At 68.9% G+C, this 56,489-nt stretch carries 51 protein-coding genes and 3 rRNA genes (2 of these 54 cut by a window edge); 28 read left to right on the top strand and 26 right to left on the bottom strand.

Translation table 11 applies throughout. The features are described from left to right. Positions 1 to 441, bottom strand: partial view of a response regulator transcription factor gene (locus L3078_RS21630; RefSeq protein ID WP_239755651.1) — the 5' portion only. It extends 207 nt beyond the left edge of the window; the window shows 441 of its 648 coding nt (coding positions 1–441); it begins with the start codon at positions 439 to 441; the stop codon falls past the left edge of the window. 296 nt (positions 442 to 737) lie between these two features. Between L3078_RS21630 and L3078_RS21625 the strand changes: the two genes are divergently transcribed. Genes L3078_RS21625 through L3078_RS21615 form a run of 3 tightly spaced genes read left to right on the top strand, consistent with a single transcriptional unit; the run spans position 738 to position 4,600 of the window. After that, on the top strand, positions 738 to 1,106 hold the full coding sequence (locus L3078_RS21625) for a peptidase inhibitor family I36 protein (RefSeq protein ID WP_239755650.1): 369 nt from the start codon (positions 738 to 740) through the stop codon (positions 1,104 to 1,106). Between the two features lies 1 nt (position 1,107). Next, positions 1,108 to 1,800, top strand: coding sequence for an ABC transporter ATP-binding protein (locus tag L3078_RS21620; protein ID WP_239755649.1), 693 nt, complete (start codon positions 1,108 to 1,110; stop codon positions 1,798 to 1,800). 34 nt (positions 1,801 to 1,834) lie between these two features. Further along, positions 1,835 to 4,600 (top strand): hypothetical protein, encoded by a 2,766-nt coding sequence (locus L3078_RS21615; protein ID WP_239760761.1) that lies wholly within the window; start codon positions 1,835 to 1,837, stop codon positions 4,598 to 4,600. Positions 4,601 to 4,652: 52 nt separating this feature from the next. Here L3078_RS21615 and L3078_RS21610 read toward each other — a convergent pair whose 3' ends face one another. After that, a complete protein-coding gene (locus L3078_RS21610) occupies positions 4,653 to 5,933 on the bottom strand; it encodes an MFS transporter (protein ID WP_239760406.1) in 1,281 nt (426 codons plus the stop codon). Between the two features lie 153 nt (positions 5,934 to 6,086). On the opposite strand from L3078_RS21610, the gene L3078_RS21605 reads away from it, so the two are divergent. The 6 genes from L3078_RS21605 to L3078_RS21580 all read left to right on the top strand — a co-directional run bounded on the left by L3078_RS21605 (position 6,087) and on the right by L3078_RS21580 (position 13,661). Continuing rightward, complete coding sequence (locus tag L3078_RS21605) at positions 6,087 to 6,644, top strand: MarR family winged helix-turn-helix transcriptional regulator (RefSeq protein WP_239755648.1); 558 nt, start codon at positions 6,087 to 6,089, stop codon at positions 6,642 to 6,644. A gap of 697 nt (positions 6,645 to 7,341) precedes the next feature. Next, a 16S ribosomal RNA gene (locus L3078_RS21600) occupies positions 7,342 to 8,869 on the top strand. Positions 8,870 to 9,170: 301 nt separating this feature from the next. Then, positions 9,171 to 12,291, top strand: a 23S ribosomal RNA gene (locus tag L3078_RS21595). An 88-nt stretch (positions 12,292 to 12,379) separates the two neighbouring features. Next, positions 12,380 to 12,496 (top strand): 5S ribosomal RNA (gene rrf / locus L3078_RS21590). Together the 16S, 23S and 5S rRNA genes form the textbook arrangement of a ribosomal RNA operon. Positions 12,497 to 12,614: 118 nt before the next feature. Further along, a complete protein-coding gene (locus tag L3078_RS21585; RefSeq protein WP_239755647.1) occupies positions 12,615 to 13,190 on the top strand; it encodes a GNAT family N-acetyltransferase in 576 nt (191 codons plus the stop codon). Between the two features lie 39 nt (positions 13,191 to 13,229). After that, positions 13,230 to 13,661: a cupin domain-containing protein gene (locus L3078_RS21580; protein WP_239755646.1), complete on the top strand. Its 432-nt coding sequence runs from the start codon at positions 13,230 to 13,232 to the stop codon at positions 13,659 to 13,661. A gap of 15 nt (positions 13,662 to 13,676) precedes the next feature. On the opposite strand, the gene L3078_RS21575 is transcribed toward L3078_RS21580, so the two are convergent. The 7 genes from L3078_RS21575 to L3078_RS21545 all read right to left on the bottom strand — a co-directional run bounded on the left by L3078_RS21575 (position 13,677) and on the right by L3078_RS21545 (position 21,278). Beyond that, complete coding sequence (locus L3078_RS21575; RefSeq protein ID WP_239755645.1) at positions 13,677 to 15,386, bottom strand: type IV secretory system conjugative DNA transfer family protein; 1,710 nt, start codon at positions 15,384 to 15,386, stop codon at positions 13,677 to 13,679. After that, entirely contained in the window at positions 15,383 to 15,544 is a 162-nt protein-coding gene (locus L3078_RS21570) for a hypothetical protein (RefSeq protein WP_239755644.1), read from the bottom strand. Before L3078_RS21570 ends, L3078_RS21575 begins: the two co-directional genes overlap by 4 nt. Beyond that, entirely contained in the window at positions 15,541 to 16,974 is a 1,434-nt protein-coding gene (locus L3078_RS21565; protein WP_239755643.1) for an ATP-binding protein, read from the bottom strand. Before L3078_RS21565 ends, L3078_RS21570 begins: the two co-directional genes overlap by 4 nt. Before the next feature lie 54 nt (positions 16,975 to 17,028). Next, a complete protein-coding gene (locus tag L3078_RS21560) occupies positions 17,029 to 18,588 on the bottom strand; it encodes an SCO6880 family protein (RefSeq protein WP_239755642.1) in 1,560 nt (519 codons plus the stop codon). Then, positions 18,585 to 19,910 (bottom strand): energy-coupling factor transporter transmembrane protein EcfT, encoded by a 1,326-nt coding sequence (locus tag L3078_RS21555; protein WP_239755641.1) that lies wholly within the window; start codon positions 19,908 to 19,910, stop codon positions 18,585 to 18,587. The genes L3078_RS21560 and L3078_RS21555 overlap by 4 nt, the downstream gene beginning before the upstream one ends. Beyond that, complete coding sequence (locus L3078_RS21550; protein WP_239755640.1) at positions 19,900 to 20,766, bottom strand: DUF8175 domain-containg protein; 867 nt, start codon at positions 20,764 to 20,766, stop codon at positions 19,900 to 19,902. Before L3078_RS21550 ends, L3078_RS21555 begins: the two co-directional genes overlap by 11 nt. 203 nt (positions 20,767 to 20,969) lie before the next feature. Continuing rightward, on the bottom strand, positions 20,970 to 21,278 hold the full coding sequence (locus L3078_RS21545) for a hypothetical protein (RefSeq protein WP_033525053.1): 309 nt from the start codon (positions 21,276 to 21,278) through the stop codon (positions 20,970 to 20,972). Positions 21,279 to 21,894: 616 nt separating this feature from the next. Between L3078_RS21545 and L3078_RS21540 the strand changes: the two genes are divergently transcribed. The 5 genes from L3078_RS21540 (at position 21,895) to L3078_RS21520 (ending at position 27,283) form a co-directional block, all read left to right on the top strand. Continuing rightward, on the top strand, positions 21,895 to 24,492 hold the full coding sequence (locus tag L3078_RS21540; RefSeq protein ID WP_239755639.1) for a hypothetical protein: 2,598 nt from the start codon (positions 21,895 to 21,897) through the stop codon (positions 24,490 to 24,492). 47 nt (positions 24,493 to 24,539) lie between these two features. Continuing rightward, positions 24,540 to 25,370 carry an immunity 49 family protein gene (locus tag L3078_RS21535; RefSeq protein WP_239755638.1) on the top strand — a complete coding sequence of 277 codons (831 nt, stop codon included), beginning with the start codon at positions 24,540 to 24,542 and terminating at the stop codon, positions 25,368 to 25,370. Positions 25,371 to 25,459: 89 nt separating this feature from the next. Then, entirely contained in the window at positions 25,460 to 26,107 is a 648-nt protein-coding gene (locus tag L3078_RS21530; protein ID WP_239755637.1) for a hypothetical protein, read from the top strand. Positions 26,108 to 26,167: 60 nt separating this feature from the next. Beyond that, entirely contained in the window at positions 26,168 to 26,779 is a 612-nt protein-coding gene (locus tag L3078_RS21525; RefSeq protein ID WP_239755636.1) for a DUF7691 family protein, read from the top strand. 306 nt (positions 26,780 to 27,085) lie between these two features. Then, on the top strand, positions 27,086 to 27,283 hold the full coding sequence (locus tag L3078_RS21520; protein WP_239755635.1) for a hypothetical protein: 198 nt from the start codon (positions 27,086 to 27,088) through the stop codon (positions 27,281 to 27,283). Between the two features lie 47 nt (positions 27,284 to 27,330). Here the strand turns inward: L3078_RS21520 and L3078_RS21515 are convergent, their stop codons facing one another. After that, positions 27,331 to 27,609, bottom strand: a complete 279-nt coding sequence (locus tag L3078_RS21515) for a DUF397 domain-containing protein (protein WP_239755634.1) — start codon at positions 27,607 to 27,609, stop codon at positions 27,331 to 27,333. Positions 27,610 to 27,854: 245 nt separating this feature from the next. Between L3078_RS21515 and L3078_RS21510 the strand changes: the two genes are divergently transcribed. Both L3078_RS21510 and L3078_RS21505 read left to right on the top strand, forming a co-directional pair. Then, complete coding sequence (locus tag L3078_RS21510; protein WP_033525062.1) at positions 27,855 to 28,862, top strand: C40 family peptidase; 1,008 nt, start codon at positions 27,855 to 27,857, stop codon at positions 28,860 to 28,862. A gap of 234 nt (positions 28,863 to 29,096) precedes the next feature. Continuing rightward, positions 29,097 to 29,825, top strand: coding sequence for a phosphatase PAP2 family protein (locus tag L3078_RS21505; protein WP_239755633.1), 729 nt, complete (start codon positions 29,097 to 29,099; stop codon positions 29,823 to 29,825). A gap of 169 nt (positions 29,826 to 29,994) precedes the next feature. Here L3078_RS21505 and L3078_RS21500 read toward each other — a convergent pair whose 3' ends face one another. Next, positions 29,995 to 31,548 (bottom strand): FAD-binding oxidoreductase, encoded by a 1,554-nt coding sequence (locus tag L3078_RS21500; RefSeq protein WP_239755632.1) that lies wholly within the window; start codon positions 31,546 to 31,548, stop codon positions 29,995 to 29,997. A 793-nt stretch (positions 31,549 to 32,341) separates the two neighbouring features. On the opposite strand from L3078_RS21500, the gene pstS reads away from it, so the two are divergent. From pstS to L3078_RS21470, 6 genes are all read left to right on the top strand, one after another. Then, on the top strand, positions 32,342 to 33,472 hold the full coding sequence (pstS, locus tag L3078_RS21495; RefSeq protein WP_239755631.1) for a phosphate ABC transporter substrate-binding protein PstS: 1,131 nt from the start codon (positions 32,342 to 32,344) through the stop codon (positions 33,470 to 33,472). A gap of 137 nt (positions 33,473 to 33,609) precedes the next feature. Beyond that, the gene (gene pstC / locus L3078_RS21490) at positions 33,610 to 34,617 is read left to right on the top strand and encodes a phosphate ABC transporter permease subunit PstC (protein ID WP_239755630.1); all 1,008 of its coding nucleotides are present in this window, start codon (positions 33,610 to 33,612) and stop codon (positions 34,615 to 34,617) included. Further along, positions 34,614 to 35,669 (top strand): phosphate ABC transporter permease PstA, encoded by a 1,056-nt coding sequence (pstA, locus tag L3078_RS21485; protein ID WP_239755629.1) that lies wholly within the window; start codon positions 34,614 to 34,616, stop codon positions 35,667 to 35,669. The genes pstC and pstA overlap by 4 nt, the downstream gene beginning before the upstream one ends. 105 nt (positions 35,670 to 35,774) lie before the next feature. After that, on the top strand, positions 35,775 to 36,551 hold the full coding sequence (gene pstB, locus L3078_RS21480; RefSeq protein WP_239755628.1) for a phosphate ABC transporter ATP-binding protein PstB: 777 nt from the start codon (positions 35,775 to 35,777) through the stop codon (positions 36,549 to 36,551). A gap of 248 nt (positions 36,552 to 36,799) precedes the next feature. After that, the gene (locus L3078_RS21475; RefSeq protein ID WP_239755627.1) at positions 36,800 to 37,417 is read left to right on the top strand and encodes an ATP-binding cassette domain-containing protein; all 618 of its coding nucleotides are present in this window, start codon (positions 36,800 to 36,802) and stop codon (positions 37,415 to 37,417) included. Beyond that, positions 37,414 to 38,244 (top strand): hypothetical protein, encoded by an 831-nt coding sequence (locus tag L3078_RS21470; protein ID WP_239755626.1) that lies wholly within the window; start codon positions 37,414 to 37,416, stop codon positions 38,242 to 38,244. The genes L3078_RS21475 and L3078_RS21470 overlap by 4 nt, the downstream gene beginning before the upstream one ends. A 27-nt stretch (positions 38,245 to 38,271) precedes the next feature. On the opposite strand, the gene L3078_RS21465 is transcribed toward L3078_RS21470, so the two are convergent. Both L3078_RS21465 and L3078_RS21460 read right to left on the bottom strand, forming a co-directional pair. Continuing rightward, positions 38,272 to 39,270 (bottom strand): inorganic phosphate transporter, encoded by a 999-nt coding sequence (locus L3078_RS21465; RefSeq protein WP_239755625.1) that lies wholly within the window; start codon positions 39,268 to 39,270, stop codon positions 38,272 to 38,274. Between the two features lie 7 nt (positions 39,271 to 39,277). Then, positions 39,278 to 39,898: a DUF47 domain-containing protein gene (locus tag L3078_RS21460; RefSeq protein ID WP_045555910.1), complete on the bottom strand. Its 621-nt coding sequence runs from the start codon at positions 39,896 to 39,898 to the stop codon at positions 39,278 to 39,280. Positions 39,899 to 40,086: 188 nt separating this feature from the next. Between L3078_RS21460 and L3078_RS21455 the strand changes: the two genes are divergently transcribed. After that, the gene (locus L3078_RS21455; RefSeq protein WP_239755624.1) at positions 40,087 to 40,464 is read left to right on the top strand and encodes a metal-sensitive transcriptional regulator; all 378 of its coding nucleotides are present in this window, start codon (positions 40,087 to 40,089) and stop codon (positions 40,462 to 40,464) included. Positions 40,465 to 40,555: 91 nt separating this feature from the next. Here L3078_RS21455 and L3078_RS21450 read toward each other — a convergent pair whose 3' ends face one another. Both L3078_RS21450 and L3078_RS21445 read right to left on the bottom strand, forming a co-directional pair. Further along, positions 40,556 to 40,753, bottom strand: a complete 198-nt coding sequence (locus L3078_RS21450) for a hypothetical protein (RefSeq protein ID WP_239755623.1) — start codon at positions 40,751 to 40,753, stop codon at positions 40,556 to 40,558. 106 nt (positions 40,754 to 40,859) lie between these two features. Beyond that, entirely contained in the window at positions 40,860 to 41,693 is an 834-nt protein-coding gene (locus L3078_RS21445) for an SCO4651 family lipoprotein (protein WP_239755622.1), read from the bottom strand. 277 nt (positions 41,694 to 41,970) lie between these two features. Between L3078_RS21445 and L3078_RS21440 the strand changes: the two genes are divergently transcribed. Then, entirely contained in the window at positions 41,971 to 42,141 is a 171-nt protein-coding gene (locus L3078_RS21440) for a hypothetical protein (protein ID WP_239760760.1), read from the top strand. A gap of 42 nt (positions 42,142 to 42,183) precedes the next feature. Here L3078_RS21440 and L3078_RS21435 read toward each other — a convergent pair whose 3' ends face one another. The 8 genes from L3078_RS21435 to mshD form a co-directional block, all read right to left on the bottom strand. After that, positions 42,184 to 42,606, bottom strand: a complete 423-nt coding sequence (locus L3078_RS21435; RefSeq protein WP_239755620.1) for an NUDIX hydrolase — start codon at positions 42,604 to 42,606, stop codon at positions 42,184 to 42,186. After that, complete coding sequence (locus L3078_RS21430; protein WP_239755617.1) at positions 42,603 to 43,742, bottom strand: CHAD domain-containing protein; 1,140 nt, start codon at positions 43,740 to 43,742, stop codon at positions 42,603 to 42,605. Before L3078_RS21430 ends, L3078_RS21435 begins: the two co-directional genes overlap by 4 nt. Further along, entirely contained in the window at positions 43,723 to 45,957 is a 2,235-nt protein-coding gene (locus tag L3078_RS21425) for an RNA degradosome polyphosphate kinase (protein WP_239760405.1), read from the bottom strand. The genes L3078_RS21430 and L3078_RS21425 overlap by 20 nt, the downstream gene beginning before the upstream one ends. A 454-nt stretch (positions 45,958 to 46,411) precedes the next feature. Beyond that, positions 46,412 to 47,392 (bottom strand): ABC transporter permease, encoded by a 981-nt coding sequence (locus L3078_RS21420; protein WP_239755616.1) that lies wholly within the window; start codon positions 47,390 to 47,392, stop codon positions 46,412 to 46,414. Next, on the bottom strand, positions 47,389 to 48,432 hold the full coding sequence (locus tag L3078_RS21415; RefSeq protein WP_239755615.1) for an ABC transporter permease: 1,044 nt from the start codon (positions 48,430 to 48,432) through the stop codon (positions 47,389 to 47,391). The genes L3078_RS21420 and L3078_RS21415 overlap by 4 nt, the downstream gene beginning before the upstream one ends. Next, positions 48,429 to 49,391 carry an ABC transporter ATP-binding protein gene (locus tag L3078_RS21410; RefSeq protein ID WP_239755614.1) on the bottom strand — a complete coding sequence of 321 codons (963 nt, stop codon included), beginning with the start codon at positions 49,389 to 49,391 and terminating at the stop codon, positions 48,429 to 48,431. Before L3078_RS21410 ends, L3078_RS21415 begins: the two co-directional genes overlap by 4 nt. Then, positions 49,388 to 49,792, bottom strand: a complete 405-nt coding sequence (locus tag L3078_RS21405; RefSeq protein WP_239760404.1) for a GntR family transcriptional regulator — start codon at positions 49,790 to 49,792, stop codon at positions 49,388 to 49,390. The genes L3078_RS21410 and L3078_RS21405 overlap by 4 nt, the downstream gene beginning before the upstream one ends. Positions 49,793 to 49,904: 112 nt before the next feature. Then, positions 49,905 to 50,846, bottom strand: coding sequence for a mycothiol synthase (gene mshD, locus L3078_RS21400; RefSeq protein ID WP_239755612.1), 942 nt, complete (start codon positions 50,844 to 50,846; stop codon positions 49,905 to 49,907). A gap of 295 nt (positions 50,847 to 51,141) precedes the next feature. Here mshD and L3078_RS21395 point away from each other — a divergent pair, with 295 nt between their 5' ends. Then, positions 51,142 to 52,953 carry a bifunctional metallophosphatase/5'-nucleotidase gene (locus L3078_RS21395; protein ID WP_239755611.1) on the top strand — a complete coding sequence of 604 codons (1,812 nt, stop codon included), beginning with the start codon at positions 51,142 to 51,144 and terminating at the stop codon, positions 52,951 to 52,953. Positions 52,954 to 53,033: 80 nt separating this feature from the next. Here the strand turns inward: L3078_RS21395 and L3078_RS21390 are convergent, their stop codons facing one another. Further along, positions 53,034 to 53,771, bottom strand: coding sequence for a TioE family transcriptional regulator (locus tag L3078_RS21390; RefSeq protein WP_239755610.1), 738 nt, complete (start codon positions 53,769 to 53,771; stop codon positions 53,034 to 53,036). Between the two features lie 123 nt (positions 53,772 to 53,894). Here L3078_RS21390 and L3078_RS21385 point away from each other — a divergent pair, with 123 nt between their 5' ends. After that, positions 53,895 to 54,854: an erythromycin esterase family protein gene (locus tag L3078_RS21385; protein WP_275593160.1), complete on the top strand. Its 960-nt coding sequence runs from the start codon at positions 53,895 to 53,897 to the stop codon at positions 54,852 to 54,854. On the opposite strand, the gene L3078_RS21380 is transcribed toward L3078_RS21385, so the two are convergent. Continuing rightward, positions 54,851 to 55,132 (bottom strand): hypothetical protein, encoded by a 282-nt coding sequence (locus L3078_RS21380; RefSeq protein WP_239755609.1) that lies wholly within the window; start codon positions 55,130 to 55,132, stop codon positions 54,851 to 54,853. The two genes, L3078_RS21385 and L3078_RS21380, sit on opposite strands and share 4 nt — an antisense overlap. Then, on the bottom strand, positions 55,129 to 55,359 hold the full coding sequence (locus tag L3078_RS21375; protein ID WP_239755608.1) for a hypothetical protein: 231 nt from the start codon (positions 55,357 to 55,359) through the stop codon (positions 55,129 to 55,131). Before L3078_RS21375 ends, L3078_RS21380 begins: the two co-directional genes overlap by 4 nt. Before the next feature lie 149 nt (positions 55,360 to 55,508). Here L3078_RS21375 and L3078_RS21370 point away from each other — a divergent pair, with 149 nt between their 5' ends. Continuing rightward, complete coding sequence (locus L3078_RS21370) at positions 55,509 to 56,348, top strand: helix-turn-helix domain-containing protein (protein WP_239755606.1); 840 nt, start codon at positions 55,509 to 55,511, stop codon at positions 56,346 to 56,348. Next, a protein-coding gene (locus tag L3078_RS21365) for a DUF397 domain-containing protein (RefSeq protein ID WP_239755605.1) crosses the window boundary here: on the top strand, positions 56,332 to 56,489 show its 5' portion. 43 nt of this gene lie beyond the right edge of the window; 158 of the gene's 201 nt are visible here — the first part of the coding sequence; the start codon lies at positions 56,332 to 56,334; its stop codon lies beyond the right edge, outside the window. The genes L3078_RS21370 and L3078_RS21365 overlap by 17 nt, the downstream gene beginning before the upstream one ends.

The raw sequence follows: 56,489 nt of genomic DNA, 5'->3' as shown, positions 1-56,489 counted from the left end.
CCGTTCGCGCGGCGTGAGGGCGGACACCAACGCTTCGGCCGAGGCGTCCTCCCGGCCGGGCGGGACGGGTCCGGCGTAGGCGCTTCTCAGGGGCTCCGTCAGGCAGGGGTCCAGCGCGAGACCGCCGTGGGCGACGGCGGTCACCGCCCAGGGCAGGTGCAGGGCCGCGGTGGTACGGCGCAGGATGCCCGTCGCGCCGTGCCGGAGCAGTTGGCGCGTGCCGTGGCCGGTGAGCCGCTCGCAGAGGACGACACCGGCGGGTTCGCCGAGCCGGAGGAGCGTGTGCAGGGCCTCGCTCTCCGCCGCGTGGCTGATCACCACGACGTCGGGCCGGGACCAGCGAACGATGTCGGCCAGAGTGCCCGGAGCACCCTCGGCGACGAGAGTGAACTGCTGTACTTCCTCCAATACCGTACGAACCGCGATGCGTGCGGAGAGCATGGGAGCAACCAACGCGACACGAACCATCTGTTCCCCCGTCAGGTCAGCTGGTTGGACACAAGAGACGCGCTGTGGTCAAGAGCGCGTTCTTAAGACCTCAACAACCGCGTGCAGCTTCACACTTGGGGTGGGGCCGGTCAAGCGCTCGAGCGCCATACGGGGTCGTGACACCGGTGTCAACTCCCCAGCCGGGTGGGAGGCGATCAGGACTCCCCCACCAGTGGGGTACAGCGGTGACAGGTGGTGCCCCAGGGTGGTGAATCGAACAGACCGCACACGATGGGGGAACGAAAACGATGAGGATCAAGACAGCCATAGCGGCGACGATGATCGTGGGGGCGAGCCTGCTCACCACGGGGGGTGTGGCCAACGCGGCGCTGAGCGACTGCAACTCCAACAACATGTGCATGTGGGGCAACAACGACTTCCGGTGGATGATCGGCGAGCGTGGCCACGGCTCCACCACGTGGACCAACCTGAGCGGGGACCGCAACGACGAGATGGACTCGTGGGCCAACCGCTCGGCCACCTACACCGGCTGTATGGCCGAGCACTCCAACGGCTCGGGCGACAAGCAGGGCATGCACAGGAACGACGACGACGGCAACGTCGCCCCCTGGAACAGCGACGAGATCACGTCATGGCGTACACGGAGCGGGTGCTGAGTTGACGACAGCCGCCGGCGCACCGCTCGTCCGGACGAGCGGAGTGTGCAAGGCCTACCACTCCACGGCCGAGACAGTCTGGGCCGCGAGAGACGTGGACTTCACCGCCCGGGCGGGGGAGTTCGTGTGCATCTACGGCGCCAGTGGCTCCGGCAAGTCGACGCTGCTCAATCTGCTCGCCGGCCTGGATCTCGCCGACTCCGGCGAGATCCAGGTCGGCGGAGTGGACGTGAGCACGGCCGACGAGGCCCGGCGCGCGGAGCTCCGGCTGCGCACCGTCGGAGTGGTCTTCCAGGAGCACAACCTGATCGAGGAGTTCAGCGCGGTGGAGAACGTCGCGCTGCCCCTGGAGGCGTGCGGCCTCCCGGTCTCCGAAGCCCGCGAACAGGCGCTGGTCCAGCTGGCCCGCGTCGGTCTGGCGGGTCTGGAGGACCGCCTGCCGTGGCAGATGTCCGGCGGACAGCGCCAGCGGGTCGGCGTCGCGCGGGCCCTCACCGGGCAGCGTTCCGTGCTGCTCGCGGACGAGCCGACCGGTGCCCTGGACTCGACGACCACACGCGAACTGTTCGAGCTCTTCCGGACACTGTGCGACGACGGCGTCCTCGCCGTGATCTGCTCGCACGACCCACGCTGCCGCGACTTCGCCGACACGGTCTACGAGGTCGTCGACGGCCGCCTGGAAACGCGCTCGTGACCAGCACGGAGACGACACGGGGGCCCGGCGCCGCATGACCCACGACAGCACGGCCGACGACAGCACGACCGCCGACGACACTGCCGTCGCCGACACGACCGTCGACGGCCAGGCCCACGACAGCCTGGGCGGCGCCGGCGCGACCGGCGGCCGGTCGGCTCAGGACCGTACGACGCCCGCCCGTACGACGTCCGCCCGTACCGCGCCGCCCGGCACCACTGCGTACGGGCGCATGGCGTTCGCGGACCGGGCCCGGCTGACCGCACGGCTCGCCCGGCGGCTGGCCCGCTCCCGTGCGCTGGCCCGGTCCGTGGCGATCGTGTTCGTCGCCGGACTGCTGGTGATGGGCATGTTCGTCACCCTGCGGACCCTGTCCCTGTCCGGCGAACAGGTCGCGCAGAACGAACTGGGCCGCTTCGGCGCCAAGGTCGGTTACGGCAGCGGGGTCTCCCTCCGGCCGGGCGACGACACCTTCCTCGCCGACCTCCGCTCCCGCATGCGCGACGCCGACGCCTCGGACGCCGAGATCGTGCTGAGCGCGACCGACGTCCAGCTGAACACCACACCGGCCCGCAACGTGACGGCACTGGAGAGCGACTGGGCCGCACGGCCCTACCCCGAGCGGTACGAGCTGCTCTCCGGCACGTGGCCGAGCCGCCCCGGCGAGGTGGCCGTCACCGAGCCGGACGACGTACGCACCCCCGTGGGCACGACGCTCACCGTGCTCGGCGATGTGCGGCTCAAGGTCGTCGCCACCGTCGACGACCGGGCCGCCGACACCACCAACCTGCTGCTGGGACCGGGCACCTGGGCCGGACTGGACCCCGCCCTCAGCGAGGGTTTCCCTGTCCTGACCGCCCAGATGGACGTGATGTGGGCGGGGGACAGGCAGCAGGAGGTCGTCGACGCCTTCACGGCCGCGGCCCGCACCTGGGCCGAGGACGGCGACAGCCCCGAGGCCGCCGCGCTCCGCGAGGACGGGCAGAACGCCGTCGCCGCCACCCTGGTCACCCGGGACCAACTGGAGGCCCGCCCGCAGAAGACGTGGATCGAGAAGACCCCCGCCGGCTACACCGTCCCGTCGATCCTGGTGCCCGCGGCCGCCGTCCTGCTGGTGTTCGGCCTCAACGGCCGCCGCTTCCGCCGCACCACCGCCTCCCTGACCTCCGTCGGCGTCTCCCGTACGACGGCGGCGCTGGCCCCCGCGCTGGCCGCACTGGCCTGGGCACTCGCCGCGGCCGCCTGCGGAGCCGTGGCCGGTGTGGCCGTGGGCCTCGGCGCCCGGCTGCTCATCTCCCGGCTGCGCGACAGCCCGGCGGGCCCGCTGGACGACCTCGCCTCACCCGCGCTGCGCCTCCTCGCCGTGGTCCTCGTGACCGGCCTGATCGCCGGCGCCGTACTCGCCCGCACCCGGCGCACCGAACCCGCCCGCCCGCACACCGACGCCGACGCCGACCGGGCCGCCGACCGCCCGGGCGCCCGGCGCGCCCGTGACGCCCGGCACCTGCTGGCCGTCGCCGCCTGGTGCGCCACGGTCGTCTACGTCACCTGGGTCGACTCGCCCCCGCAGGCCATGATCCTGACCGGCATCCTGATCGCCGCCGTGCTCCTCGTCATCCCCGAGGTGTTCTCCGGGGTGCTCAGACTCCTGCCGGAAGGCGGGCCCCGACGCCGGCTGGTCCGACGGCAGCTCGCCGCCGACCGGTCCAGGGCCTGCGCCGCCCTGGCCGTCCTCACCGTGCTGTTCGGCGCGTCCCTGGGCTACGTCACCCTCCTGGACACCCTGATCCGCACCGCCGAGAAACAGTCCTACCCCGCCGTGCTGCCCGGCCAGGTCCTGCTGGCCGGGCACGAGAGCGACACCTTCCCGCCCGGCGAGGCCCTGCTCCGCACCGTCGACGCCTCCGGCACCCTCGACGGGCTGCGCCGAACGGAGCCGCGCTATCTGATGGACGACAACCCCGACGATCCCCGCATGGCGAGCCGAGAGGGCGACGACGGCACCCTGCTCGCCGCCGACACCCCCGCCGACGTCGAACGCCTGATCGGCCGCCGACTCGACTCGGCCCAGACCACCGTCCTGCGGAACGGCGGCCTGCTCGTCTGGGCACACACCGCCGACGCCCCCACGGGCCCAAGCGCACACACCTCTCTCGTCGTCCGCCAGGGCGACAAGGTCCTCGGCAGCACCGCCGAGCTGCCCGAGGTCTCCGTCGAAGTCAGCCCGGCCGAGTGGCGCACCGGCTCCGACGGCATCATGCTCCGCTCCACCGCGAACGCCCTCGACCTGCCGATCCAGGCCCATGGACCGATCATGGTCACCGGCGTCCCCGACACCGACGCCCGGGCCCTGCAACAGGCCGTCGTCGACGCGGGCATGGACGCCGGAGCCGTCCTGATCCACGTGGAACCGGACGACCCGGTGCCCCCGGCCGCGCTCCTGGCCACCGCCGCGGGCCTGGTGCTCCTGGCCCTCGCCGCCGTACTGGCCGCGACCCGCAGCCAGACCCGCATCCTGCGCCGCTATCTCGCCCGACTGATCGCCGTAGGCATCCCCCCGCGCTGGGCCCGCCAGGTGCTGCTCTGCCAGCACGGCATCCTCATCGCGGTGAGCACCCTGCTCGGCCTGCTCATCGCCGTGATCCCCACCGTGGTCCTCGCCTCCCAGATCTCCGGATTCGTCCTCAGCGTCCCCTGGTGGCAACTGGGCGTACTCGCCGCGGCGACCTACGGCGCCGCACTGCTCGCCGCCGTCCTCTCCGCCCACAAACTCCGCGTGACCGAAGCCAAGGCCACCTGAGGGGACCGCCCTCCGCCCTTCAGGGCTGGGCGCTCCCTCGGGGGCAGGAGCGTCAGGCCCGGGCCGCCACCGGATCCGCGACGGTGGCCCCGCTCCCGGCGACCACTCGACTGCTCGCCAGCGCGGGCTGATCCTGCACGGCCGTGAGCTGCCGCCCGAGCCGCAGCGCCAGCACGCTGATGCCCAACGAGCACAGCAGGAACGCCACGATGTACGGCGCGTGCAGCGAGGCGCCCATGGGTCCACCCACCGCCGGCCCGACCGCGAGGGCGAGCTGCTTCACCAGCGCGAAGGCCGAGTTGTACTGCCCCGCCAGCCCGGCCGGAGCGAGATCCGCGACCAACGGGGCGACGGTCGGCGACAACATCGCCTCCCCCAGCCCGAACAGCGCGTACGTCGAGACGAACGCGGCCACGGCCATCTCCCGGCTCCCGTTCCCGAGCCCCGCGAAGCCCGCGACACCCCAGGCCACGGCCCAGATCAGACCCACGGCCGCGATCACACGCGACCGCCTGCGCCGCGTCACGAACCGCAGCACGGCGAACTGCGCGACCACGATCACCGCGGTGTTGGCCGCCAGCGCCGTCCCCAGCGCGGAGGTCGATATCCCGGCCGCCTCCACCCCGTACGCACTGAGCCCCGACTCGAACTGCCCGTAGCAGGCGAAGAACAACACGAAGCCCAGCACGCACAGCTGCACCATGGCCCGGTTGCCGAGCAGCTGCTTCCAGCTCCCCTTGGCCGACGCCCCGGAGGGCACGCCCTCGACCTTCGGAGCACGCGGCATCCGTACGGTCGCCATCACACCCACGAGCAGCAGGAACATCGCCGCCTGTATGGAGAACAGCAGGACGAAGGAGCCCGCACGCGTGGCATCGACGAGATGGCCACCTATCAGCCCGCCGACCCCGAGGCCGAGGTTCTGCAGGAAGAACTGGGTCGCGAAGGCCCGCGACCTGTTCTCCGCACCGGAACAGTCGACGATCATCGTCGCGAGCGCCGGCTGCATCACGGCCTGGCCCGCCCCGAGCACCGCCGCCGACACCAGCACGGCCGTCGCACTGGCGGCCAGCCCGAGGCTCAGCGACCCGACGGCGGCGGTGACCAGGGCGGTGAGCAGCACCGGAAGCGACCCGCGCCGGACTATGGCCCGCCCCGCGAACGGCAGCACCACGAGCGCGGCCACGGCGAAGACCGCCAGCACGAGCCCCGCCGTCATCGCACCGAGATCCCGCACCTGCGCCACATAGACGTACAGATACGGGACGGTGAAGCCGAGTCCGAACGCGCCGAGCGCGTTGCCCACGTGAATCCGGCGCATCGCTGCGCCCATCCCCCTGGTCACGTTCACCTGCCTAGGTAGGGAAGCCCTCTGCCGGCCCCGACAAGGCGTTAGCAGTGAAGACTTCGAAGCTAAAACTTAGAACCTAAACAGTACACCCCGAAGGACTTCGATGCCAAGCGACGGCGTGCCATACTGCGGCCCATGGGCGACACCCCGGGCACCAACGGCACAGCCGAGCCGACACTCGAAGAACAGATCGCCGCCTACCAGCGCGAGTTCCAGGACCTCGACCCCCAGGTCGAGAAGATCGTCTCCGCCCTCTCCCGCCTCCACCGCCGTATGAACGTCGCCTACGGCCGCCAGACCTCGGAGCTCGGCATCAGCAACGCCGAGTGGGAGGTCCTGAAGGCTCTCGTCCTCTCCGGCGCCCCGTACCGGATGGGCCCGAGCGAGCTGGCCAAGCGGCTCGGTCTGACGCCGGCCGCCATGACCCACCGCATCGACCGCATGGTCGCTGAGGGCCTGGTGACGAGGGAGCGCGACGAGAACAACCGGGTACGGGTCATCGTCGAGCTCACCCCCGACGGTCGCGAGAAGTGGCTGGCGGCCATGCGCCTCGCCTCGGTGTTCGAGGAGGACCTCCTCCAGGACCTCTCTCCGCTGGAGCGCACCGTCCTGGGCGAGGTGCTGACCCGGCTCCTGCGCCGCGTCGAGCACGCCCAGCCCGACGCCGGCGGCCGTCTCACCGACCTCGACTGAGGCCGTACGCTTGGGGGGCGGCCGAGGTTTGGCCGCGGGTCACCCGGGGGAGGCTTGACAGTCCACCCCGCGATCCGTAGAGTTCTTCGGGTTGCCGCGGAGCCGTAACGGTTCTGCGACAGCACCTCCGCCGCTCAAGCGGCACTCAAACCAACCAGCACGATCTCCCAACGGGGCGAATTCGGTGTGCCCGAATTCAATTCGATTTGGGTTCGGTATGAGTTCGACAGGCCCGATTGGGAACTGCCGGACAGATCCGCTAAGGTTTGAGACGTCGGAACGGCCCAACAGCCGCGAAGACAACTCCCGCTGACTGGGAATCAGGCCCGAAAGGATCTGATAGAGTCGGAACCGCCGGAAAGGGAAACGCGGAAGCGGAAACCTGGAAAGCACCGAGGAAATCAGAACCGGAAACGGTCTGATAGAGTCGGAAACGCAAGACAGCAAGACCGAAGGGAAACTGCCCGGAGGAAAGCCCAGGAAATAACTTGGGTGAGTACAAAGGAAGCGTCCGTTCCTTGAGAACTCAACAGCGTGCCAAAAATCAACGCCAGATTAGTTGATACCCCGTTCCCGGCCGGTCATCGGTTGGGGCGAGGTTCCTTTGAAATAAACACAGCGAGGACGCTGTGAACCATCGGCTTATTCCGCCGGTGGTTCCGCTCTCGTGATGTGTGCACCCGATTACGGGTAAACATTCACGGAGAGTTTGATCCTGGCTCAGGACGAACGCTGGCGGCGTGCTTAACACATGCAAGTCGAACGATGAACCACTTCGGTGGGGATTAGTGGCGAACGGGTGAGTAACACGTGGGCAATCTGCCCTTCACTCTGGGACAAGCCCTGGAAACGGGGTCTAATACCGGATACGACACTCTCGGGCATCCGATGAGTGTGGAAAGCTCCGGCGGTGAAGGATGAGCCCGCGGCCTATCAGCTTGTTGGTGAGGTAACGGCTCACCAAGGCGACGACGGGTAGCCGGCCTGAGAGGGCGACCGGCCACACTGGGACTGAGACACGGCCCAGACTCCTACGGGAGGCAGCAGTGGGGAATATTGCACAATGGGCGAAAGCCTGATGCAGCGACGCCGCGTGAGGGATGACGGCCTTCGGGTTGTAAACCTCTTTCAGCAGGGAAGAAGCGAAAGTGACGGTACCTGCAGAAGAAGCGCTAAGCTAACTACGTGCCAGCAGCCGCGGTAATACGTAGGGCGCGAGCGTTGTCCGGAATTATTGGGCGTAAAGAGCTCGTAGGCGGTCTGTCGCGTCGGATGTGAAAGCCCGGGGCTTAACCCCGGGTCTGCATTCGATACGGGCAGACTAGAGTGTGGTAGGGGAGATCGGAATTCCTGGTGTAGCGGTGAAATGCGCAGATATCAGGAGGAACACCGGTGGCGAAGGCGGATCTCTGGGCCATTACTGACGCTGAGGAGCGAAAGCGTGGGGAGCGAACAGGATTAGATACCCTGGTAGTCCACGCCGTAAACGGTGGGAACTAGGTGTTGGCGACATTCCACGTCGTCGGTGCCGCAGCTAACGCATTAAGTTCCCCGCCTGGGGAGTACGGCCGCAAGGCTAAAACTCAAAGGAATTGACGGGGGCCCGCACAAGCAGCGGAGCATGTGGCTTAATTCGACGCAACGCGAAGAACCTTACCAAGGCTTGACATACACCGGAAACGGCCAGAGATGGTCGCCCCCTTGTGGTCGGTGTACAGGTGGTGCATGGCTGTCGTCAGCTCGTGTCGTGAGATGTTGGGTTAAGTCCCGCAACGAGCGCAACCCTTGTTCTGTGTTGCCAGCATGCCCTTCGGGGTGATGGGGACTCACAGGAGACTGCCGGGGTCAACTCGGAGGAAGGTGGGGACGACGTCAAGTCATCATGCCCCTTATGTCTTGGGCTGCACACGTGCTACAATGGCAGGTACAATGAGCTGCGAAGCCGTGAGGCGGAGCGAATCTCAAAAAGCCTGTCTCAGTTCGGATTGGGGTCTGCAACTCGACCCCATGAAGTCGGAGTTGCTAGTAATCGCAGATCAGCATTGCTGCGGTGAATACGTTCCCGGGCCTTGTACACACCGCCCGTCACGTCACGAAAGTCGGTAACACCCGAAGCCGGTGGCCCAACCCCTTGTGGGAGGGAGCTGTCGAAGGTGGGACTGGCGATTGGGACGAAGTCGTAACAAGGTAGCCGTACCGGAAGGTGCGGCTGGATCACCTCCTTTCTAAGGAGCACTTCTAGGCTGCTACGGCAGTCCAGAGGCCAGATCATCAGCGAACGTCTGATGCTGGTTGCTCATGGGTGGAACGTTGATTATTCGGCACCGTCGGCCGTCTCGGGCTGCAAGTACTGCTCTTCGGAGCGTGGAACGCTGATCACGAGCGGTGAGGGTGTCGGGCACGCTGTTGGGTGTCTGAGGGAATGAACGTCCCCTCAGTGCCGGCCCCAGTGAACTCCGGTGGAAACCGGGGGTGATGGGTGGTTGGTCGTTGTTTGAGAACTGCACAGTGGACGCGAGCATCTGTGGCCAAGTTTTTAAGGGCGCACGGTGGATGCCTTGGCACCAGGAACCGATGAAGGACGTGGGAGGCCACGATAGGCCCCGGGGAGTCGTCAACCAGGCTTTGATCCGGGGGTGTCCGAATGGGGAAACCCGGCAGTCGTCATGGGCTGTCACCCTTGCCTGAACACATAGGGTAAGTGGAGGGAACGCGGGGAAGTGAAACATCTCAGTACCCGCAGGAAGAGAAAACAACCGTGATTCCGGGAGTAGTGGCGAGCGAAACTGGATGAGGCCAAACCGTATGCGTGTGAGACCCGGCAGGGGTTGCGTATACGGGGTTGTGGGATCTCTCTTCTACAGTCTGCTAAGCTGTGAGACGAGTCAGAAACCGTATGGGTAGGCGAAGGACATGCGAAAGGTCCGGCGTAGAGGGTAAGACCCCCGTAGCTGAAATCTGTACGGCTCGTTTGAGAGACACCCAAGTAGCACGGGGCCCGAGAAATCCCGTGTGAATCTGGCGGGACCACCCGCTAAGCCTAAATATTCCCTGGTGACCGATAGCGGATAGTACCGTGAGGGAATGGTGAAAAGTACCGCGGGAGCGGAGTGAAATAGTACCTGAAACCGTGTGCCTACAAGCCGTGGGAGCGTCGGATGGAAGCTTGCTTCCATCTCGTGACTGCGTGCCTTTTGAAGAATGAGCCTGCGAGTTTGCGGTGTGTTGCGAGGTTAACCCGGGTGGGGTAGCCGTAGCGAAAGCGAGTCCGAATAGGGCGTTTCAGTAGCACGCTCAAGACCCGAAGCGGAGTGATCTAGCCATGGGCAGGTTGAAGCGGAGGTAAGACTTCGTGGAGGACCGAACCCACCAGGGTTGAAAACCTGGGGGATGACCTGTGGTTAGGGGTGAAAGGCCAATCAAACTCCGTGATAGCTGGTTCTCCCCGAAATGCATTTAGGTGCAGCGTCGTGTGTTTCTTGCCGGAGGTAGAGCACTGGATAGGCGATGGGCCCTACCGGGTTACTGACCTTAGCCAAACTCCGAATGCCGGTAAGTGAGAGCGCGGCAGTGAGACTGTGGGGGATAAGCTCCATGGTCGAGAGGGAAACAGCCCAGAGCATCGACTAAGGCCCCTAAGCGTACGCTAAGTGGGAAAGGATGTGGAGTCGCAGAGACAACCAGGAGGTTGGCTTAGAAGCAGCCACCCTTGAAAGAGTGCGTAATAGCTCACTGGTCTAGTGATTCCGCGCCGACAATGTAGCGGGGCTCAAGCGTACCGCCGAAGTCGTGTCATTGCGATATATACCCCCAACGGGGATCGTGATGGGTAGGGGAGCGTCGTGTGCCGGGTGAAGCAGCCGTGTAAGCGAGTTGTGGACGGTTCACGAGTGAGAATGCAGGCATGAGTAGCGATACAAACGTGAGAAACGTTTGCGCCGATTGACCAAGGGTTCCTGGGTCAAGCTGATCTGCCCAGGGTAAGTCGGGACCTAAGGCGAGGCCGACAGGCGTAGTCGATGGATAACCGGTTGATATTCCGGTACCCGCTGTGAAGCGTCAAACATCGAACCAGGCGATGCTAAGTCCGTGAAGCCGCCCCGGATCCTTCGGGTGAAGGGGAGTGGTGGAGCCGACGAACCAGACTTGCAGTAGGTGAGTGATGGGGTGACGCAGGAAGGTAGTCCATCCCGGGCGGTGGTTGTCCCGGGGTAAGGGTGTAGGACGTCAGGTAGGTAAATCCGCCTGGCAATAGTCTGAGACCTGATGCCGAGCCGATTGTGGTGAAGTGGATGATCCTATGCTGTCGAGAAAAGCCTCTAGCGAGTTTCATGGCGGCCCGTACCCTAAACCGACTCAGGTGGTCTGGTAGAGAATACCGAGGCGTTCGGGTGAACTATGGTTAAGGAACTCGGCAAAATGCCCCCGTAACTTCGGGAGAAGGGGGCCATCACTGGTGATCCGATTTACTCGGTGAGCTGGGGGTGGCCGCAGAGACCAGCGAGAAGCGACTGTTTACTAAAAACACAGGTCCGTGCGAAGCCGTAAGGCGATGTATACGGACTGACGCCTGCCCGGTGCTGGAACGTTAAGGGGACCGGTTAGTCACTCTTCGGGGTGGCGAAGCTGAGAACTTAAGCGCCAGTAAACGGCGGTGGTAACTATAACCATCCTAAGGTAGCGAAATTCCTTGTCGGGTAAGTTCCGACCTGCACGAATGGCGTAACGACTTCTCGACTGTCTCAACCATAGGCCCGGTGAAATTGCACTACGAGTAAAGATGCTCGTTTCGCGCAGCAGGACGGAAAGACCCCGGGACCTTTACTACAGTTTGATATTGGTGTTCGGTTCGGCTTGTGTAGGATAGCTGGGAGACTGTGAAGCTCGGACGCCAGTTCGGGTGGAGTCGTCGTTGAAATACCAGTCTGGTCGTGCTGGATGTCTAACCCGGGTCCGTGATCCGGATCGGGGACAGTGTCTGATGGGTAGTTTAACTGGGGCGGTTGCCTCCCAAAGGGTAACGGAGGCGCCCAAAGGTTCCCTCAGCCTGGTTGGCAATCAGGTGGTGAGTGTAAGTGCACAAGGGAGCTTGACTGTGAGACCGACGGGTCGAGCAGGGACGAAAGTCGGGACTAGTGATCCGGCGGTGGCTTGTGGAAGCGCCGTCGCTCAACGGATAAAAGGTACCCCGGGGATAACAGGCTGATCTTCCCCAAGAGTCCATATCGACGGGATGGTTTGGCACCTCGATGTCGGCTCGTCGCATCCTGGGGCTGGAGTCGGTCCCAAGGGTTGGGCTGTTCGCCCATTAAAGCGGTACGCGAGCTGGGTTTAGAACGTCGTGAGACAGTTCGGTCCCTATCCGCTGCGCGCGTAGGAATATTGAGAAGGGCTGTCCCTAGTACGAGAGGACCGGGACGGACGAACCTCTGGTGTGCCAGTTGTTCTGCCAAGGGCATGGCTGGTTGGCTACGTTCGGGAGGGATAACCGCTGAAAGCATCTAAGCGGGAAGCCTGCTTCGAGATGAGTATTCCCACCCACTTGATGGGGTAAGGCTCCCAGTAGACGACTGGGTTGATAGGCCAGATATGGAAGCCCAGTAATGGGTGGAGTTGACTGGTACTAATAGGCCGAGGGCTTGTCCTCAGTTGCTCGCGTCCACTGTGTTGGTTCTGAAACCACGAACAACCCCACGTCTCCACAGAGCGTGGTGCGGTTGAGTGTTTCATAGTGTTTCGGTGGTCATAGCGTGAGGGAAACGCCCGGTTACATTCCGAACCCGGAAGCTAAGCCTTACAGCGCCGATGGTACTGCAGGGGGGACCCTGTGGGAGAGTAGGACGCCGCCGAACAAATATTGAGAAAACCCCTGCCGGGTGACCGGCAGGGGTTTTCTGCGTTTAAGGGTCCACACCGGGCTGTCATTAAATTCGGTGAAGGGCGTAGTGCTCCGGTACTACCGTGGCCCGTATGAAGCTGCCTGCGCGTGGTGAGAGCCCTGTTCTGCCCGAGGGGTACCGGATCCGGTCCGTCCGTGCCGAGGAATGGCGTCAGGTGCGGGAGTTGCGGCTGGTCGCGCTGCGGGACCCGGTGGCTCGTCTCGCGTTTCTGGAGACGTACGAGGAGGCTGCGGCCAGGCCTGACGGGTTCTGGCAGGAGCGGACGGAGAACGCTGCCGAGGGGGTGTGGGAGCGGCGGCAGTTCGTGGTGGAGAGCGGTGCCGGGGAGTGGGTCGGGACCGTGACCGTGCTCGTGGAGGAGGCCGGGACGCGGGACTTCTTCGGTGGGAACGTCGAGCGGCGGCAGGCGCATCTGGTGGGTGTGTTCCTGCGGGACGGGCATCGGGGGAAGGGCGTGGGCGAGGCGATGTTCGCGGTCGCGGTGGGGTGGGCGCGGCAGGCCGGGGTCGAGCGGGTGCGGTTGTTCGTGAACGAGGGGAACGGGCGGGCAGAGGCGTTCTACCGTCGGGTCGGTTTCGAGGCCAGTGGCGTGTCCGTCGAGGGGGACGAGGGGCGGGAGTTGGAGTACGTGCTGCGGCCGGCGTAGGCGTGGGGCGCGGCGGCGTGGGTGTTAGCGTTCGGCGGCATGGACGACAGCGTGTATGTGGGCAATGCGGGCAAGGACGCGGCCCTGGACCGGGGTTGGCTGCTCGGGCACTTCAAGGCGGAGGGGGATCCGCGGCGGAGTGAGGCGGTGGAGATCAAGTGGGGCGTGCATCCACGGGGTGACACGCGCGCCCAGTGGGTCCGGGGTGAGGAACGGACCGCTCTGCAGGTGCTGATCAGCGGCCGGTTCCGGGTCGACTTCCCCGGTCGTAGCGTGGTGTTGGAGCGCCAGGGCGACTATGTCGTCTGGGGGCGCGGGGTGGATCACTCCTGGGTCGCCGAGGAGGAGTCGGTGGTGTTGACCGTGCGGTGGCCCTCCGTGGCCGGGTACGCGGTGCCGGACTCGGACTCGGACTCTGGATCCGGCTCTGGATCCGGCTCTGGATCCGGCTCGGGCGGGGATGCTCCCTAGTCCCGTCCGGTCGGGTCAGGGCAGCGGGAGTTCCGCGTTCGGCCAGCGGGATCTGGCCTGTTCGCGGGAGCGCAGGAGGGCCAGGGTGGGGAGGCCCTGGTCGGTGCCGCCGGTCAGGAGGGCGGGGAGCTGGGGGAGGGGGGCCACGGCCGCCACGTCGTCAAGGACCAGGGTGAGTGGTGGGTCGAGGCGGCCGGAGGATGACCGTTCGGCCATGCGCCGGCCGCGCTCGACCACGCTTGAGGCGAGGGCCGTCAGGAGAGGCATCGCGGAGGGGTTCGCCTTGGGGTCCTCGATGGGGTCGCCGACCACATAGAGCGTTCCCCCCTCGTGCACGAAGGAATCCAGCGCCAGGGCGTCGGCTCGGTTCTGGGCGCAGGCCTCTCGGACATTGACCGTGGAGAGGGCGGAGAGGGCGCGGGCCGTCAACTGCTGGGCCATGTCGCGGCGTTCGGGGTGCGAGGTGAGTGCCGACTCCAGTTCGCCCGCCGCGCCGGGGGCCGCCTTGGGGTTCGTCCGCAGGGCGCGGACCGCTTCCTGGACGTTGCTGCCCTGGGCCCAGCGGTGCAGGTGGCGGATGGTGCGGTTGTCTATGGCGGCGGCGTGGAGGTAGCTGCGCAGGAGGGTCTCCGCGGTGTCCGCCACCGCTTGGTCGATCCTGGCGGTGGGGCGGATGGGGGCGAGGAGGGCGGTGGCCCTGGCCAGTGCCGTCGGCTTGTCCTCGCAGCCGGAGATGGGTGACCAGTGCAGGCGCGCCGGCGTGTCGCAGCGGTGCGAGGGGTCGTAGAGGAGCACCGGGCCCAGTTTCGCGCGGGCGTCCTTCGTGTCCGCCCAGAGCGCGGGGTCGGAGGTGACGACGAGGGCCGGCCCCTCGGCGTCCCGTACGGCCTGCGCGGCGACCGGGCGACGGGTGTCGGCGGGGCCCAGGACGACCGTGGGGGCGGAGTCCGCCCAGCCGGTGCCGGTGGCCGATTGGTCTCCGGTGGGTGCCGTACCGCCGGTCGCGGCTCGTGGCGGGGTGGCGTACGCGCCGGCCGGGGGCGCGAGGGACGTGGCCGCCGATCCGGCGGGCGTGGGGGGCGCGCCGGCCTCAGCCGCCGGGGTTGCCGGGGCGGCGGGTGTGCGGGGCGTGCTGTGACGTGGCTCGGGGACCGATGCGGAGGAGGTCGCCGGGTCCGGGGTCTCGAACCCGGGCGGCGGGGCCTCGTGCCGGACGGGGGCGCCGGTGTACGGCTGGGCCGGGGGTGCCTGCTCCACGGGGGCGTGGGCCGCGCCCCGGGGGTGAGCGGTGTCGTGGTCGGGGTGCGGGGGCGGGGCGTCCGTCGCAGGTCCGCCCTGCCTCTGGGCTCGTGCCGCTCTCTCCCTCGCCCGTACGGCCCGCCAGCGGGCCAGGGTGCCCATCGTGAAGACGGTCAGGACGAGCAGGACCATGAGCTGGCTGATGAGGAGGCCCCAGAAGAGGCCGTAGCCGGAGAGCTGGGCGGCGGGGGTGTCCGGCCAGGCGGCGGGGAGGTCCTGCGGGGCGGAGACCAGGCTGCGTACGGCCAGGGGCGTACGGGTGAAGGTGACGCCGTCGGGCCAGGCGCCGTGGGCGAAGAGGCCGGCCAGGCCGGTGGCCGACCAGACCAGCAGGGTCAGGCTCACCAGGAAGCCGAGGAGGGCGATCAGCAGCCCGTCGGGGATGCCGCCACCGCCCTGCTGGGGGCGCCGGTCGTCCGGTCTCACCGCTCGCCGCCGTACACGCCGATTCCTCTGCCGCCGTACACGCCGTACACGCCTTTCAGGCCGCTTCCTCCGCCGTACACGCCGTTTCCTTCGCCGCCGTTCACGCCGTTCTCCCGCCCTGCCCCTGCTCGTTCCGGCTCATCGATGGTCCCGTTCAAGCCACCGTCGACTCGGAGGAGCCGTAGCCGTCGACCTCGCTCAGTTGGTGTTCGACGAACGCGGCTGCCCGTTCCTCCGCCTCCAGCTCGGCGGCGCGCAGGGCGTCGTCGTCCAGCAGGTGGTCGACGGAGGACTCGGTCATCGCGCGGTCGGTGAAGACGAGGGGGCGTTCGGTCTCGGTGATGAGGTGCTTGACCACCTGCACATTGCCGTTGACGTCCCAGACGGCGATGCCCGGGGTGAGGGTGGGGATGATCTCCACCGCCCAGCGGGGCAGGCCGAGGACCCGGCCCGTCGCTCTGGCCTCGTCCGCCTTCTGGGCGTAGATCGTCCTGGTGGACGCCATCTTCAGGATGGCCGCGGCCTCCTTGGCCGCGGCGCCGTCGATGACGTCCGACAGGTGGTGGACGACGGCGACGAAGGACAGACCGAGCCGGCGGCCGAACTTCAGCAGGCGCTGGAAGAGCTGGGCGACGAAGGGGCTGTTGATGATGTGCCAGGCCTCCTCGACCAGGAAGATGCGCTTCTTCCGGTCGGGGCGGATCCAGGTGTGCTCCAGCCAGACGCCGACGATCGCCATGAGGATGGGCATGGCGATGGAGTTGCGGTCGATGTGGGACAGGTCGAAGACGATGAGCGGCGCGTCGAGGTCGATGCCCACGGTCGTCGGGCCGTCGAACATGCCGCGCAGGTCACCGTCGACCAGGCGGTCCAGGACCAGCGCCACGTCCAGGCCCCAGGCCCGTACGTCGTCTATGGCGACGTTCATCGCCTCCGCGGACTCCGGCTCGGGGTGGCGGAGTTGCTCGACGATGTCGGTGAGGACCGGCTGGCGTTCGACGATCGTCTCGTTGACGTAGGCGTGCGCGACCTTGAGGGCGAAGCCAGAGCGTTCGTCCAGGCCGTGGCCCATCGCGACCTCGATGATCGTGCGGAGCAGCGCGAGCTGGCCCGTCGTGGTGATCGAGGGGTCGAGGGGGTTGAGGCGGATGCCCATGTCGAGGGCGGCCGTCGGGTCGAGGCGGATGGGAGTTATTCCCAGCTCCTCCGCGATGAGGTTCCACTCGCCGACGCCGTCCTCGCCCTGGGCGTCGAGGACGACGACCTGGCGGTCGCGGAAGCGCAGCTGGCGCAGGACGTACGTCTTCTCCAGGGCCGACTTGCCGTTGCCGGACTCGCCGAGGACGAGCCAGTGCGGGGCGGGGAGCTGCTGGCCGTAGAGCTGGAAGGGGTCGTAGATGTAGCCCTTCCCGGAGTAGACCTCGCGGCCGATGATCACACCGGAGTCGCCGAGGCCGGGGGCGGCGGTCGGGAGGTAGACCGCCTGGGCCTGTCCGGTGGAGGTGCGGACGGGGAGGCGGGTCGTCTCGACCTTGCCGAAGAGGAAGGACGTGAAGGCGTCGGTGAGGGCGGAGATCGGGTCCCTCATCAGCGCTTCACCTCCAGGTGCGGTTGGATCGGATGGTCCCGCATCGCGATGGCCCTACCTTCGGATTCCGGTGGCGAACGGGAGCGTGTTGACGAAGGCCCGGTGGTGCTCGCGGTCGCACCACTCCAGCTTGAGGTACGACTTGCCGGCCGAGGCCCTTATCGTCCGCTTGTCGCGCGCCAGGGCCTCCGGGGAGCGGGAGGAGACGGTGATGTAGCCGACGAGGTTGACGCCGGCGGCGCCGCTCGCGAGGTCCTCGCCGCGCTGGTCGAGGCGGGAGTGGGAGGCCACGTCGCGCGGGTCGACGGTGCGGTTCATCTTGGCGGCGCGGGACGCCTCCGCCTCGTCGTTGGTCTTCTCCGTCAGCATGCGTTCGATGGCGACCTCGGTGGGTTCGAGGTCCATCGTGACGGCGACGGTGCGGATGACGTCCGGGGTGTGGACCAGCAGGGGCGCCAGGAAGTTGACGCCGACCGGGGTCATCGGCCACTCCTTCACCCAGGCCGTGGCGTGGCACCAGGGGGCGCGGGTGGAGGACTCGCGGGTCTTGGCCTGGAGGTAGTCCGGCTCCATCGCGTCCAGTTCGGCCGGCCAGGCGTTGCGCTTGGTCATGGCCTGGATGTGGTCGATGGGGTGGTCCGGGTCGTACATGGAGTGGATGAGGGAGGCGAGGCGGCCCTGGCCGAGCGGCTGCCGTACGCGGATGTCGGCCTCCTGGAGGCGCGAGCAGATATCCGTCAGCTCGCGGGCCATGACGACGGCGAGGCCGGCGTCCTTGTCCAGCTTGCGGCCGTGCGGGCGGGCGGCGCGGGCCATGGCGTGGCCCTCGGCGGCCAGTTCGCGGCTGTAGTGCATACAGGCGACGAGGTACGCGCGGTGCTGCTCGCTGCTGGTGGAGACCATGGACTGCAACTGGTCGTACGACTGCTGCAGCCAGCCGGGGGCGCGGTCGTCGCCGCGCTGGGCGACGTCCTTGGCGTGGGCGTCCGGGTCGGCCGGGAGCGTGCGGGCGAGCATCTGGAGGCGGGTGACGAAGCCGTCGCCGTTGGCCACGTGCTTGAGGAGGGTGCCGAAGCGGTCGACGAGGGCTTCCTGGTCCTCGGAGTCGCGCAGGCCGACGCCGGGGCCCTCGATCTCGATGGCGGCGGTGACGGTCCGGCGGTCGGCGTGCAGCAGGACGGCGATCTCGTCGGGGCCGAAGGGCGCGGCGAGCCAGGTGATGCGGCCGATGCCGGGCGGGGGGCCGACCTCGACCTCACGGCCGTCGAGACGGGTGCCGGCCTCCATGTTGGCGGAACGGTACGTCGTGCCCTTGCGCAGGCTGCGCTTGTAACTGCGGTTGATCTCGAACCACTTGTAGAAGGTCCGCCGCTTGTACGGGATGTACACGGCGGCCAGCGCCAGCAGCGGGAAGCCGGTCAGCAGGGCGATGCGCGGGACGAGCACCGGGACGAGGAGGCCGCACATCATGCCGAGGAACGCGCCCGCGATGATCAACGCGATCTCGCCGGACTCGCGGTTCCGGCCGATGATCGCGTTCGGCCGGGCGCGGCCGATCAGATATGTACGGCGGGGCGTGATCGGATGGGACAGATGGTGGGAATCGGTCGTCAACGCCCTTCACCTCCCGTGCGGTTGCTGTTGCGGGTGTTGCCGGCGTGGGGGGTGTTGACCGGGCTCGTGCGGGGCGGGGGTGCGGCGGAGGGGACAGTTCCGCCGCCTCCGCTCGCGCTGCGCGAGCTGTGGGCGGCCACGCCGCCGGATGCGGGGTTGGACGGGCGGGGGGTGCTGCTTCCGCCTCCGCCGCCGTTGTTGTCGGCCCGGGAGCTGTGGGTCTTGATGCCCTGGGCGACGAGGGTGGCGGGGGAGCTGATGACGGCGGCGGCCTTGCCCTCCGCGCCGCGCATGATGCGGTTGTTGCGGGAGTTGGCGATCTCGTCGCCGAAGCCCGGGACGAAGCGGTAGATCATCGCCGAGGCGAAGATGGCGAGCAGGATGATGGCGAGGCCGGAGACGACCGCGGCGAGGGAGTCGGGGCCGTCCTCGGTGGTCAGGGCGCCGGCGAGGCCGAGCACGATGACGATGACGGGCTTGACCAGGATGATCGCGATCATGATGCCCGCCCAGCGGCGGACGTGGCCCCAGAGGTCCTTGTCGACGAGGCCGGCGTAGACGACGACGCCGAGGAGGGCGCCGACGTAGAGGAGGACGGCCCTCAGGTACAGCTCCAGGTACAGCACGCCGGCGGCGACGATGGAGACCAGCGACACCAGGATCAGCATGATGGGGCCGCCGCCGATGTCGTTGCCCTTCTTCAGGGCCTCGGAGAACGTGCCGAAGAACGTGTCCGTCTGGTTGCCGGTGGTCTTGGCGATGATGTCGCTGACGCCGTCGGTGGCGGAGACGATGGTGTAGAGGATGAGCGGGGTGAAGGCGGACGCCAGCACGGTCAGCCAGAGGAAGCCCACGGCTTCGGAGATCGCCGTGGTGAACGGCACGCCGCGGACGGCTCGCTTGGTAACCGCGAGGAGCCACAGCACGAGCGTGAGGATGGCGGAGGCCGCGAACACGACCGCGTAGTGCTTCAGGAACGTCATGTTCGTGAAGTCGACGTTCGCGGTCTCGTTGACGGCTTCGGAGAGCTTGTCGACGGTCCAGGAGGCGGCGTCGGCGCAGCCTTGGGCCAGGGAGGAGAGGGGGTCGAGGGTGGTGGTTACGTCGTTGGGGAGGGTGCTGGTGTCGGCTTTCTCGCCGGCGCCTCGTTCGCAGTAGTCCTTGGCGGGGCCGACAATGAGGTCACAGCGGTCGTCCGAGGGAGAGGGCGACGGTGAAGGTGTGGGTGCTGCGGCTGCCTTGGTGGCCAGCAGAACGGCCACAGTCTGAACGGCAGTGAGGACCGCGGTGACCTTGAGTACGTGGTGCGACCTACCGGGCATAAGTGAACCCTCCGTACTCCTCGACGGCCTTCGAGATCTCGTCAGCCGTCGACACCTTGTTGTCACCGTTGACCGGCGCGGGGCCTTCCTTCTGAGCGAAGCTGTCGACCTTCCAGTCACCGTTGGCCCAGCGCAGCTGGAGGGTCATGGTGAACCAGTCGCTGGTGACGGGGCTGGTCGTCTCCTCCGACGCCATGCCGAACACGCCGGTGCACCAGACCTCGACGGTCGCCGTGTCGTCCGAGTAGCTGGTGGTCTTGGTGCCGACCGGCATGGTGCGTGAGACGTAGGTGCTACCGGAGGGGGCGTTGCCATCCGCGTCCAAGCCCACGTCGGCCAGGAAGTTCGAGTCGTAGGCCTTGTTGAGCTTGTCCTCCAGGTCGGTCACCTTCTCGGCCACGAAGACCTGCCGCACGATCTCACCGCGCCGCGCGGGCTTGAGGATGTCGGCCGAGACCAGCACCACGGAGTAGTTGGCTGCCGCCGATTCGGCGCCCTGCTGGTCGTGGGCGAAGCCGGAGGGGATGCCGTCGGTCTTCGTGGTGACCGGGCGCTCCCCCGAAGCCGCCGTAGGCGCAGTCTCCGGCTTGTCCGTGGTGGAGTCTCCCGACGTGTCGGAGCCACCGCCGCCGCGGTTCGCGAAGGCGATCGCGGCGATGAGGAGGACGACCACGCCGACGATGGTGACGAGGCTTCTGGAGGAGGAGCGGGGGCGGCGGGGGGCGCCGCCGTAGGGGTCGCCGCCGCCGTCGGGGAGGCGGGTCCGGGTCTGGCCGGTGCCGGCGTACCCCCCGTACGCCCCGTCGTCCCCGGAGCGCGAGGACTCGCGGTACCCGTGCTCGTCGCCGAGACTCATGCCGCGGTCGCCCCTTCAACTTCGACGTCGTACCGAAAGGCGTAGCAGTACGACGGTAGCCGCGCTGGTTCCCGCGCGGGCGCGGTGTGGAGACTCGACATCAGGGAAACGCAACCTCAGCCGGTGGGCACGACGGACGGGTGGGGTGGGAGGGGGACCGGGCGAGGCCGGTGGCCCGGCCGGGGCGGGTGCCGGCGGCCGCGCTACACGGCCATGCCGTACACGATGGTGAAGAGCGTGCCCAAGGAGCCGATGATGAAGACGCCGGTGAGGCCGGCGATGATGAGGCCCTTGCCCTGTTCGGCGCTGAAGGTGTCGCGGAGGGCGGTCGCGCCGATGCGCTGTTTGGCCGCACCCCAGATCGCGATGCCGAGGCAGAGGAGGATGGCGACCGCCATCACGACCTCGATCATCACGCGTGCCTCGTTGCCCAGGTCGCCGAAAGGCCCCCAGTCGGGGGCGATTCCGCCGATGATGGTGGTGATGTCGCCCTTGTCGGCCGCTACGAACATGTAAGTCACCGCCCCTAGTGGGTAGTTCTGTTGTCTGCGTGCGTCGTGCGACGTGTGCGCCTCGGCGTACGCGTCGCACGCCTCCGCGCGGGTGCGCAGAGGTCGGGCCCATTCTCGCCGACAATGAGGCTGCCGTATGTCGACTTGGCGTCATTGATTGGCGGGTTTCGTACGGATCCCTTGCCGCCGACCCGTGCGGGACCCTAACGGGGGGCGCGGAACGGTAAACGAAGGGTCGTATCGTCACTCTGTGTATCACGGCAGGTCACGCCGGGCAATGAGGATCAAGCGGAACCTGTGGTGTGGTTCCGTCGTTATTGCACTTCTGTGGCCTCAGGGGGCCGGGCTCGTCCCGCTTCTGACGGGATGTCGACCCTGGTCCGCCGTTGATTCTCGGTGGGTTCGAGTGTGCCTGATGTGGACGTAAGGGTCGTGTGTGGGGGCCGGATGTCCCGGAGGGGCGACCTTTGGCCAGAAGTGCGTGGGATCGCGATCGCAATTTTGGTACAAATGATCGACTGGGTGTCCGTGTGGGTCCTTGTGTCGGTGCGTCAGACGTGCGGGCCGGGCGCCGAGTTGAGGGAACGTATCTGCGAGGGCGTCCACGGGGGTAGGCGTGAGCGAGGACAGGCCCGTTGTCTCGGCCGAGATACCGGAGTTCACGGGGAATCTGGAGCAACTGGAGACGGACGCCGGCGACATCGCGTTCGACGGGATGGCGGTCGGTGCGGCGGGTCTGCTGATCGATGCCAACTTCAAACAGCTGGAACCTTTCTACAAGGCCCCTGAGGCCGACCAGCTCTTCGCGACGACCGCGCCGGTCGCGGCGGCCGGCAACGATCTGCAGACCGAGCTGGGCACGGTCTCCAAGGCGCTGCTCGACTACGCGGCCGAGGTCCGGCCCCTGGTCGACCGGCTCAACTCGCTGCGCGCGGAGGCGGCGGCGTTCGAACGGCGCGTCGCGGACGACGACGACTGGGTGGCGGACGGCGACCTCATCGACGAGAACACGGCCCGCCGCAACGCGGTGAACGCGGCCTGGGCCGCCTTCCAGGCCGCCGAACGGGCCTGTTACAACAAGATCGTCGCGCTGGTCGGCGGGGAGCCGCTCGTCGTGGGCGACGGGTCGAACAAAGAGAACATGTACGGCTACCGGGGCGAGGACCTGAACAACGCCGGTGGTCTGCCGTGGGGCGACCCGGTCGAGGAGTCCAACCCCTGGTACTACATCCACGAACACGCCTGGGACTTCACGGTCGGCTTCGTCGTGGACGGCGTGTGGGGCACGATCAAGGGCCTCGGCACCCTGGTCGGCTTCAACGGCTGGGACGCGGCGGGCCAGGCCTGGGTCGGTCTCGGCAAGCTCGCCACGGGCATCGTCATCACGGCCGTCCCCGTGGTCGGCGCCGCGTACTGGCTGGCCCCCGACGACAAGCTCCCGTCCTGGCTGCGTGACTCCCGTACGGCCGTCGTGGAGACCGGCAAGGCGCTCATCGCGTACGACGAGTGGGGCAAGAACCCCTCCCGGGCGGCCGGAGCGGTCACCTTCAACGTCGTGACCACCATCTTCACGGGCGGCGCGGGCGGAGCGGTCGCGGCGACCGGCAAGGCCGGTGCGATCGCGAAGGCCATCTCCTTCGCGGGCAAGGCGGGCCGGATCGTCGACCCGATGACGTACATCGCGAAGGGCATCGGCGGGACCGCCGTCAAGATCAGTGACGTCATGGCCGGGCTGCGGGGGATCACGAACGGCACGCACATCAGGCTCGGCGAGGGCACCTACCAGATCGCCGACGTGCCGAACATCGCGGACGACCTCCCGGCCGGTCTCACCCCCGAGAACTCCGTCCGCATGAGCACCCCTGAGGGCGAGGTCGTCTACCTCGACACCAAGACCCTCGTCATGCACAACGCGGACGGGACGGTACGGGAGTCCCTGGACGCCATCCGGCACGAGCGGACGGCGGAGCAGCGGGCGGGCCAGCAGGGCGGGGCACCGAGAACTGCCGGCGAGCATGAGCTGGTGGGCGCCGGTGCCGGCACCCGGGCCGGGGACACCGCGGCGGTGGGGGGCCGCGGGGGCGACAGCCTCGGCGGTTCCGGGGGCCGTATCGGCGAGAACCCACCGGTGGGCCGCGGTGATACGGGCGGCACAGGTGGCGGCCGGGGTGGCGGTGGCCTGGACGATCTCGGGCGGACCGGTGACGACGCACTTGGGGATGGGGGCCGGACCGGCGATGAAGCCGCCGGGGCCGGGCATACGGCTGACGACGGGGCCGGGGGCGCGGACGAGGGAGAGCAGCCGCCGAAACGGACCCCGGAAGAGGCGAAGAAGATCGTCGAGGAACAGATCAGGAAGGCGAACGACCCCGACAAGACCTGGTTCGACAAGTACTACCGTTCGGACGGCCACCGTTGGAGCACCAAGGCGACCGACGAGAACGGCGACCCGCTGCCCATCCTGGCCAAGGACGAGCACGGCAACTGGATCGCGAAGGACTCTCTTCCGTCCAAACCGGGTGAGCGGAGCTGGGCGGACGACGGGACGTACGACTGGGGGTCCGCCCCCGCCCATGAGATCGACCACCTTGAGGACGCGGCGAGGAACCGTCAGCTGTCCAAGGACCTCACGGCTGCCGAGAAGGCGTACGAGGCGCATCCCACGAAGGCGAATGCCAAGGCTCTTGCCGACGCGCAGGAAGCGTTTCGGCAGGCGATGCCGGACCGTCCGAACAACAGCTCCATATCTGAGGCGCTGGGCGAAGAAGCGGCCGCGCGGCACGTCATCCCGAACAAGTATCCGGACGCTCAGTGGATCGACCTGCCCAAGACCTCCAACGGCGCCAACATGTTCGACCAGCTCTACCGGCTCGACGACGGAAGTCTGCTGATAGTGGAGGCGAAAGCACCGCAGAGCGGGCTGATGTGGCGAAAGGGTGCCGGTGCCGCAAAGGGCTGGATGGTCAAACAGGGAACGCAGGACTACGTCCTGACCATCATCAGCGAGATGCAGAAGAAATCGGAACTGCCGGCGCTGGACAGCGCCGGCAATCCGGTGCGCAACAGCGCCGGGGAGACGGTGACCAACGGTGACATCGCGGGTGACATCCTGCGAGCGCTTGTGGGCCGCAAACTCAAGTACGTCATGGTGAAGGCCAACGAGAGTACCGGCTCGTACGCTGGTGCGAAGCTTGAGCACTTCGACCTTTACTGATGGGGAGAAAACCAGTGGTCACGAGCATTCCTCGCCACGACCACTCCATGGCCGACAAGGCTTCGGGTATCCGGTCGCTCGACGAGACCGCCACCTGGCTGTTGGAGGTCATCGAGGAATCCGACATCGCCCGGGCGCAGGTGATGGAGTCGACGCTGATCCTGGCTGAGACGCGGTGTGCCGCGGATGCCGAAGCGACGATGTTCGAGACCTGGGAGGCCTGGGTCACGGCCATGCAACTGGGATCCGCGTTGTTCGCCGCCGCCGTCGCTGACGAGGGCACCACGGTGGTGTGTCGGATCAAGGAGAAGGACTGGCGCCTCCCCGCCACCGGCCCCCAGTCCCATCTGAACGCAGGAACCTGGGTCAACTCGTACTACCTGGCGCTGATCTGCCGTGACAAGGAGCGTCTGACGCAGTTGGCCCGCGTGCCGGTGTCGCTACTGCGTGCTTCGGGCGCGGTCTTCGACGAGTACATCTACTCGTGGGTGGAGGCCCTGCAACGTCATTGGCTCCGCGAGGAGGGCGTCTCCACGAAGCTGGTCGAGGCCGTCGACGGAACCGGCCCGGATGCTGCCCAGTACGCCGACCAGGAAGTGATGACGCATCTCCTGTCACCGCCGATCATTCTTTTCTACCGCATGCTGCGCGGGGACCACGACCAGTTCAACGAGGCATTGGTGGACGCCTTGCGACACCACAAGCTGTACTGGAGCGCCGACGACGAACGGGCCGTCAACAGCGACAGCCTCGTCGCCCTCGGCCCCCTCGCCATCGCCTGCTTCGCCCGCGAGCGTGGCATCCCCATCGAGGTCGAGTCCGAGTATCTGCCCAAGGCGCTGCTGGAATTCGCTTGGGAGGGCGAGATCGACATGTGAGCCATCGTTGGCGACACCGCCGAGAGCGCGCGAGCCGACGTCGCACCACCCCGCCAGGGGCAATTCTCGCAACAGATACGCTGCCCGGCATGATGACCCGCATTCGTCGTCTGTCGGCGCCGGGCGCGGCCTCCGCCCTTCTCCTGCTCAGCCTCGTCGGCTGTGGTTCCGGCGACGGGGCGGGCCCCGCCGACGACAAGCCTGTGTCGAGTGCCTCCTCTTCCCCTTCCCTTCCGTCCGCGCCGTCGCCCACGTCCAGCGTGAACGAGGACGGTACGGCGAAGGCGGGGGCGAAGGCGAAGCTCGGGGAGCCGGTTCTGCTCCGCTACGGAGGAGGGACGAAGTCGGGCGTTCTCGAGGTCACCGTCACCGGGATCGAGAAGGGCAGCAAGGCTGATGTGGCCTCGTTGGGGTTGGAGGACGACGCCAAGAAGATGACGCCGTACTACGTGCGGGCGACCATCAAGAACGCGGGCAAGAACGATCTCTCCCACGCGGCTGTCGATCCGCCCGGCGGACTGCTCGACGACGGGACCGCCGCCCGGCAGCTCCTGGTCATCGGGACCTTCGCCGCCTGCGACTCCTATCCGAAGACCAAGAGCTTCCCGCCCGGCGCCTCGTACGAGACGTGCGCACCGGTTCTCGCCGACCCCGGCACCGAGGTCACGGGCGCGGTGTGGACGGGCCAGGGCTATCCCGATTTCCCGCCCTCCGCGGGAGTGACGTGGACACCGTGAGGCGGGTTCGCGCTCCGGGTTGTCTGAGGCGTTGTCAGTGGCCGCCGCTACGTTGAGGGCATGAGTTCCTCTCTGAGCGTGTATCTGCTGGATGTGGCCGCCACCCGGGCGCTCGTCGGGTCCGGTGACCAGCAGTTGTTGGATGTCGTGCGGGGCGAGTTCGGGGACGATCTGGCGCGGGACGACGAGTGGTTCGCGTCCGAGATCAAGGACGGGGCGCCGACGGCGTACGAGGCGTTGCGGGCGGTCGTGCATGGCGGGCCGTTCGGTGAGGACGAGGAGCATGCCTTTCAGTACGGGTACGCCTACAAGCGGCTGTGTTCCCTCACGGGGTCGTTCCTGGACAACAGTTGCTTCACCCCGCACCGCGGTGACTGGCTGTCGGTGGTCGACGAGGGGTTGAGCGCACTCGGGATCACCGCGGTGTCCGTGGAGGAGTTCGGGTACGGAGGTCTGCCGGCACCGCTGCCGTCGACGTACATGCCGGGCTGCGGTGAGTGGAGGCACGAGCAGTGTCTCCGGGCGTTGGAGCAGTTCGAGGCGACGAAGGCGACGGGCGCGGAGCCGCCGCCGCTGGAGCCGGAAGTCGTGGAGGCGGTCACGCAGGTCCTTCGGTGGCTGCGGCACGTGGAGTCGCGACCCGGATTCGGGGTGATCGGGTTCAAGTCCTGAGGGCAGCGGATTCCCCCACCCTCGTAGCCTTCCGGTATGGGTGACTACTACGAGCTTCAGCTCAGTCTCGATCTTCCCGCGTCCCTTCCGGTCGAAGATCTCGCCCTGTTGCGCTGGCATTTGGGTGAGGGAGACGACGATCGGTTCGGAGACAACGGTGACCGAGACAGCGGTGACGGAGAGGGCCAAGGGGCGTACGCGTACCCGCTCTTGGCCCAGCGAGGGGCTGCCCGGCGGGTCGGCGGCGTCCTGGTGGGGGAGCTGTGTGGGCGGGAGCGGGGGTGGGCTCTGACGGTGCGGCAGGAGGTGCATCCTGACCAGTTCGACGATCTGCGGCGGCTGGTGGGCCGGCTCGGGGCGCGCACCAGCACGGCAGGGGTCGTGGGGCATGTCCGCTTCTACGAGGAGTGGCTGCCGGATCTGCTGATCGTGGAGGCCGGTGCCGTGAGCCGTATGACGCCGAGTGCCGGGCCTCGGGCGGATGGGGTCTTCGAGCTTCTCTAGCCTGTTTGGTCTGCTGGGGGGCGGGTGGCCGGTCGGTGTCGCTCTGTTCAGGCTTCCGGCTGCCGGATCGTCGGCTCGAACCCCTCGACTCCCTCGACGAAGTGGTCGAACTCGCCTGCCTGGACGCCCAGTACGAACGCGTCCCACTTGCGGCGGTTCGTCGTCACGACGTTGTCCGGGGCGCTCGTCTCACGGATGTAGACGGGAGCTTCGGGGTCGTCCTCGCCGTTCCCCTCACCGAAGGCGAGTTCGATCCAAGGGCCGGGGCCGGTCGCGTCGTCGGGGGCGGCGCGGATCCAGTCGAGGTCCGGGGGGATGTCAGACACGAGTGGGTTCCTTGTCGAGTCGGAGCGCTTGGAGGAGGGTTTGGGGGGAGGGGTTCTGCCAGTGCGGCTGCATGAGCCTTCCCTCACAGGCTCGCATCACATTGTGGATGAACTCCCGGTCTTGGCGGAGCCGTGCGCGATCGCCTCAATCCGGTCATGGCGTGGTGGCCGTTGAGTGATCATTCCCCGGGAGCCGGTGCCGCTCTACACTTGCTGGCGGTGGACTGGCGCGCGGTGAGGGGCGGTTGACGGTGCGTAAGGCGTGGATCGTGGTGATCGCTGCCGGCAGCGCCGGGCTCGCCTTCGTGATGGTGCTGGTCGTGGGCGTCTATCTGGTCGCCGGGAATCTCGCCGCCGGGATCGGGGGAAAGTCGGTCGGGCTGGCCAAGGGGGCCGTTCCCGCCGCTTATCAGGCGCTCGTGCAGAAATGGGGCAATCTCTGCGACGCCATCAATCCGGCGCTGCTCGCCGCGCAGCTGTACCAGGAGAGCGGGTTCAATCCGAAGGCGCAGAGCCACGCCGCCGCGCAGGGGATCGCGCAATTCATTCCGGGGACCTGGGCCACGCACGGGTTGGACGGTGACGGGGACGGGGACCGTGACGTCTGGGACCCGAATGACGCGATTCCATCGGCCGCCTCGTACGACTGCTCGCTCGCGAAGTACGTGAAGGACGTACCCGGCGATCCGACGGCGAACATGCTCGCTTCCTACAACGCGGGGGCGTACGCCGTCATCAAGTACGGGGGTGTGCCGCCGTACAAGGAGACCCAGAACTACGTGAAGACGATCACCACGCTGTCGGAGAGTTTCGCCGCTCCGACGAGCCGGGTCGATCCGAGCGAGCAGGCGGCCGGGGCCATCGCGTACGCGCAGAAGAAGCTCGGGACGCTGTATCTGTGGGGCGGTACCGGTACCGCTGAGCAGGGCGGACGCTTCGACTGCTCCGGGCTGACGCAGGCGGCGTACAAGAGCGTGGGGATCACGCTGCCTCGGGTCGCGAACGATCAGTACAACGCGGGGCCGCACCCGTCACGGGACGAGTTGCTGCCCGGGGATCTGGTGTTCTTCTCCGACGACCTCACCAACTCGCGGGCCATTAGGCACGTCGGGATCTATGTCGGAGGTGGATACATGATCGACGCGCCGCGGACGGGGGCGGTCATCCGATTCGACCCGATTGACACCCCCGACTACTTTGGTGCGACCCGGGTCACCGAAGATGGCGCGAAAGCGCTGCCTACGACGGTCTGACAACGCCGTAATTCTCCGTGAACCACTGCCCTGAGCTGCGCAGACGTGTCTCTCTTCGATAACGTCTGAGTGATCATTCAGTGGAGGGTGGAACGCATTGAGAAAGAGTGTGCGTTCCTATTTGACGTAGCGCGTCGACGCTCACGCGGAAGCACTACGTACACCACGGGGGTGGCAAAGCGCGGCGCACGTACGGTGCGGTCGCGAGAACGATGACGAAAGGGCCGCAGCACGATGGCTGGACTCGCCGCGCATGCCGCTACCTCACTGGCCGCTGAATCCGGATCGAATCCCGACGTCGAGCTGCTGTACGACATCAATGGTCTGGCCAAGGATGCGCCGCACTGGCTGGACCGGGTGATGGAGTTCGTGGGGGAGTACGGACTCCTCTTCGCGATGGTGCTGCTGATCCTGTGGTGCTGGTGGGGCGTGCGGAAGCGGGGCGGGGAGGATGCCGCCTCGTCCGTGGCCGCGTTGATGTGGGCGCCGCTCGCCGCCGGGATCGCCGTGCTGGTGAACGTGCCGATACGCGGCTTCGTGGAGCGGCCCCGGCCCTTTCTCGATCACGAGGGGCTGGAGGTGCTGGTCTCCGGCAAGACCGACTACTCGTTCGTGAGCGATCACGCGACGCTGATCATGGCGATGGCGGTGGGGCTGTTCGTCGCCAACCGGAAGTTCGGGCTGGTCGGGCTGGTCATCGGGCTGCTGGGTGGGTTCATCCGGGTCTACATGGGTGTGCACTACCCGACCGATGTGATCGGGGGGTTCGCGCTCGGGACCGCGGTCGCGTTGCTGCTGTCGCCGCTGGCCATGGCTCTGCTCACGCCGTTGATGAAGGCGGTGGAGCGGTCGCCTCGGGTGGGGTGGATCGTGCGGGCTCGAGGGCGGGCCGGGGGGCGTGCGGTGATTCCGGGGGCGCGGGTCGAGTCGGCGTCCGCGGAGGAGCGGGATCTGGCGGCCTGAGGGGTCGCCCGGGATTCTTTCGCCCCCGCCGCCCCTACCCTTCCCGTCCTCAAGGGGCTGTGCCCCTTTGACCCCCGTTGGCTTGGTTTTCGGGTGCGGGTCCGGTGGGGGCTTGTCGCGCAGTTCCCCGCGCCCCTTCCAGGGCCTGCGGCCCTTCGAGGGGCTGCGGCTACAGGGCCTGCGGGAACGTGAAGAAGCGGGTGGGGTCGTACTGGTTCTTGATGGTGGTCAGGCGGGGGGCCGCTTCGCCGTAGTACGCCTTTTTCCAGTGGGTGAGGGTGGCGTCGGTGTAGTTCTGGTAGGCGGCGCCCGAGGCGTGGCGGGACATGGACTTGTGAGCCCTGTCGAGCCAGGACTGGGCGGTCGTGCCGGACGTGCCGGCCTTCCACGAGGCGAGGTACTGGGCCAGCATCCGGGAACGGCGGTGGACGAAGGCCGTGGCCGTGGGGGAGACCCGGTTGACCTGGCCGCCGAGCGCGGTGAGCGCGATGCTGCCGGCTCCGCCCTTCACGCCCGTGATCTGGGTCAGCAGGGTCTGGACGCCCGCCGAGGAGATCGAGCGGTCGAAGAAGTCCGAGCGGGCCGCGTACGTCTCCCTGCGCAGCGCGCCCTGCGGGGAGCGGCCCGGGGTGGAGCCGGGGAGGTGGCACTTGGCGTCGGCCGAGAAGGAGCCGCAGCCGGCGTAGCCCTCCATGGCGTCCTCGTACGAGCGGCGTTTCAGGGAGACGCTGCGGGCGGGGGTGCCGACGCGGTCGGCGAGGCGGTCGAGGGCGTTCTCCAGGTCGCCGTAGGTGCCGAGGGAGAAGGCGGCGACGGCGACGGTCGGGCTGCCGCCGTTCTCCAGATGGCATGAGGACCAGATCTCGTCGGGCTGGGTCGGGCCCCACTCCTGCCAGGCCTTCAGTACGGCGGCGGCCTTGGACCACGGCCAGGTGAGGTACGCGGTGACGCCCTGGCGGGCCGGGTGGGTCCTGAAGCGGAGTTCGGTGACCACGCCGAAGTTGCCGTTGCCCGCGCCTCGTAGGGCCCAGAAGAGGTCCTTGTTGGTGGTGGCGTTGGCGATCAGTTGCTTGCCGTCCGCCGTGATCAGGGTGGCCTGGGTGAGGCTGTCGCAGGTCAGGCCGTAGGCGCGGGAGGTGACGCCGTGGCCGCCGCCGAGGGTGAGGCCGGAGACGCCCACGGTCGGGCAGGAGCCGGCGGGGATGGTGACGCCCTTCGCGGCGAGGGCGCGGTAGACGTCGATGAGTTTGGAGCCGGCGCCTATGACGGCCTCGTTCCCGGAGGCGCGGACCTTGTTCAGCTTCGAGACGTCTATGACGAGGCGGCCGTTGCCGGAGGACCAGCCGGCGTAGGAGTGGCCGCCGTTGCGGATCGAGACCTTGAGGGCGTGGGCCTTGGCGTAGGCGAGGGTGGTGCGGATGTCGTCGGGGTGGGCGACGTAGGCGACGGCGGTGGGCTTCAGGGTGTCGAAGCGGGTGTTGTAGAGCTGGCGGGCTGTGGGCCAGGACTTGTCGCCGGGGCGGATGAGGGGGCCGTCCAGGTCTCGGGCCAGGGCGGACCAGTTGGTGCGGCCGGTGGTGGTGGTCGTGGTGGCGTTGGTGGCCTTGGTGCGGAGGGTGATGTCTGTGGCGCGGGTGCCGGGGGTGGGGGTGGGGGTGGTGCAGGCCGAGGCGGTGAGGGTGGTGAGGGCGGCTGCGCCGCCGAGGAAAGTGCGCCGTTCCATGTGGGTCTCCCGGTGCGCCGTTCGTGGGTTCGTGGAACGAGACGGGGTGGGTGGGGTGCGGGTTCCCAGGATCCGCCCCCGCCGCCCCTACCCGTCCCATCCTCCAGGGGCTGCGCCCCTTCAACCCCCTCCAGGGGCTGCGCCCCGGCGCCTCATGGGCAGGGGGCGTGCGTGTTCGGCTGCGGGTCCGTTGTGGCTGGTCGCGCAGTTCCTCGCGCCCCTGAGGGGGTGGGTGTGTGTGTTCGGGTGCGCGTGCGTCGTGGCTGGTCGCGCAGTTCCTCGCGCCCCTGAGGGGGTGGGGGTGTGTGTTCGGGTGTGCGTGCGTTGTGGCTGGTCGCGCGGTTCTTGCGGCGCTGGTGGGGACTGGGCTGCCGTTGTTCTTGGTGGGGGCTTGTGGGAGTGGGGTGGGGGGTTTTCGGGGGGTGCGGGCGTGGAGTGGGGGGTCGTGGGGGATGGCTTCTCTCTGTAGTTGAGTGAGTGCGGAGTGTGAGGAGGCTGGGATGGGGCGGCGTGGCGTCGGGATCCTCACGTGTTCTACCCGTAAGCGTTCCGTGACCTCACCGCACTGTCGGCAGGGGTTCACTCGCCGTTCACTTCCGTCCATTGGCGGCTTCACCTGATCTGCCTAATTTCGGCCTTACCCGGTGCGGGATGTGGACCGAAATGCGGCCTCGCAGCCCGTGACGACAGCAGTCTGAGGGACCGAAGGCATCCGTGGAACGGGTCCCGAGGCTGATACGACGACTTCGCACGCCGCCATGTGGACGGCGGCTCCTGGAAGGAACCCCCGAAAGTGAAGCTTCAGCGCAAGAACCGGCTGCGCGCCCTTTCTCTCGGTGCTGTCGCCCTCACCGGCGCCCTGACCCTCACCGCGTGCGGGTCCGACGACACCAGTGGTGGCGCGAGCGGCACGGGCGAGAGCACGGCCGCCGCGGGCAACATCGACTGCGGCGACGCCAAGGGCCAGCTGCTGGCCGACGGCTCCTCCGCGCAGAAGAACGCGATCGACGCCTGGGTGGCCCAGTACCAGGGCGCCTGCAAGGACGTCGTGATCAACTACAAGGGCAGCGGTTCGGGCGCGGGCATCACCGCGTTCACGCAGGGCCAGGTCGCCTTCGCGGGCTCCGACTCGGCGCTCAAGCCCGAAGAGGTCACGGCCTCCAAGGAGATCTGCAAGGGCGGTCAGGGCATCGACCTGCCGATGGTCGGCGGTCCGATCGCCGTCGGTTACAACGTCCCGGGTGTCGACAACCTGGTCCTGGACGCCAAGACCCTCGCCCTGATCTTCGACAGCAAGATCACCAACTGGAACGACAAGGCCATCGCGGCGCTGAACCCCGACGCGAAGCTGCCCGACCTCAAGATCCAGGCCTTCCACCGCTCGGACGAGTCCGGCACCACGGACAACTTCACCAAGTACCTGATCGCCGCGGCCCCCGACAGCTGGAAGTACGAGGGCGGCAAGGCCTGGCAGGCCAAGGGCGGCCAGTCCGCGCAGGGCTCCTCCGGTGTCGCGCAGGGCGTGAAGGAGACCAAGGGCGCCATCTCCTACATGGAGCTCTCCTACGCCAAGGACGGCATCGCCACGGTCGACGTCAAGACCGAGGCCGCCGAGCCGGTCAAGGCGACCGTCGAGAACGCCACCAAGGCCATCTCCGAGGCCCAGGTCGTCGGCACGGGCAAGGACCTCGCGCTGAAGCTGAACTACAAGCCCACCGCCGAGGGCGCCTACCCGATCACCCTCGTCACCTACGAGATCGTCTGTGACAAGGGCAACAAGGCGGACACCCTGCCCGCCACCAAGTCCTTCCTCACCTACATCGCGTCCGAGGACGGCCAGGCGCTGCTCTCCGAGGCCGGGTACGCCCCGATGCCCGAGGAGATCATCACCAAGGTCCGCAAGACCATCTCGGAACTGAGCTGACCTGAGTGCGGCCCAGCCCCCACCGGGACTGGGCCGCACCGTCCGGTGCACCGCCGCCAGGAGTCTCCCGCCACCGCGGGCGGCTCCGCCCCGAGCCGCCGCCCCCACGGCGACGGCTCCGCAGACCGGAGAACCTGATGGACATATCGATCAAAGACACTCCCGCACCCCACACCCCACCGACGTCCGAGAGCGCCGAGGACAAGCGAACCGCCCGCGGCGTGACGCGTCCCGGTGACCGGGTGTTCCTCGGCCTGTCGCGCGGGTCCGGCATCTTCCTGCTGGTGATCATGGCGGCCATCGCCGTGTTCCTCAGCTACCGTGCCGCGCTCGCCATCAGCAAGGACGAGGCCAACTTCTTCACCACCTTCGAGTGGAACCCCACCGGCTCCCCGCCGGTGTTCGGCATCGCGGTCCTGGCCTTCGGCACCGTCGTCTCGTCGGTCATCGCGATGGCCATCGCGGTCCCGGTCGCGGTCGGCATCGCGCTCTTCATCACGCACTACGCCCCGCGCAAGCTCGGCGGCCCCATCGCGTACGTGATCGACCTGCTCGCCGCCGTGCCGTCCATCGTGTACGGCCTCTGGGGCATCCTGGTCCTCGTACCGCAGCTCGACGGGCTCTACGGCTGGCTGAACGACTACCTCGGCTGGACCGGCATCCTCGAGTGGCAGGGCGGCGCCCCCCGCTCGATGCTCACCGTCGGCATCCTGCTCGCGATCATGATCCTGCCGATCATCACCAACGTGAGCCGTGAGGTCTTCCGCCAGGTCCCGCGGATGCACGAGGAGGCCGCGCTGGCCCTCGGCGCCACCCGCTGGGAGGTCATCCGCATGGCGGTCCTGCCCTTCGGGCGCTCCGGTGTCATCTCCGCCTCGATGCTCGGCCTCGGCCGCGCGCTCGGCGAGACCATGGCCGTGGCGATGGTCCTGTCGTCCAGCTTCGAGATCAACCTCAGCCTGCTCGACCCGGGCGGCGGCACGTTCGCCCAGAACATCGCCAGCAAGTTCAGCGAGGCCACCGAGATGGGCCGTGACGCCCTCATCGCCTCCGGTCTGGTCCTGTTCGTCATCACCCTGCTGGTCAACGGCGCGGCCCGCCTGATCATCGCCCGCCGCAAGGAGTTCTCGGGGGCCAACGCATGAGCAACGCAACTCTCACCCCGAAGGGCCCGAGCACGCTGCGTGCCGCGTCCCTGCCCAAGTGGTTCGCGTGGGCGGTCGCCGCCGGCTCGATCGTGCTGGGCCTCGGCATCAGCGCCGCGGCCGGCCTGGAGAGCTCCATCCAGTGGGCCCTGATCGCCGGCATCCTCTTCGTCCTCGGCTCGTTCGCCATCGCCGCGCGCGTCGAGGGCAAGCGACAGGCGAAAGACCGGCTGGCGACCAGCCTCGTCTGGGTCGCGTTCATGCTCGCGGTGCTCCCGCTGGCCTCCCTCGTCTGGGAGACCATCAGCCGCGGTGTGAAGGTCCTCGACGTCTACTTCCTCACCCACTCGATGGGTGTGGTCGCCACCTCTCAGCCCGGCGGCGGTATCTACCACGCCATCCTCGGCACCCTGGAGCAGGTCGGCATCGCCGCCGTCATCTCCGTGCCGATCGGTGTGCTGACCGCGATCTACCTGGTCGAGTACGGCCGGGGCCGGCTCGCCAAGGCCGTGACCTTCTTCGTCGACGTCATGACGGGCATCCCGTCGATCGTCGCGGGTCTGTTCATCCTCAGCACCTGGATCCTGATCCTGGGCATGGGCCCCTCCGGCTTCGCCGGCGCGATGGCGCTGACCATCCTGATGCTGCCGGTCGTCGTCCGCTCCACCGAGGAGATGCTCAAGCTCGTCCCGAACGAGCTGCGCGAGGCCTCGCTGGCACTGGGCGTGCCCAAGTGGCGCACCATCCTCAAAATCGTGCTTCCGACCGCCATCGGTGGTATCACGACAGGTGTGATGCTCGCGATCGCCCGTATCGCCGGTGAGACCGCTCCGGTCCTGCTGCTCGTGTGGGGTTCGAACTACATCAACACGAACCCCTTCTCCGACCCGCAGGCCTCGCTGCCGATGTACATCTATCTGCAGTTCCAGCAGAGCAGCGGCTCCGGAGCGGCGTACGACCGTGCGTGGGCGGCGTCGCTGACGCTGATCGCCTTCATCATGATCCTGAACCTGGCGGCCCGCGGCATCGCCCGCTGGAAGGCCCCCCGATGACAATCACGCGGCCGCGACGCCGCGCGCCCGGTCGCTGACGCGGCCACCCAGCGACCAGATCCCCGAATTCCCCGCGAATTCCTCGCGAAAGAAGCAATGATTCACATGGCCAAGCGAATCGACGTCAGCGGCCTCAACGCCTACTACAGCTCCTTCCGTGCCATCGAGGACATCTCGATGGCCATCGAGCCCCGGACCGTGACGGCCTTCATCGGCCCCTCCGGCTGCGGCAAGTCCACGTTCCTGCGCACGCTGAACCGGATGCACGAGGTCACGCCCGGCGGCCGTGTCGAGGGCAAGGTCATGCTCGACGACGAGAACCTGTACGGCGCCGGGGTCGACCCGGTCTCCGTGCGGCGTGAGGTCGGCATGGTCTTCCAGCGTCCGAACCCGTTCCCCACGATGTCGATCTACGACAACGTGGCGGCGGGCCTGAAGCTGGTCGGCGGCAAGAAGAAGTCCGAGATGGACGACGTCGTCGAGAAGTCCCTCAAGGGCGCGAACCTCTGGAACGAGGTCAAGGACCGTCTGAACAAGCCGGGCTCCGGGCTCTCCGGTGGTCAGCAGCAGCGGCTGTGCATCGCCCGCGCCATCGCGGTCGAGCCGAAGGTGCTGCTCATGGACGAGCCGTGCTCCGCGCTCGACCCGATCTCGACGCTGGCCATCGAGGACCTCATCGGTGAGCTGAAGGAGCGCTTCACGATCGTCATCGTGACGCACAACATGCAGCAGGCGGCGCGTGTCTCCGACCGTACGGCGTTCTTCAACCTCGCCGCCGTCGGGCAGCCGGGCAAGCTGATCGAGATAGACGACACGGAGCGGATCTTCTCCAACCCGTCCGTCCAGGCCACGGAGGACTACATCTCCGGCCGCTTCGGCTGAGCCCGCGCCGGCGTCGTCCCGGCCGACCTCCCAAGACCCCTCGCGGTGCTGCATGGCGGTGCCGCCGCGAGGTAGATAAAGGGCCCGCCCCCGGCTCCCGGGGGCGGGCCCGTCGGCGTTCGGGGCCGGTCGACCGGCTTCGGGCCTGGCCCGCCTGCTTCGGGGCTGGTCCTCCGGCCTCGGGCGCGTGACCTCGGTCGGGCGGGGTCGTTGGCGTTCTTCGGGGGCGGCGACGGGAGGGGAGTCCGTTGGGACGGGCGGTGTGTCTGCGGGCCGACGGCATCCACAAGGCGTACGGGCGGACGAAGGTGTTGCGCGGGGTGTCGCTGGAGGTGCCGGCGGGGGCCGTGGTGGGGGTCGTGGGGGAGAACGGGGCGGGGAAGAGCACCCTGTTGCGGGTGCTCGTCGGGGAGTTGACGGCGGACGCGGGGACGGTGGAGCGGGCCGGGCCGCTCGGGTACTGCCCCCAGCACGCGGTGGTCAACGACCGGCTCACCGTCGAGCAGCACCTGCGGTTCTTCCAGGTCGCCTACCGGCTCGACGACCTGCGGACGGCGCACCGGCTGCTGGATGTCCTCTCCTTCGAGCGGTGCCGGGGCCGGCGGGTGGGCACCCTGAGCGGTGGCACCCGACAGAAGCTCAACCTCACGCTCGCGCTGATGCACGACCCGCCGATCCTGGTCCTCGACGAGCCCTACCAGGGCTTCGACTGGGAGACCTACCAGCGGTTCTGGGAGCTGACGGCGGAGCTGCGCGAGGCGGGCAGGTCCGTCCTCGTCGTCTCGCACATCGCCCACGACCGGGACCGCTTCGACACGATCGGCCATCTCCACGAGGGGGTCGTCGAGGAGAGGCCGGCGGGGTGAGCCGACGGGGTGCGGCCTTCCGTACGGCGCTGTGGTTCGAGGTCGTCGGGCACGGCCGGAACCGGTTGGCGATCACGCTGGCGGTGGGGTTCCTGCCGTTCCAGAACCGGATGTTCCACGCGGTCGCCCGCCCCGGCGAGATCCGCTTCCGGCTGGGCGCGCTCTCCCGCGACGTGGTCGCCGTCGCCGACCACGTGAACCAGCTCTCCGGGGCGCTGCACGCCGTCACCATGATCGTCGGGCTGACGATGTTCATGGCGTCGTTCACGACGGGCGCGTTCGACCGGCGGCTGGTGCTGGCCGGGTTCCCGCGCACCTCGCTCGTCGCGGCCCGGTTCGTCGGCCTGTGCACGGTGTCGGCCCTGCTCGCGCTGTACGCGGCGCTGGTGCAGTGGCTGGCCTGGCCGGTGGAGCGGTTCTGGGGCATGACCCTGGCGCTGTTCGTCGCCGGACTCGTCTACGGCGGCCTCGGCATCCTGCTCGGGGCGCTGGTGCGGGGCGAGCTGGAGGGCATGTTCACCGTGGTCATGGCGAGCCTGGTCGACATGGGCCTGCAGAACCCGATCACCAACCCCGCCGCCGACCAGCCGGGGCTGTGGGCGTTGCCGAGCTACGGGCCGGTGCAGGCGGCGACGGCGGCCGGGGTCACCGCCACGTACCCGGTCGCGTATCTGCTGCTCGGGCTCGTCTGGGCGGTGACCGCCTCCGCGGCCGGGCTGCTGGCCTTCGCCGTGCGCACCTGGTCGTACGCCCCGTCGCGTACGGGTCCGCCGCGGCTGCCCCGGCAACGGGAGGACGGGCCGCGGGCCTCCGCCGACACCCCGTGAGGCCGGGGTGGGGCGGACGCCGTGCGGTCAGAGAACCGCCAGGTTCACGATCCAGAAGCTCGTCGCGGCGACCAGGGCCGCGGCCGGCATCGTGATGAACCAGCCGAGGATGATGTTCTTCGCGACGCCCCAGCGGACGGCGTTGATGCGCTTGGTGGCGCCGACGCCCATGATCGCCGAGGTGATGATGTGGGTCGTGGAGATGGGGGCCTTGAAGATGAAGGCCGTGATGAACATGATCGACGCGCCGGTGGTCTCGGCCGCGAAGCCCTGCGGCGGGTCGAGTTCGATGATCTTCCGGCCCAGGGTGCGCATGATGCGCCAGCCGCCCGCGTAGGTGCCGAGGGAGAGCATCACCGCGCAGGCGATCTTCACCCAGATCGGGATCGGGTCGCCGTAGTCCTCGACGTCCGCGATGACCAGGGCCATGACGACGATGCCCATCGTCTTCTGGGCGTCCTGGAGACCGTGGCCGAGCGCCATGCCGGCCGCCGAGACGGTCTGCGCGATCCGGAAACCGCGCTTCGCCTTGTGCGGGTTGGCGCGGCGGAAGATCCACATGATGCCCGCCATCACCAGATAGCCGACGACCAGGCCGACCACCGGGGAGATGAACATCGGGATGACGACCTTCTCCAGCACGCCGGACCAGTAGACCGTCGTACCGCCGGCGAGGGCCGCGCCGACCATGCCGCCGAAGAGGGCGTGGGAGGAGGACGACGGCAGGCCGAAGTACCAGGTGATGAGGTTCCAGGTGATCGCGCCGACCAGGGCCGCGAAGAGGATGCCCATCCCCTTGGAGCCCTCGGGCGTGGAGATCAGGCCCTCGCTGACCGTCTTGGCGACGCCGCTGCCGAGGAACGCGCCGACGAGGTTCATCACCGCGGCCATGGCGAGGGCCGCGCGCGGCGTCAGCGCGCGGGTCGACACCGAGGTCGCGATGGCGTTCGCGGAGTCGTGGAAGCCGTTGGTGTACGTGAAGAAGAGCGCGACGCCGATGGTCACGACCAGAGCGAAGGTGTCCATGAAGGGTTCAGGACTCCTTGACGGCGATCGTCTCCACCGTGTTGGCGACGTGCTCGAAGGCGTCCGCCGCCTCCTCCAGCACATCCACGATCTGCTTGAGCTTGAGGACCTCGATGGCCTCGTACTTGCCGTTGAAGAGCATGGCCAGCAGCTTGCGGTGGATCTGGTCGGCCTGGTTCTCCAGGCGGTTGACCTCGATCCAGTACTCGGTGAGGTTGTCCATGGTGCGGAGGTTGGGCATCGCCTCGGCCGTCAGTTCGGCCGCGCGCGCCAGGACCTCGATCTGCTGCTCCACGCCCTTGGGCAGTTCCTCGACGTTGTAGAGGACGACCAGGTCGACGGCCTCCTCCATGAAGTCCATGATGTCGTCGAGGGAGGACGCGAGGTTGTAGATGTCCTCGCGGTCGAAGGGCGTGATGAACGAGGAGTTCAGCTGGTGGAAGATCGCGTGTGTGGCGTCGTCACCGGCGTGTTCCGCTGCCCGCATCCGCTCCGCGATCTCGGCCCGGGCGGACGCGTCCGCCCCGAGCAGTTCCATCAGGAGCTTCGAGCCCGTGACGATGTTGTCCGCGGAGGCGGCGAACATGTCGTAGAAGCTCGTCTCCCTGGGGGTCAGACGAAAGCGCACGTGGGGTCCTCGGTATGCATGGGTTTCGGTCAGGCTGATGCTAGGCGCATCATCCGGCCACGGCTAATGGGCCGTCCCCCAGTGTCGCCCATCAGGAAGACGGGTCGGCATGGGGGCTGCCCGCAGGGCGTATACCCGCCAAAGTTCGATACGATATACCCGGTAGGGGTATATGTCTGGAGGCTGCGATGACGACCACAGGGGCCGGAGCCGAGGTGCCCTCCGCGGTGGACGGTGTGGAGCCGGGTGCGGAGCCGGTGGTGGTGACCGACCACGACCGTGGAATCCACGGGTACCACAAGGAGAAGGCCGAACACCTGAAGCGCCTGAGGCGCATCGAGGGGCAGATCCGTGGGCTCCAGCGGATGGTCGACGAGGATGTCTACTGCATCGACATACTCACCCAGGTCTCCGCGTCGACCAAGGCGCTGCAGTCCTTCGCGCTGCAGTTGCTGGAGGAACATCTGCGGCACTGCGTCGCCGACGCCGCGCTGAAGGGCGGCGCCGAGATCGACGCGAAGGTGGAGGAGGCCACGAAGGCGATCGGCCGGCTGCTGCGGACCTGAGGGGCCGAGGGCGGCCGGGGGCCCGTCCAGGGGGTCGCTTTTCGGCCACCGGGTACGGGCTCCCCGCGCGGGCTCCCGCCGCGGGTGCCCGCTAACAGGGCGGTCGGCGGGGCGGGTCGTTCTCGTGGGAGCGTTCTTCCCACACGCGGAGGACCTCGTCGATGCGGTCGGGGCTGAGGCGGTCGCCGTCGGTGGTGGAGGCCGCGATGATGAGGTCGCCGCAGAGCTCGATCTCGGCGAGGGCCACGTGGTCCTGAACCGCCGTACCGCCTGCCGGAGCCACGCGCATCACCTCTTCTCTGCCGTCACCGACTACTAGGGTAGGCAGCGGCCCACAGCCCGCGCATGGCACCAACGGACCATTTCCGGCCCAGCGCCGTCCGCCGCACCCGGGGCTACTCCTCCGCGATCTTCCCGGCGTAGATGTCCTCGGGCCGCGGCAGGCGTACGGCGACGGGGACGCCGAAGTCGAACAGCAGGGTCGTCGAGGCGACCGCGACGCTGCCCTGGCCACCGCCGTTGACGAAGCTGAAGCGGTGGCGGACCTTGCGGATGCGGCCCTCGTCGTCGAGGTAGGCGTCGAAGGGGACGCGGGCCGTGGCGAAGCCCCGGGCGGCGGCGCGCAGCGGGGCCCTGTTGCCCTCGGAGGCGGCGCGGGAGGCGGTCGTGAGGTCGGCGGTGCCGCGGTAGTGGCGGACCCGGACGCCGTCCACCTTGGTCTCCCCGACGAGTTGCGCCGTGCGCGCCCCGCGCAACACCTCGGCCGCCGCGAACGGGTCGGTGGCGCCGCCGGTGACCAGATTGCCGTCGGAGAGGGTGCCCGTGTCGACGCGGACCCATTTGTCGGCGGGGACGCCCGCGCCCCGGTTCTTCATGAACAGGGCGCCGGGGGCGAGGAGTTCGGTGATCGGGCGGTGCTCGCTGCGGCCGGCGGGGTCGTGCGGCAGCAGCACCTTGAGCCGGCCGAGCTGTCTGCCGTAGTCGTAGACGCCCTCGCCGTAAATGGTCACCCGGGTGCCGCCGGTGGCCATCTCCATCTCCGTACGGGCCTTGGAGCTGCCCGCGCGGACCAGGGCGGGGGCGGCGCGGTGCATGAGGTCGACCGGGTCGGAGGGGAGGGGGTCGTCGGTGACGCCGCGGAGGGCGCAGCCGGTGACGCCGGTCGCGCCGGCGATGAGTCCCGCCGCGACGAGTGCCGCGCCCGTCCTGCTGTGCCGCGCCGTCACCATCGCCTGCCGATCCCCTGCCGGGTTTGCCGGGTTCCTGTGGTCGTTTCGGATAACGACGGTTGGGGGAGGTCGTCACGCCGGGCGCGTGAGGGGTGGGGGAGGGGCGCCTGAGGGGGTGGGGGTGGCTGGTTCGTCGGCGGGCGCTGGTGCGTTGCGGTTGCTCGCGCAGTTCCCCGCGCCCCTTGACGGGCTTCGCCCGGTCAAGGGGCCGGGTTCTGTGCGGCCTTGAAAGAGTCTGTGGGGCGTGGGCTTGTTTGCCTTGGGTAACGTTGTGGGTGTGGTGCACCAGGACGAGCCGGAACCGCCGCAGCAGCAGCACCGTACGACCACCGTCGATCAGGGCCGCTTCTGTGTGGCTCGCTGTACCTGCGGCTGGCGGGGGCCGGCCCGGCGGGCGCGGAGTCTGGCGCGGACGGACGCGGAGGGGCACGCGCTGACCGGGGTGTAGCGGTGCGTGGCGGGGTGTGCGGCGGTGCTCGGGGCGGGAGCTCTACGCGTGGCGGAGGGTCGCCAGGAACTCGTCGACCAGTTCCCGGTCGCGGGGCTGGGTGAGCCGGTCACGGGCGGCGGTCGGCTCCAGCCAGAGGATCCGGTCCACCTCGGCGCTGGGTGCGAAGTCGCCGTCGGTCGCCTCGGCCGCCCAGTAACTCACCGTCTTGGCACGGCCGTTGACGAAGTAGCGGGCCTCGGACAGCCGGGGCCCCGGCGCGCACCGGTGGCCGGTCTCCTCCTCGACCTCCCGCAGCGCGCCCGAGAGGGCGTCCTCGGCGCGCTTCAACTTGCCCTTCGGGTGCGACCAGTCGTCGTACTTGGGCCGGTGGACCAGGCAGATCTCCAGCTCCCCGCCCTCCGGGGAGCGGCGCCACAGGACGCAGCCGGCCGCTCGGACGACGCCGTCGGTGTTCTCGGTCACGGTGTCCTCACCGCCTCCTTCTGCCAGCACTGCTGGAACGCGAACCGGGATGCCTCCACCTCGTGGCGCTGGTCGGCGTGGAGGACACCGAGGGCGTAGGCCGTGGCCGGGGCGATGCGCGGGGTGCGCGCGGCGGCCGCCGCCGCGGAGGCCGCCTCGCTGGCGTCACGGTGACGGTTGAGGGCCTCGCCCGCTGAGAGGAGGCGTACGTCGACGGGGACGGCCTCGGGGTGCAGGACCTCCAGGGCGTAGCGGTGGAGGCGGAGCAGCAGCCGTACCTGGTGCCAGGGGGCGTCCTGGGGGTGGGGCGCGGTGTCCGGGGAGAGGCCGTGGATGAGGGCCTCGGCGTTGTAGGGGTGGCCCGCCGTGTGCAGGGGGAGGCCGGTGACCGCGTCGCGGAGGCGGTCGTGGGCGGCGGCGGCGAGGGGGCCCAGGTCCATGGCGGCGGCGGTGGGGGTGAGGGGGACCTCGCTGGCGAGGACGGCGACGCTGTCGGCGACGGCGTGGAAGCGGGAGGAGCCGAGGGCTTGGAGGGCCGCCGAGTGGGCCCGGGTGCGGGCGAGGGTGAGCTGCCGGTCCAGCAGGGCGCCGGCTTTCGCGGCGCCGACCGTGAGGTTGCCCCGGTCCGGGGCGGCCGGGGGACGGGAACCCGGGCCGGTGGTGCCGGCTGCCGCCGCGCCCGCGCGTGCCGCCCCGGTGGCACGCGCGCCCGGTGCCGCGCCGATCGGAGCGGCACCGGTGTCGGGGCGGGCCGGCACCGATGCCTGCGTCGGGAGGTTCGTCGCCCCCGACAGCCGGTTCAGGGCGCCGACCAGGCGGTCCAGGCGGGCAGCGTAGGCGTGTTCGCGGCCCAACGTGCCCGAGAGCCACGCCAGTTCGGGACGGAGGGACTCCGACCAGTCGGCGTCCAGCAGGGGGCGGAAGGTGTGCAGCGTGCCGCTGATGCGGCGGGCCGAGCGGCGCAGGGCGAGCGCCGCGTCGGTGGACTCCTCGTTTCCGTTCGCCGTGCCCCCACCGGTCTCCCGGTGGGTGCGCAGCGCGCGGAGGAACTCCGTGGCCCGCTCCCGCAGATAGCCTGCGACGGCATCCGCGGGAGCGGCCGTGGGGTTCGTGGGGTCAAGGTGTCGCTGTGCCACGCCGGCGCCTCCGGGCGTCAATGAGCATCTCCTGGACGTTGCGCAGGGGCTGGCCGTCGGCGTCGGTGGAGTGCCGGATCCACTCGCCGTCGGGACCGAGGTGCCAGGAGGAGGTCGTGTCGGACATACCGGTCTCCAGCAGGCGGTTGAGTGCCGCCCGGTGGGCCGGGTCGGTGACCCGGAGCAGGGCCTCGATCCGGCGGTCGAGGTTGCGGTGCATCATGTCGGCGCTGCCGATCCACACCTCCGGCTCGCCGCCGTTGCCGAAGCCGAAGATCCGGGAGTGTTCGAGGAAGCGGCCGAGGACCGAGCGGACCCGGATGTTCTCCGACAGGCCCGGGACGCCGGGCCGTATGGCGCAGATGCCGCGCACCCACACGTCGACCGGCACACCGGCCTGCGAGGCCCGGTACAGGGCGTCGATGAGCGCCTCGTCCACGATGGAGTTGACCTTGATGCGGACGTGCGCGGGACGTCCGGCACGGTGGTGCTGGACCTCCTTGTTGACGCGGGCGATCAGCCCGTCGCGCAGGGACTTGGGCGCGACGAGGAGACGGCGGTAGGTCTCGCGCCGGGAGTAGCCGGAGAGCCGGTTGAAGAGGTCGGAGAGGTCAGCGCCGACCTGCGGGTCCGACGTGAGCACGCCCAGGTCCTCGTAGAGCCGTGCCGTCTTCGGGTGGTAGTTGCCCGTGCCGACGTGGCTGTAGCGCCGGAGCGTGTCGCCCTCCTGACGGACCACCAGGGACAGCTTGCAGTGGGTCTTCAGACCGACCAGGCCGTAGACGACGTGGCAGCCGGCCTCCTCCAGCTTGCGTGCCCACTTGATGTTGGCGTGCTCGTCGAAGCGCGCCTTGATCTCGACCAGGACGAGGACCTGCTTGCCGGCCTCGGCCGCGTCGATGAGCGCGTTGACTATGGGGGAGTCGCCGGACGTCCGGTACAGGGTCTGCTTGATCGCGAGGACGTCCGGGTCCTCGGCCGCCTGCTCCAGGAACGCCTGCACCGACGTCGAGAACGAGTCGTAGGGGTGGTGCAGCAGCACGTCCCGGCTGCGCAGGGCGGCGAAGATGTCCGGCGCGGACGCCGACTCGACCTCGGCGAGGTCGCGGTGGACGCCGGCGACGAACTTGCGGTACTTCAGCTCGGGCCGGTCCAGGGAGGCGATGCGGAAGAGGCCGGTGAGGTCCAGGGGCCCGGTCAGCGGGTAGACCTCGGACTCCTTGATCTTCAGCTCGCGCACCAGCAGGTCCAGGACCTCCTGGTTGATGCTCTCCTCGACCTCCAGGCGCACCGGCGGCCCGAAGCGGCGCCGCATGAGCTCCTTCTCCAGGGCCTGGAGGAGGTTCTCGGCGTCGTCCTCCTCGACCTCCAGGTCCTCGTTGCGGGTGACCCGGAAGGCGTGGTGCTCCAGCACCTCCATGCCCGGGAACAGCTCCTCCAGGTGGGCGCCGATCACGTCCTCCAGCGGGACGAACCGGCCCGGGGAGGCCTCCAGGAAGCGGGAGAGCAGCGGCGGGACCTTGACGCGGGCGAAGTGCGAGGTGCCGGTCACCGGGTTCTGGACGCGGACGGCCAAATTCAGCGAGAGACCCGAGATGTACGGGAAGGGGTGCGCCGGGTCGACGGCCAGCGGCGTGAGGACGGGGAAGATCTGGTGGCGGAAGAGCGTGAAGAGGCGGGCCTGCTCCTTCTCCTCCAGTTCGCTCCAGCGGACCAGGTGCACGCCCTCCTCGGCCAGCGCCGGGGCGACGTCCTCGTGGAAGCAGGCGGCGTGCCGGGCCATCAGCTCGCGGGAGCGGGCCCAGATCATCTCCAGCACCTCGCGGGGCTGCAGGCCGGAGGCGGACTTGGTGGCGACGCCGGTGGCGATGCGGCGCTTCAGACCGGCCACCCGGACCATGAAGAACTCGTCGAGGTTGCTGGCGAAGATCGCCAGGAAGTTCGCCCGTTCGAGCAGGGGGGTGCTCGGGTCCTCGGCCAGTTCGAGGACGCGTTCGTTGAAGGCGAGCCAGCTGCGCTCCCGGTCGAGGAAGCGGCCCTGGGGCAGCCTCTCGCCGCCCTGCTCGTCCTCGTCGTACGCGTCGAGGTCGGCGTCGATGTCGGGTTCCAGGTCGGACACCACGGCGGACACCGTGTGCGGGCGGTGGCCGGTTATGGAGCCGATGGACGGCTGCGCGTGCTGGACCTGGGCTGCCTGGGCGTTGGACTGGCTCATGGAACCATTGTTCCGCGCCGCGAGCATCACAGGCGCGTCGGACAGGGCCGGAGGGAGGGCGGGGACGCGCGAGGAGGCGTTCGCCGCGGTGTTCTCGGCGATGTCCGCGTCGATGCGGGCCACGACGTCGACGACATCGGGGGTGGGGTGCGGGGCGACGGGCGCGGGCGTGCGGGGGTCGTCCCCCGTGCTGTTCCCGTTGCTTGGGCCGCTGCGTGGGGGAGGCGAGGGCTCGGGCACGACGGGGTTCATTGCGGAAGCGTCGCAAGGTCGTCTGAATCGCCGGTTACGGAGACCTTACGTGCGGGATAGCGGGGGGAGGACCGCCGGTTCCGTGGAGGCGTGCGCGGCACCCCGGCGTACGCCTTCTCGCGATCACGCGCCGTTCACCTGCCGTACGCCGTCGGCACGCCCCTCCCCCCGTAGGAGGGGCGTGCCCGCAGAGGGCCGTCCGTCAGCGGACGCGACGGCGCAGGAGCCAGAAGGCGGCGGCGCCGGCCAGGACCCCGACGGCGAGGATGATGCCGGTCGCCACGAGGTGCAGGGGCCAGAAGTGGGACGCCGGGTGCACCTCGGCGTACAGATCGGTGAAGCCCTTCCCGCTCATGCACGTGGTGTAGTCGATGTCGGCATCGGCGTCGAAGCAGCTCAGGTCGTCGACGCGGGCACCGGAGCGGGTGACGGCGCCCAGCTCCAGCTGGTCCGCCGTCATCGGCAGCCTGCTGGCGGCGGTGCCGCGGAGCGTCGTGGAGGGCCACAGCTCGTCGAACCGCACGTCGAACCAGAGGTGGAACGCGACCATGAAGCCGAGGGCCACGGTGAGCGCGGCCAGCGCGCGCCTGAGGACGATGCCGGCCAGGGCGCCGACGGCCAACGCGCACAGGGCGTACGCCAGGACCGCAGGGCCGCGGTTCAGGAAGGGGTCGGTGTAGTACCACTCGTCGCCGCGCAGGTCCCGGTCCGTGGACCAGGCCCAGCGGTAGACCGGCACCAGCACGGCCATGCCGACGGTCAGCGCGGCGGCGGGCACCGCGAGCTTGACGGTGAGCCACCGGACCGGGGTGACGGACTGGGTCCAGGCCAGCTGGGCCGTGCCCCGTTCCAGCTCACGGCCGGTCAGTGCGGCCCCCGCCCAGGCGGCCACGCCGTAGGAGGAGTAGGCGATCAAGGTGCCGATCGTGCTCATGGCCGAGGCGTAGTCGAAGGCGGATCCGAGGTCGATGCACCCGTTCTCCAGCTTCCGGCAGGCGGCCCGTTCCGCGCGTATCTCCGCGCCCGTGACGTACCGCAGCCAGAGCATCCACCCGACCATGAGCAGCACGTACGCGCTCCACACCAGCAGTGCCGGGCGGTGCACGCGCCAGACGGTCCAGATCAGGCCGCGGCGGGCGGCGGTGCCGGCCGGGGGCGTGGTGGTGAGGGTCTCGGTGCTCATACGGTCCCTCCCGTACGGCGGCGCAGCAGCCGGAACGCGGCCCAGATCAGCAGGGCGGTGGCGGTGAGGGCGATGGCCGTCCCGACGAGGTGGAGGGGCCAGAAGTGGGCGGAGGGGTGGAAGTCGGCGTAGAAGGAGGCGACGGTGCAGGAGTCGTCTTCCGCGCAGGCCCCGATCGAGACGCGTTCCCCGGTCGCGGTGACGATGCCGTGGTCGACCAGCTCGCCCGTCCAGCCGTACTCTTCGGTCTTGGAGACGATGGTCTCGGTGGGCCACAGCAGATGACGGTTCCACTGGAGCGCGCCCGCCAGGACGCCGGTGCCCGCCAGGCCGACGGCGAGCGCGGGGAGCGCGCGGCGCAGCAGCAGGCCGGCGAGGACACCGACCGCGAGGCCCAGCAGGGCGTACGCCGTGGCGACGGTGCCGTGACCGGCGAAGGTGGCGGACTCGAACCAGTCCCGGGTCCCCAGCGCGTGCCGCAGCCGCTCCTCGCGCCACCACACCAGGCGGTTCAGCAGGGTCAGCAGGACCGTCCCGGAGACGATCACGGCGGCCGGGACCGCGAGTGTCGTGGCGAGCCAGCGGGCCGGGGTGACGGACTGGGTCCAGGCCAGCTTCGCCGTACCGCTCTCCAGCTCGCGGCCGATCAGGGAGCCGCCCGCCCACGCGCCGATCAGGAGCGGGGCGAGGGTGAGGACCCTGGAGCCCAGGGAGACGGCCGTGTCGTAGCGCGTGTAGGCCGCGCCGAGCGTGCAGTAGTCGGCCTCCGCGCAGCCGCTCTTCACGTACGCAGCCCAGGCCGCGTCGTAGCCCGGTCCGGCGGCCCACAGCAGTCCGGCGGCGACGAGGACCACCAGCAGGCCCCAGAACCACAGGGCGGACCGGTGCACGCTGAGCGTCGCCCGGATCAGCCCACGGGTCGGGGACGGAGACGGTGACGGTGACGGGGACCAGGTGGCGGGGGACGGGGCGCCGGAGCGGGCGGTGCCCAGGGGCTCGGTGGCCTCGGTGGTCGTGGTCTTCGTGGACGTGGTGCTCATACGGCCGCTCCCCGGGTCCCGGCCCCGTTGGTGTCGCCCGAGCGGGCCGTGTGATCGGCGTCGGCTTCGGCGTTTGCTGAGGCTTCGGCTTCGGCTTCGATCGTGAGGGCCGGGGCCTCGGGTGACCGGAGATGGGCGAGGACCAGCTCCTCCAGGGTCGGCTCGGTGGTCTGCCGGTCGGCGCCGACGGGGCCCTGCGGGCGGATCAGCGCGGTGAGCTGACGTCCCGTCGTGCGGGACTCGACCACCGTGTGCGGGGCGAGGTCGCCCACCGGGCCGGTGACCAGGGTGTGCGCGGCGAGGATCTCCTCCAGCGGGCCCGCGAGCCGGACGCGCCCGCCGCCCAGCAGGAACAAGTGGTCGCAGGAGCCCTCCAGTTCGGCCACCACGTGCGAGGACATGACAATCGTGGTGCCGTGCTCGGCGGAGTCCGCCAGCAGGGTGCCCATCAGCTGGTGCCGCGCGAGCGGGTCGAGGTCGGCCATCGGCTCGTCCAGGAGCAGCAGTTCGGGCCGCTTGCCGAGGGCGAGGGCGAGCGCGACCCGGGTGCGCTGACCGCCGGAGAGGGAACGGATTTTCGCGTTCCGGTTCAGGCCGCCCTCGTCCACCACCCGCTCCGCGACGGCCTGGTCCCAGCGCCCGGTGTTGAGCTCGCGGCCCAGCCGCAGGGTCTCGGCCACGGTCAGCTGGGGATACAGAGGCTTGTCCTGGGCGACGTAGGCGAGGCGCTCACGGGCCGCCGCCGGGGTCGTGCCCAGCACGCTGATCGTGCCCTCGGTGGGGGTGAGCAGACCGGCCGCCAGGGCCAGGAGCGTCGACTTGCCCGCGCCGTTCGGTCCGACGAGCGCGCACACCCGCCCCGCCGGCAGCCGCAGCGTGCACTCCCGCAACGCCCAGCCCCCGGCCCGCCACCCGAACTTCCTGCCGAGCGCGGCCGCCTCCATCGCGGTCCCCGTCATGCCTCGTCCCCCTGATCTCGCTTGTCCGTCGTGAAGTGTTCGTCCAGTACGGCCGTGAAGAGGGCCTCCACGTCGTCCCGTTCGAGTCCGGTCTCCCGGGCCCGTACGGCCCAGCCGTCCAACTCGGCCCGCAGCGCGGAGTCGACGGGCGCGGTGCCCAGTGACTTCCGTACGAACGTGCCGAGGCCGCGTCGGGCCTCGACCAGGCCTTCGCGCTCCAGCTCGCGGTAGGCCTTCAGCACCGTGTTCGGGTTGATCGCGGTGGCCTCCACGACCTCGCGGGCCGTGGGGAGCCGGTCGCCGGGTTCCAGGAGCCCCATCCGGAGGGCCTGTTTGGTCTGCTGGACGATCTGGACGTAGGTGGCGACACCGCTGCGCCGGTCGATGCGGTACTCGACCACTCGAACAACCACCCTTTCACTAATTGAGTAGTAAAAGGGTGGTGCAAGAGAGGGGGCGGTGTCAACAACACCGCCCCCCGCCTGTGGAGAACTCCGCGTCCGCGCGGCCGTGTCAGGTCTCGCTGCGGTACATCAGATCCGTCTCGTACGTCACGAAGCCGAGCCGTTCGTAGACGGTCACCGCCGCCTTGTTGTCCGCGTCGACGTAGAGCATCGCGGTGGGCAGCCCCTGGGCGGCGAGGTGGCGCAGGCCGATCGTGGTGAGGGCCTTGCCGAGGCCGCCGCCCTGTGCGCCGGGGCGTACGCCGACGACGTAGACCTCGCCGAGCTGCTCGGCGGCGTGCGCCTTCGTCCAGTGGAAGCCGACCAGTTCCTCTCCCCTGAAGGCCAGGAAGAAGCCCGCCGGGTCGAACCAGGGCTCGGCCTTGCGGTCGTCGAGGTCGCGCTGGGTGAGGGAGCCCTGCTCGGGGTGGTGGGCGAACGCCTCCGCGTTCGCGGCGAGCCAGGCCGCGTCGTCGTCGCCGGGGACGAAGGAGCGGACGGTGACACCCTCGGGGAGCACCGGCTCCGGCGGGTCGAAATCGGCCAGGGAGCGGCGCATCTGGCGGAGTTCGCGGAACAGGGTGAGGCCGAGGACCTGGGCGAGGTGGCGGGCGGCGGAGTGGCCGCCGTGCGCCCAGACCCGCAGCCGTTTGCCGGACTCGGCGAGCAGGGCGGAGCCCAGGGCGCGGCCGTGGCCGTGGCCCCGGTGGGAGGGGTGGACGACCAGTTCGGCGGCCGGGGCCTCGACGGGGTCGTTGTCCTCCAGCTGGGCGTAGCCGACCAGGGTGTCGCCGACGGTGAGCAGGAGGTGGGCCACGCCTTCGCGGGGGCCGCCGCGGAGTTGGAGGCGGCCCTGCTCGGACACCGCCTGCTGGCCGTCGACCGCGGCGGCCTCGTCGAGGAGGGCGAGGACGGCGGCCTTCTGGTCGGGGGTGAGTTCCAGGCGGGTTTCGATACTGCGGGCGGCTGCGCCGGCCGCTGCGCTCGGCCGGGCGGTGTCGTCGCTGGTCATGGGTTCGAGGTTAACCGGGGGGTGCGGTGGGGGAGCGCCTATGAACTCGGTTGGTTCCCCGGTCTGGCGGCTGCGGCTTGAATGTGGCTGATCGCGCCCCGCGGCGGAGCCGCAGATGTCACAGCCCCGCGCCCCTGCAAATGTCCCCCTTTGCCATCAGTCCTCCTTGATGGCAATCAGGTCGTAACCATGAACCCCCTGTCGCGCTACGCGCGTTGACTCTACGCTTCGGGCCGACGGGGCCGTTCTCACGTTTCCCTTACTTCTCTTACCTCTCATGGACCCAGGGGGGCACATGTCAGCCACACCCCAAGCGCAGCGCGGTAGAAGCCGTCGCAACCGGATCCTCGCCGCCGCTGCCGGGCTGGCGACCGTCGGGGCGCTGGCCGCCGCGCTCCCGGCGAGCGCCGGTGAGTCGAAGACGGAGCCCGGCAAGGACAAGCCGGGCCGGTACCAGGACGTGCAGCTGCTGTCGTTCAACGACCTGCACGGCAACCTGGAGCCGCCGGCCGGTTCCTCGGGCCGGGTCACGCACGTCCACGAGGACGGTCACACCGAGACGATCAACGCCGGTGGTGTCGAGTACCTGGCCACGCACCTGCGCGAGGCCCGCCGCGCCGACGACTACACGATCACCGCCGCCGCCGGCGACATGGTCGGTGCCTCCCCGCTGATCTCGGGCCTGTTCCACGATGAGCCCACCATCGAGGCGCTGAACGGGCTCGACCTCGACGTCACCAGCGTCGGCAACCACGAGTTCGACGAGGGCGCGAAGGAACTGGCCCGCCTGCAGAAGGGCGGCTGCCACCCGACCGACGGCTGCTACGTCAAGGGCAAGAAGTTCAAGGGCGCCGACTTCCCCTACCTCGCGGCGAACGTCATCGACAACAAGACCAAGAAGCCGCTCCTGAAGCCCTACTGGGTGTGGAAGAAGAACGGCGTCAAGGTCGGCTTCATCGGTGTGACGCTGGAGGACACCCCGGGCGTCGTCTCCGCCGAGGGCGTCAAGGGCCTCACGTTCAAGGACGAGGTCAAGACGATCAACAAGTACGCCAAGGAGCTGGAGCGCCAGGGCGTCAAGTCGGTCGTCGCGCTGATCCACGAGGGCGGTCTCCCCGCCTCGCAGTCGTACAACTACGACTGCGACTCGCCCGGCGCCGGTGACGGCATCTCCGGCCCGATCGTCGACATCGCCAAGAACCTCACGCCGAAGGTCGACGCCGTCGTCACCGGTCACACGCACGCCGCGTACGCCTGCACGATCAACGACCCGGCGGGCAAGCCGCGCATGGTCACCTCGGCCGCGTCCTTCGGCCGCCTCTACACCGACACGACGCTGACGTACGACCGCCGGACCGGCGACATCGCGCGTACGGCCGTGGACTCCGCCAACCACGTCGTCACCCGTGACGTCGAGAAGGCCGCCGACATGACGGCCCTCATCAGCCGGTGGAACACCCTCGCCGCGCCCATCGGCAACCGCGCCATCGGCTACATATCGGCGGACGTGCCCAACGCCGGCACCGAGTCCCCCATGGGTGACCTGATCGCCGACGCGCAGTACTGGTACGGCAAGGCGCTCGACCCCGAGGTCGACCTCGCGCTGATGAACCCGGGTGGTGTGCGCGCGCCGCTCACCTACGCGGCCAAGGGCACCGAGGGCGACGGCGTCGTCACCTACGCCGAGGGCTTCACCGTCCAGCCGTTCTCCAACACGGTCAACCTGCAGAACTTCACGGGCGCGCAGCTCATCCAGATCCTCAAGGAGCAGGTGAGCGGGACGAATACCGCCGCGCCCAAGGTGCTGCTGCCGTCGTCCGGTCTGACGTACACGCTCGACCTGACGAAGACCGGCGCGGACCGCGTCGTCGCCGACACCGTCAAGCTCAACGGCGCGGCCATCAACCCGACGGCCACGTACCGTGTCGCGACCAACAGCTTCCTCGCGGGTGGCGGCGACGGCTTCCCGACCCTGGGCCAGGGCACGAACGACCTGGTCGGCGCGGACGACCTGGCGGCGCTGGAGCAGTACCTGCTCGCCAACTCCTCGGCCACGAACCCGATCGCGCCGCCGGCGGCCAACCGGATCACGATCATCAACAACTAGTCGGACCTGATCGCTGAGGGTTCAGTGCATGGCTGGTCCAGCGGTTCCCCGCGCCCTTCCAGGTGCGGGGAACCGCTTTTTCATGTCCCGCTGTGCGCGGCCCAGGTGCTCAGATACCGGCTGAGGTGGGCGGACGCGTCCAGCATGGCGCGGCCTCGTACGGTCAGGCGGCGCCGCCAGTCGTCCAGCGCGGCGGAGAGGGCGTCGGTGCCGCCGGCCGTGCGGATCTGCCGGACCACGGTGGAGATGTGATCCAGGGGATAGTCCCCACGGCGCAGGAGGTGGGCGAGGTCCGCGTCGCGGACGTCGGCCGGGCGGTAGAGGCGGTACCCGGTGAGGGGGTCCCGCGCGGGGGTGAGGATGCCGGCGTCCTCCCAGTTGCGCAGGGTCGCCGGGGTGACGTCGAGCCGGTGGGCGAGTTCGCCGACGGTGAGGGGGGCGGGGCGGGTGCGGAGATCAGCGCTTGCTGTGGCCATGGGCTCCGCGCCCTCCGAAGCGGCCGTCAGGTGGTCCACCGCGTCGCGTACCGCGTCCAGGGTCTCCCGGTCGCGGAGCAACTGGGCGTGTCCCTGGTCGACGATCGTCAGGGCGTCGTCGAGGGCGTCCTCGTGCACGGCCCGCATGATCCGCCCGGCGGCGGAGTGGCCGTACGCCGGGACGAGGGCGAGGAACGCGCGCAGCGCCGCCGCGTGCGTCTCGGTATAGACCCGGTAGCCGCTGCGCGTCCGCTCGGCGGCAGGGAGGAACCCGTCGCGCTCGTAGTTGCGGACGGCCTGGGTCGACAGGCCGTGCTCACGGGCGAGGTCGGAAGGACGCATGCTGATCACTGCTTTGAGGCTTTACGTGACGAGGAGCGAGCGACCGACTGCTCCTGGCGTGCTGTAGACCTCAAGGGTGCCTCCCAAGTATCAACCGCACTTTCAAGGATACGATTGAGGCTCATGAGTCAGGACATTCGAGACCTCGTGACCCCGTCGTGCGACCTTCTGGCCCTCGGTGAGCCGACCCATCTGGACCCCGCCTTCGGGCACGCACGTAACGAACTCTTCGCCCAGCTCGTCGAGGAGCGGGGCTTCCGGTCGATCGCGCTGGAGACCGACCGCATCCCCGCGCTCGCCCTGGACGACCACGTGCGGGACGGCATGGGCGACTTCGACGAGGCGATGCGGGAGGGCATCGCGTTCGGCCGGGGCGACCTGGCCCCCAACAGGGAGCTGATCACCTGGATGCGGGAGTACAACCGGACGCGCCCGCCGGAGGAACGCCTCGCCTTCCACGGCTTCGACGCCGAGATGGAGAACCTGAGCGCGCCCAGCCCGCGCCGCTACCTCGAAGCGGCCCGCGCCTACCTGGCCCGCGACGAGGGCCTGGCCTCGCCCCTCGCCCTCGCCGCCGACCCCGCCGTCGACCTCGCGAGCCTCGTCGGCGACGACGAACGGTGGAGCCGTACGGAGGCGGTGCTGGACGCGGCGTGTTCGATCGGCGCCACACCGGAGGCCGAGGCGCTGCGCTGCCTCGCCGACGACATGCTCACCGAGTTCCACGCCCGCGCGCCACGGTTGATCGCGGCGACCTCACGCGCCGCGTGGCACCGGGCGAAGGCCCACCTCATGGCGGCGATCGGCCTCCTGCGCTACCACCGTCAACTGGCGCGCCCCGCCGAGGAGCACGTCCGGATCTCCCGCATGCTCGCCACGCGGGACGCGCTGATGGTCGAGAACCTGCTCGACATCCGCGCGATCGAGGCCGACCGGGGGCCGACCCTGGTCTTCGGCCACAACCTCCACCTCCAGCACGGCCCCAGCCACATGCGCATGCGCGACCTGGACCTCGACTGGTACGGCGCGGGCGCGATCCTGGGTCCGCTGGTGGGGGAACGGTACGTCTTCGTCGCCAACTAGGTGTCGATGCGCTGCCCTCTGCTGACGGCCACGCGCAACACGTCCTCCAAGGACTCCACGGCCCGCGTCAGCGCGAACCGCACGGCGCGCTCCCCGGCCGCCGCGTCGCCGAGTACGGCCTTGCTGCCGGCCAACACCTCCTCGGCCGAACCGAGTTGGGAGGCCTCGACGCTGTCGGCCAGCAAAGAGAGAGCCCCGGGGTGCGCGGTGTCCGGGTCGAGGTAGCAGGGCTTGCCGTCCGTGTTGGTCCACGGCAGCAGACGCAGACCGTCCATCATGCGGGGACCTCCACGCTGTGCATTCCACTCGTGTACAGCTCCTCGGGGCTGAGCACGTAGGGCCGTACGAGGTTGTCGTAGGACTCGAAGGGCCAGATGTCGTCGAGGGCCCTGGGCGGGGGTGGGGGAGGGGCGGGTTCCTGCGCTTCCTCCGCCTCGGGCGCCACCGGGCCGGGCGCGGCCCAGCGGAGCAGTGCCTCACAGAGCCGCACGACGAGTGCGCGCATGCCGGTGCCTCAACTTTCGTCTCAGGGTTTTTTCAGGGTCGTCCTGACGGGCGGTGATTACCGTTCGTGTCCTGATCGTCACGGGTGCGCCGTACGTTGGGGAAGGGGGCTGCCGTTGTCTGGCGCCCCAGACAACGGCGAGGGGTGACATGGGCGAACTGGTTGACGCGGAGGGCGAGTCGGGGCGTGCTGTGCTCGGCCGGACGCTTCGGTTTCTGCGCGAGAAGGCGGGTAAGTCGCTGGGGCAACTGGCCGACGAGACGGGGTACGACAAGAGCTACTTGAGCCGTCTGGAGTCGGGTGAACGACTGTCGAAGGTGACGGTCATGGAGGACTTGGATGCGTACTACGAGGCCGGTGACCTGCTGGTGAGCCATTGGCGGGCGGCACGGCTCGACGCGTTCAAGGACCAGTACAAGCGGTTCATGGAGCTGGAGGCGACGGCCCGCATCATGCGGGTGTTCACGCCGGCGGTGCCAGGCCTTCTGCAAACGGAGGATTTCTGCCGTGAGGTGTTGTCTGGGGCCCAGACAACGGCTGACGGCGACGTCTGGGTCGAGGAGCAGGTCGCGGCCCGGCTGGGGCGCCAGTACCTGCTGAGGCGGAAGCCGGAGCCCAGCGTCCGCATCGTGATCGACGAGATCGCGCTTCGGCGCACAGCGGCCACCCCCGAGACCTGGCGCGACCAACTGGTTCACTTGGAGACCGCCGCGACGCGGCCCAACATCGTGCTCCAGGTGCTGCCGATCTCCGCAGGTGTTCATCACCACATGACCGGGTCGCTGACGCTGCTCTGGCAGGAAGATGGAAGCGCCGTCGCCTACAAAGAAGGCAACGGTTGCAGCCAGTTGGACGAGGATCCGAACGAGGTTCTGCGGCGCCGACTGTCCTACGATCGGCTCCGCGATATGGCACTGTCACCGACCGACTCGCTCGCGTTCATCAGGGCCGTACTGAAGGAGCAGACCCACCATGACGCACACCCCTGATCTCGGCACCGCTGTCTGGCGCAAGTCGAGCTACAGCGAAGGGGGCGCCAACGACTGCCTCGAAGTCACCGACGACCTCCCCGGCATAATCCCCGTCCGGGACAGCAAGGTCCCGGACAGCCGCCCGCTCCTGTTCTCCGC

Origin of the sequence: Streptomyces deccanensis (assembly GCF_022385335.1) — a bacterium.
Classification (GTDB): Bacteria; Actinomycetota; Actinomycetes; order Streptomycetales; family Streptomycetaceae; genus Streptomyces; species Streptomyces deccanensis.
The sequence above is the reverse complement of the archived record's forward strand: the minus strand, read 5'-3'. Positions and strand labels throughout refer to the sequence as shown.

What these genes read in the sequence shown, in the direction of transcription:
- L3078_RS21585 (WP_239755647.1), top strand. Translation starts at nt 12,615, where the DNA reads ATGAAGCTGCCTGCGCGTGGTGAGAGCCCTGTTCTGCCCGAGGGGTAC.
- L3078_RS21465 (WP_239755625.1), bottom strand. Translation starts at nt 39,270, where the DNA reads ATGGACACCTTCGCTCTGGTCGTGACCATCGGCGTCGCGCTCTTCTTC.
- L3078_RS21445 (WP_239755622.1), bottom strand. Translation starts at nt 41,693, where the DNA reads ATGGTGACGGCGCGGCACAGCAGGACGGGCGCGGCACTCGTCGCGGCG.
- L3078_RS21605 (WP_239755648.1), top strand. Translation starts at nt 6,087, where the DNA reads ATGGGCGACACCCCGGGCACCAACGGCACAGCCGAGCCGACACTCGAA.
- pstC (WP_239755630.1), top strand. Translation starts at nt 33,610, where the DNA reads ATGGACATATCGATCAAAGACACTCCCGCACCCCACACCCCACCGACG.
- L3078_RS21395 (WP_239755611.1), top strand. Translation starts at nt 51,142, where the DNA reads ATGTCAGCCACACCCCAAGCGCAGCGCGGTAGAAGCCGTCGCAACCGG.
- L3078_RS21455 (WP_239755624.1), top strand. Translation starts at nt 40,087, where the DNA reads ATGACGACCACAGGGGCCGGAGCCGAGGTGCCCTCCGCGGTGGACGGT.
- L3078_RS21500 (WP_239755632.1), bottom strand. Translation starts at nt 31,548, where the DNA reads ATGGAACGGCGCACTTTCCTCGGCGGCGCAGCCGCCCTCACCACCCTC.
- L3078_RS21615 (WP_239760761.1), top strand. Translation starts at nt 1,835, where the DNA reads ATGACCCACGACAGCACGGCCGACGACAGCACGACCGCCGACGACACT.
- L3078_RS21450 (WP_239755623.1), bottom strand. Translation starts at nt 40,753, where the DNA reads ATGCGCGTGGCTCCGGCAGGCGGTACGGCGGTTCAGGACCACGTGGCC.
- L3078_RS21625 (WP_239755650.1), top strand. Translation starts at nt 738, where the DNA reads ATGAGGATCAAGACAGCCATAGCGGCGACGATGATCGTGGGGGCGAGC.
- L3078_RS21375 (WP_239755608.1), bottom strand. Translation starts at nt 55,359, where the DNA reads ATGCGCGCACTCGTCGTGCGGCTCTGTGAGGCACTGCTCCGCTGGGCC.
- L3078_RS21530 (WP_239755637.1), top strand. Translation starts at nt 25,460, where the DNA reads ATGATGACCCGCATTCGTCGTCTGTCGGCGCCGGGCGCGGCCTCCGCC.
- pstB (WP_239755628.1), top strand. Translation starts at nt 35,775, where the DNA reads ATGGCCAAGCGAATCGACGTCAGCGGCCTCAACGCCTACTACAGCTCC.
- mshD (WP_239755612.1), bottom strand. Translation starts at nt 50,846, where the DNA reads ATGACCAGCGACGACACCGCCCGGCCGAGCGCAGCGGCCGGCGCAGCC.
- L3078_RS21410 (WP_239755614.1), bottom strand. Translation starts at nt 49,391, where the DNA reads ATGACGGGGACCGCGATGGAGGCGGCCGCGCTCGGCAGGAAGTTCGGG.
- L3078_RS21370 (WP_239755606.1), top strand. Translation starts at nt 55,509, where the DNA reads ATGGGCGAACTGGTTGACGCGGAGGGCGAGTCGGGGCGTGCTGTGCTC.
- L3078_RS21380 (WP_239755609.1), bottom strand. Translation starts at nt 55,132, where the DNA reads ATGATGGACGGTCTGCGTCTGCTGCCGTGGACCAACACGGACGGCAAG.
- L3078_RS21535 (WP_239755638.1), top strand. Translation starts at nt 24,540, where the DNA reads ATGGCCGACAAGGCTTCGGGTATCCGGTCGCTCGACGAGACCGCCACC.
- L3078_RS21415 (WP_239755615.1), bottom strand. Translation starts at nt 48,432, where the DNA reads ATGAGCACCACGTCCACGAAGACCACGACCACCGAGGCCACCGAGCCC.
- L3078_RS21385 (WP_275593160.1), top strand. Translation starts at nt 53,895, where the DNA reads ATGAGTCAGGACATTCGAGACCTCGTGACCCCGTCGTGCGACCTTCTG.
- L3078_RS21390 (WP_239755610.1), bottom strand. Translation starts at nt 53,771, where the DNA reads ATGCGTCCTTCCGACCTCGCCCGTGAGCACGGCCTGTCGACCCAGGCC.
- L3078_RS21545 (WP_033525053.1), bottom strand. Translation starts at nt 21,278, where the DNA reads ATGTTCGTAGCGGCCGACAAGGGCGACATCACCACCATCATCGGCGGA.
- L3078_RS21580 (WP_239755646.1), top strand. Translation starts at nt 13,230, where the DNA reads ATGGACGACAGCGTGTATGTGGGCAATGCGGGCAAGGACGCGGCCCTG.
- L3078_RS21505 (WP_239755633.1), top strand. Translation starts at nt 29,097, where the DNA reads ATGGCTGGACTCGCCGCGCATGCCGCTACCTCACTGGCCGCTGAATCC.
- L3078_RS21550 (WP_239755640.1), bottom strand. Translation starts at nt 20,766, where the DNA reads ATGAGTCTCGGCGACGAGCACGGGTACCGCGAGTCCTCGCGCTCCGGG.
- L3078_RS21420 (WP_239755616.1), bottom strand. Translation starts at nt 47,392, where the DNA reads ATGAGCACCGAGACCCTCACCACCACGCCCCCGGCCGGCACCGCCGCC.
- L3078_RS21555 (WP_239755641.1), bottom strand. Translation starts at nt 19,910, where the DNA reads ATGCCCGGTAGGTCGCACCACGTACTCAAGGTCACCGCGGTCCTCACT.
- L3078_RS21425 (WP_239760405.1), bottom strand. Translation starts at nt 45,957, where the DNA reads ATGAGCCAGTCCAACGCCCAGGCAGCCCAGGTCCAGCACGCGCAGCCG.
- L3078_RS21565 (WP_239755643.1), bottom strand. Translation starts at nt 16,974, where the DNA reads ATGAGGGACCCGATCTCCGCCCTCACCGACGCCTTCACGTCCTTCCTC.
- L3078_RS21525 (WP_239755636.1), top strand. Translation starts at nt 26,168, where the DNA reads ATGAGTTCCTCTCTGAGCGTGTATCTGCTGGATGTGGCCGCCACCCGG.
- pstA (WP_239755629.1), top strand. Translation starts at nt 34,614, where the DNA reads ATGAGCAACGCAACTCTCACCCCGAAGGGCCCGAGCACGCTGCGTGCC.
- L3078_RS21610 (WP_239760406.1), bottom strand. Translation starts at nt 5,933, where the DNA reads ATGGGCGCAGCGATGCGCCGGATTCACGTGGGCAACGCGCTCGGCGCG.